The sequence below is a fragment of the Leucobacter sp. NPDC015123 genome, assembly GCF_043080205.1.
Lineage (GTDB): Bacteria > Actinomycetota > Actinomycetes > Actinomycetales > Microbacteriaceae > Leucobacter > Leucobacter aridicollis_A.
Genome location: NZ_JBIBVH010000003.1, coordinates 283,698 through 341,368 on the forward strand (window position 1 = coordinate 283,698; position 57,671 = coordinate 341,368).

At 64.5% G+C, this 57,671-nt stretch carries 52 protein-coding genes and 1 pseudogene (2 of these 53 cut by a window edge); 15 read left to right on the forward strand and 38 right to left on the reverse strand.

The features are described from left to right. The 14 genes from ACF07D_RS08090 to ACF07D_RS08155 form a co-directional block, all read right to left on the reverse strand. Positions 1-755, reverse strand: the 5' portion of a protein-coding gene (locus ACF07D_RS08090; RefSeq protein WP_391504543.1) for a DUF222 domain-containing protein. Its footprint begins 856 nt before the window's first position; only the first 755 of its 1,611 coding nucleotides appear in the window; the start codon lies at positions 753-755; its stop codon lies off the left edge, out of view. A gap of 66 nt (positions 756-821) precedes the next feature. Continuing rightward, positions 822-1,439, reverse strand: a complete 618-nt coding sequence (locus tag ACF07D_RS08095) for an RES family NAD+ phosphorylase (protein WP_391504544.1) — start codon at positions 1,437-1,439, stop codon at positions 822-824. Then, positions 1,411-1,764 carry a helix-turn-helix transcriptional regulator gene (locus ACF07D_RS08100; protein WP_119283892.1) on the reverse strand — a complete coding sequence of 118 codons (354 nt, stop codon included), beginning with the start codon at positions 1,762-1,764 and terminating at the stop codon, positions 1,411-1,413. The genes ACF07D_RS08095 and ACF07D_RS08100 overlap by 29 nt, the downstream gene beginning before the upstream one ends. A gap of 41 nt (positions 1,765-1,805) precedes the next feature. Beyond that, positions 1,806-2,894, reverse strand: coding sequence for a 3-dehydroquinate synthase (gene aroB, locus ACF07D_RS08105; protein WP_391504545.1), 1,089 nt, complete (start codon positions 2,892-2,894; stop codon positions 1,806-1,808). Continuing rightward, the gene (locus ACF07D_RS08110; RefSeq protein WP_391504546.1) at positions 2,891-3,517 is read right to left on the reverse strand and encodes a shikimate kinase; all 627 of its coding nucleotides are present in this window, start codon (positions 3,515-3,517) and stop codon (positions 2,891-2,893) included. The genes aroB and ACF07D_RS08110 overlap by 4 nt, the downstream gene beginning before the upstream one ends. A 14-nt stretch (positions 3,518-3,531) precedes the next feature. Continuing rightward, positions 3,532-3,717 (reverse strand): hypothetical protein, encoded by a 186-nt coding sequence (locus ACF07D_RS08115; protein ID WP_391504547.1) that lies wholly within the window; start codon positions 3,715-3,717, stop codon positions 3,532-3,534. A gap of 315 nt (positions 3,718-4,032) precedes the next feature. Continuing rightward, positions 4,033-5,229, reverse strand: coding sequence for a chorismate synthase (gene aroC, locus ACF07D_RS08120; protein ID WP_391504548.1), 1,197 nt, complete (start codon positions 5,227-5,229; stop codon positions 4,033-4,035). A gap of 5 nt (positions 5,230-5,234) precedes the next feature. Further along, positions 5,235-6,104 carry a shikimate dehydrogenase family protein gene (locus ACF07D_RS08125; RefSeq protein WP_391504549.1) on the reverse strand — a complete coding sequence of 290 codons (870 nt, stop codon included), beginning with the start codon at positions 6,102-6,104 and terminating at the stop codon, positions 5,235-5,237. A 3-nt stretch (positions 6,105-6,107) separates the two neighbouring features. Beyond that, positions 6,108-7,253 (reverse strand): endolytic transglycosylase MltG, encoded by a 1,146-nt coding sequence (gene mltG, locus ACF07D_RS08130; protein ID WP_255807759.1) that lies wholly within the window; start codon positions 7,251-7,253, stop codon positions 6,108-6,110. After that, a complete protein-coding gene (ruvX, locus tag ACF07D_RS08135; RefSeq protein WP_391504550.1) occupies positions 7,250-7,747 on the reverse strand; it encodes a Holliday junction resolvase RuvX in 498 nt (165 codons plus the stop codon). Before ruvX ends, mltG begins: the two co-directional genes overlap by 4 nt. A 3-nt stretch (positions 7,748-7,750) precedes the next feature. Next, complete coding sequence (alaS, locus tag ACF07D_RS08140; RefSeq protein WP_391504551.1) at positions 7,751-10,435, reverse strand: alanine--tRNA ligase; 2,685 nt, start codon at positions 10,433-10,435, stop codon at positions 7,751-7,753. Positions 10,436-10,564: 129 nt separating this feature from the next. After that, positions 10,565-10,792 carry a hypothetical protein gene (locus ACF07D_RS08145; RefSeq protein WP_391504552.1) on the reverse strand — a complete coding sequence of 76 codons (228 nt, stop codon included), beginning with the start codon at positions 10,790-10,792 and terminating at the stop codon, positions 10,565-10,567. Between the two features lie 141 nt (positions 10,793-10,933). Further along, positions 10,934-11,563: a 30S ribosomal protein S4 gene (gene rpsD, locus ACF07D_RS08150; protein WP_119283899.1), complete on the reverse strand. Its 630-nt coding sequence runs from the start codon at positions 11,561-11,563 to the stop codon at positions 10,934-10,936. A gap of 266 nt (positions 11,564-11,829) precedes the next feature. Continuing rightward, a complete protein-coding gene (locus ACF07D_RS08155; protein WP_391504687.1) occupies positions 11,830-13,191 on the reverse strand; it encodes a replication-associated recombination protein A in 1,362 nt (453 codons plus the stop codon). Between the two features lie 173 nt (positions 13,192-13,364). On the opposite strand from ACF07D_RS08155, the gene ACF07D_RS08160 reads away from it, so the two are divergent. Together ACF07D_RS08160 and ACF07D_RS08165 are read left to right on the forward strand one after the other, a co-directional pair. Beyond that, positions 13,365-14,591 (forward strand): DUF349 domain-containing protein, encoded by a 1,227-nt coding sequence (locus ACF07D_RS08160; RefSeq protein WP_255807762.1) that lies wholly within the window; start codon positions 13,365-13,367, stop codon positions 14,589-14,591. A gap of 78 nt (positions 14,592-14,669) precedes the next feature. Next, entirely contained in the window at positions 14,670-15,317 is a 648-nt protein-coding gene (locus ACF07D_RS08165; protein ID WP_391504553.1) for a hypothetical protein, read from the forward strand. A 55-nt stretch (positions 15,318-15,372) separates the two neighbouring features. Here the strand turns inward: ACF07D_RS08165 and ACF07D_RS08170 are convergent, their stop codons facing one another. The 7 genes from ACF07D_RS08170 to leuA all read right to left on the reverse strand — a co-directional run bounded on the left by ACF07D_RS08170 (position 15,373) and on the right by leuA (position 24,747). Next, positions 15,373-17,577: a bifunctional (p)ppGpp synthetase/guanosine-3',5'-bis(diphosphate) 3'-pyrophosphohydrolase gene (locus ACF07D_RS08170; protein ID WP_255809753.1), complete on the reverse strand. Its 2,205-nt coding sequence runs from the start codon at positions 17,575-17,577 to the stop codon at positions 15,373-15,375. A 201-nt stretch (positions 17,578-17,778) separates the two neighbouring features. Then, positions 17,779-18,804: a protein translocase subunit SecF gene (gene secF, locus ACF07D_RS08175; RefSeq protein ID WP_391504554.1), complete on the reverse strand. Its 1,026-nt coding sequence runs from the start codon at positions 18,802-18,804 to the stop codon at positions 17,779-17,781. Between the two features lies 1 nt (position 18,805). Continuing rightward, positions 18,806-20,641: a protein translocase subunit SecD gene (gene secD / locus ACF07D_RS08180; RefSeq protein ID WP_391504555.1), complete on the reverse strand. Its 1,836-nt coding sequence runs from the start codon at positions 20,639-20,641 to the stop codon at positions 18,806-18,808. 52 nt (positions 20,642-20,693) lie between these two features. Beyond that, positions 20,694-21,173 (reverse strand): preprotein translocase subunit YajC, encoded by a 480-nt coding sequence (gene yajC, locus ACF07D_RS08185; protein WP_391504556.1) that lies wholly within the window; start codon positions 21,171-21,173, stop codon positions 20,694-20,696. Between the two features lie 91 nt (positions 21,174-21,264). Further along, positions 21,265-22,260 (reverse strand): Holliday junction branch migration DNA helicase RuvB, encoded by a 996-nt coding sequence (ruvB, locus tag ACF07D_RS08190; RefSeq protein ID WP_119283906.1) that lies wholly within the window; start codon positions 22,258-22,260, stop codon positions 21,265-21,267. Positions 22,261-22,268: 8 nt separating this feature from the next. Beyond that, positions 22,269-22,877, reverse strand: a complete 609-nt coding sequence (ruvA, locus tag ACF07D_RS08195; protein WP_119283907.1) for a Holliday junction branch migration protein RuvA — start codon at positions 22,875-22,877, stop codon at positions 22,269-22,271. Positions 22,878-22,980: 103 nt separating this feature from the next. Continuing rightward, positions 22,981-24,747, reverse strand: a complete 1,767-nt coding sequence (gene leuA / locus ACF07D_RS08200) for a 2-isopropylmalate synthase (protein WP_255807767.1) — start codon at positions 24,745-24,747, stop codon at positions 22,981-22,983. A 155-nt stretch (positions 24,748-24,902) separates the two neighbouring features. Between leuA and ACF07D_RS08205 the strand changes: the two genes are divergently transcribed. Further along, on the forward strand, positions 24,903-26,708 hold the full coding sequence (locus ACF07D_RS08205) for a DUF2207 family protein (RefSeq protein ID WP_391504557.1): 1,806 nt from the start codon (positions 24,903-24,905) through the stop codon (positions 26,706-26,708). Here the strand turns inward: ACF07D_RS08205 and ACF07D_RS08210 are convergent. From ACF07D_RS08210 to lepA, 12 genes are all read right to left on the reverse strand, one after another. After that, positions 26,705-27,091: a DUF5684 domain-containing protein gene (locus ACF07D_RS08210; RefSeq protein ID WP_255807769.1), complete on the reverse strand. Its 387-nt coding sequence runs from the start codon at positions 27,089-27,091 to the stop codon at positions 26,705-26,707. The genes ACF07D_RS08205 and ACF07D_RS08210 overlap by 4 nt on opposite strands. Before the next feature lie 275 nt (positions 27,092-27,366). Then, the gene (gene era, locus ACF07D_RS08215; RefSeq protein WP_391504558.1) at positions 27,367-28,338 is read right to left on the reverse strand and encodes a GTPase Era; all 972 of its coding nucleotides are present in this window, start codon (positions 28,336-28,338) and stop codon (positions 27,367-27,369) included. After that, the gene (locus ACF07D_RS08220; protein WP_391504559.1) at positions 28,335-29,240 is read right to left on the reverse strand and encodes a hemolysin family protein; all 906 of its coding nucleotides are present in this window, start codon (positions 29,238-29,240) and stop codon (positions 28,335-28,337) included. Before ACF07D_RS08220 ends, era begins: the two co-directional genes overlap by 4 nt. A 5-nt stretch (positions 29,241-29,245) precedes the next feature. After that, positions 29,246-29,701, reverse strand: coding sequence for an rRNA maturation RNase YbeY (gene ybeY, locus ACF07D_RS08225; RefSeq protein ID WP_119283912.1), 456 nt, complete (start codon positions 29,699-29,701; stop codon positions 29,246-29,248). Beyond that, positions 29,698-30,825, reverse strand: a complete 1,128-nt coding sequence (locus ACF07D_RS08230) for a PhoH family protein (RefSeq protein WP_391504560.1) — start codon at positions 30,823-30,825, stop codon at positions 29,698-29,700. The genes ybeY and ACF07D_RS08230 overlap by 4 nt, the downstream gene beginning before the upstream one ends. A gap of 28 nt (positions 30,826-30,853) precedes the next feature. Beyond that, the gene (locus tag ACF07D_RS08235) at positions 30,854-31,201 is read right to left on the reverse strand and encodes an HIT domain-containing protein (protein ID WP_391504561.1); all 348 of its coding nucleotides are present in this window, start codon (positions 31,199-31,201) and stop codon (positions 30,854-30,856) included. A 99-nt stretch (positions 31,202-31,300) separates the two neighbouring features. Next, positions 31,301-32,035, reverse strand: coding sequence for a 16S rRNA (uracil(1498)-N(3))-methyltransferase (locus tag ACF07D_RS08240; RefSeq protein ID WP_119283915.1), 735 nt, complete (start codon positions 32,033-32,035; stop codon positions 31,301-31,303). Between the two features lie 2 nt (positions 32,036-32,037). Beyond that, on the reverse strand, positions 32,038-33,129 hold the full coding sequence (dnaJ, locus tag ACF07D_RS08245; RefSeq protein ID WP_391504562.1) for a molecular chaperone DnaJ: 1,092 nt from the start codon (positions 33,127-33,129) through the stop codon (positions 32,038-32,040). Between the two features lie 76 nt (positions 33,130-33,205). Next, on the reverse strand, positions 33,206-34,237 hold the full coding sequence (gene hrcA, locus ACF07D_RS08250) for a heat-inducible transcriptional repressor HrcA (protein WP_391504688.1): 1,032 nt from the start codon (positions 34,235-34,237) through the stop codon (positions 33,206-33,208). A 45-nt stretch (positions 34,238-34,282) separates the two neighbouring features. Beyond that, on the reverse strand, positions 34,283-35,524 hold the full coding sequence (gene hemW / locus ACF07D_RS08255) for a radical SAM family heme chaperone HemW (protein ID WP_391504563.1): 1,242 nt from the start codon (positions 35,522-35,524) through the stop codon (positions 34,283-34,285). A 2-nt stretch (positions 35,525-35,526) separates the two neighbouring features. Then, complete coding sequence (locus ACF07D_RS08260; RefSeq protein ID WP_391504564.1) at positions 35,527-36,327, reverse strand: DUF1990 family protein; 801 nt, start codon at positions 36,325-36,327, stop codon at positions 35,527-35,529. Positions 36,328-36,356: 29 nt separating this feature from the next. Next, positions 36,357-38,210, reverse strand: coding sequence for a translation elongation factor 4 (gene lepA / locus ACF07D_RS08265; RefSeq protein ID WP_391504565.1), 1,854 nt, complete (start codon positions 38,208-38,210; stop codon positions 36,357-36,359). Positions 38,211-38,311: 101 nt separating this feature from the next. On the opposite strand from lepA, the gene ACF07D_RS08270 reads away from it, so the two are divergent. The 7 genes from ACF07D_RS08270 to rpsT all read left to right on the forward strand — a co-directional run bounded on the left by ACF07D_RS08270 (position 38,312) and on the right by rpsT (position 43,959). Next, entirely contained in the window at positions 38,312-39,238 is a 927-nt protein-coding gene (locus ACF07D_RS08270; RefSeq protein ID WP_391504566.1) for a hypothetical protein, read from the forward strand. Positions 39,239-39,343: 105 nt separating this feature from the next. Beyond that, positions 39,344-40,294, forward strand: coding sequence for an ABC transporter ATP-binding protein (locus ACF07D_RS08275; protein WP_255807784.1), 951 nt, complete (start codon positions 39,344-39,346; stop codon positions 40,292-40,294). A gap of 4 nt (positions 40,295-40,298) precedes the next feature. Further along, positions 40,299-41,054, forward strand: a complete 756-nt coding sequence (locus ACF07D_RS08280) for an ABC transporter permease (protein WP_119283923.1) — start codon at positions 40,299-40,301, stop codon at positions 41,052-41,054. 11 nt (positions 41,055-41,065) lie between these two features. Beyond that, a complete protein-coding gene (locus ACF07D_RS08285) occupies positions 41,066-42,196 on the forward strand; it encodes a sensor histidine kinase (protein ID WP_391504567.1) in 1,131 nt (376 codons plus the stop codon). Continuing rightward, complete coding sequence (locus tag ACF07D_RS08290; protein WP_391504568.1) at positions 42,190-42,849, forward strand: response regulator; 660 nt, start codon at positions 42,190-42,192, stop codon at positions 42,847-42,849. The genes ACF07D_RS08285 and ACF07D_RS08290 overlap by 7 nt, the downstream gene beginning before the upstream one ends. Continuing rightward, positions 42,849-43,490: a Pr6Pr family membrane protein gene (locus tag ACF07D_RS08295; protein ID WP_391504569.1), complete on the forward strand. Its 642-nt coding sequence runs from the start codon at positions 42,849-42,851 to the stop codon at positions 43,488-43,490. The genes ACF07D_RS08290 and ACF07D_RS08295 overlap by 1 nt, the downstream gene beginning before the upstream one ends. Before the next feature lie 208 nt (positions 43,491-43,698). Next, positions 43,699-43,959 carry a 30S ribosomal protein S20 gene (gene rpsT, locus ACF07D_RS08300; protein ID WP_119283927.1) on the forward strand — a complete coding sequence of 87 codons (261 nt, stop codon included), beginning with the start codon at positions 43,699-43,701 and terminating at the stop codon, positions 43,957-43,959. Between the two features lie 246 nt (positions 43,960-44,205). Here rpsT and holA read toward each other — a convergent pair whose 3' ends face one another. Further along, on the reverse strand, positions 44,206-45,204 hold the full coding sequence (holA, locus tag ACF07D_RS08305; RefSeq protein ID WP_255807787.1) for a DNA polymerase III subunit delta: 999 nt from the start codon (positions 45,202-45,204) through the stop codon (positions 44,206-44,208). 143 nt (positions 45,205-45,347) lie between these two features. Between holA and ACF07D_RS08310 the strand changes: the two genes are divergently transcribed. From ACF07D_RS08310 to ACF07D_RS08330, 5 genes and pseudogenes are all read left to right on the forward strand, one after another. After that, positions 45,348-46,187: an AraC family transcriptional regulator gene (locus ACF07D_RS08310; RefSeq protein WP_119283929.1), complete on the forward strand. Its 840-nt coding sequence runs from the start codon at positions 45,348-45,350 to the stop codon at positions 46,185-46,187. 159 nt (positions 46,188-46,346) lie between these two features. Continuing rightward, positions 46,347-47,399, forward strand: coding sequence for an iron chelate uptake ABC transporter family permease subunit (locus ACF07D_RS08315; RefSeq protein WP_255807788.1), 1,053 nt, complete (start codon positions 46,347-46,349; stop codon positions 47,397-47,399). Further along, a complete protein-coding gene (locus ACF07D_RS08320) occupies positions 47,396-48,475 on the forward strand; it encodes a FecCD family ABC transporter permease (RefSeq protein WP_391504570.1) in 1,080 nt (359 codons plus the stop codon). Before ACF07D_RS08315 ends, ACF07D_RS08320 begins: the two co-directional genes overlap by 4 nt. Positions 48,476-48,541: 66 nt before the next feature. Further along, positions 48,542-49,411, forward strand: a pseudogene (locus tag ACF07D_RS08325) (ABC transporter ATP-binding protein). 93 nt (positions 49,412-49,504) lie between these two features. Then, positions 49,505-50,554: an ABC transporter substrate-binding protein gene (locus ACF07D_RS08330; RefSeq protein ID WP_391504571.1), complete on the forward strand. Its 1,050-nt coding sequence runs from the start codon at positions 49,505-49,507 to the stop codon at positions 50,552-50,554. On the opposite strand, the gene ACF07D_RS08335 is transcribed toward ACF07D_RS08330, so the two are convergent. The 4 genes from ACF07D_RS08335 to leuS form a co-directional block, all read right to left on the reverse strand. Beyond that, positions 50,551-53,370: a ComEC/Rec2 family competence protein gene (locus ACF07D_RS08335; RefSeq protein ID WP_391504572.1), complete on the reverse strand. Its 2,820-nt coding sequence runs from the start codon at positions 53,368-53,370 to the stop codon at positions 50,551-50,553. The genes ACF07D_RS08330 and ACF07D_RS08335 overlap by 4 nt on opposite strands. After that, positions 53,367-54,140, reverse strand: coding sequence for a helix-hairpin-helix domain-containing protein (locus ACF07D_RS08340; protein WP_391504573.1), 774 nt, complete (start codon positions 54,138-54,140; stop codon positions 53,367-53,369). Before ACF07D_RS08340 ends, ACF07D_RS08335 begins: the two co-directional genes overlap by 4 nt. A 347-nt stretch (positions 54,141-54,487) precedes the next feature. Continuing rightward, positions 54,488-55,168 carry a hypothetical protein gene (locus ACF07D_RS08345; protein WP_391504574.1) on the reverse strand — a complete coding sequence of 227 codons (681 nt, stop codon included), beginning with the start codon at positions 55,166-55,168 and terminating at the stop codon, positions 54,488-54,490. Positions 55,169-55,290: 122 nt separating this feature from the next. After that, positions 55,291-57,671: the 3' portion of a leucine--tRNA ligase gene (gene leuS, locus ACF07D_RS08350; RefSeq protein WP_391504575.1), read on the reverse strand. The gene runs 157 nt beyond the window's last position; only the last 2,381 of its 2,538 coding nucleotides appear in the window; its start codon lies beyond the right edge, outside the window — the gene reads right to left on this strand; it ends in the stop codon at positions 55,291-55,293.

Consider the following 57,671-nt stretch of genomic DNA (forward strand, 5'->3'; position numbering starts at 1 on the left):
AATGCAGGCTGCGCCCTCTGGCCGTCTGCCACATTCGTCGCTGCGGCGCCGTCAAGGCTTCCCCCGGCACCGCCGACCAAAGGTCCCCGTGTCCCGCCGGCCTGCGCCGTCTTCTTCGCGATTCGGGCGACCCGATCGTAGATCGCGTGCGCGTCTACTGCGGGCAAGTGGGCGATGAGGTCGGCCATTCCGTCCTCAGCCTCAACAAGCCGGAGACACCGTCGCACCGCAGCGCGTTCATGTTGCTCTTCGAGTGACTCTCGCTGCTCACGTGAGGCAAGCCGCCGGGCGACCGGGCGCAGACGATTCGGGGTCTCCTGCCGGGCGATCTCGAGTACGCGCCGCTCATATCGCTCACGCTTTTCCGCCTCGAGCACTCCGTCGCCGACGGTGAGCGGGGCGCCCTCCGACGTCACAACTCGGAGGTGACGAATGGAGATCTCGCCAGCGTCAAGCGCTCGGAGTGCGGTTGGGAAGGAGCGCCGCGCGTCGTAGGCTGTCTGCAAGAGTCGCTCTGCCGTGTGCTCGCTCTCGTGCATTGCCGTAGCGAGTTCCATGCGGAGTGATCGAAAGCCAAGCTCTGCCCCAGCCGAGGTGTGTCCGGGTGCCACGGTGGCCGCTTCGAGGGCCTCGCCGAGCACTTGCAGCTGCTCTGCCTCGATGCTCCGCCGTTGCGACTCGAGCGTCTCAAAGCGCATGATCGCGGCGTCAATCGCCTCGAGCTGGGTCTGCGAGAAGTGAGCGTCTGTTGTCATGTGTACACCTAAACACCAACCACTGACATTTAGTCTCGGAGGCGAGCGCCCACGCTGCTCGGGCCGCTAACCAACTTCTCGGTACAGCCTGCCGGCGGCTTCAACAACCGCAGGGTGCTCAGCGCTCAACGCCTGAATCCCGACAACCTTGAGACCGGCCGGGGGCACGCCACCTTCACCCCAGAGCAACACCGAGGTCTCCGCAGGCATCTGCGACGACCACCAGCTGATACCACCACGGTCGCCCGACCGCTCCTCGAACACCCGCTTAGCGAGCGCCTGCGTCACCCCAAGGTCCTGCACGACGACCGCGCTCGGGCGCACCCCGAGATCGAGCAGCACGCGCGCGTCATCAAGGTCGACGAGCTCCGGGCCAGAGTACTCGAGCTCCAGGATCGCTCGCGGCTCGCCAGCCGGAGTGAGAAACACCTCAGGGATCCATCGGCGCTTGTTGTAGAAGCTTTCGGCGACGGCGCCGACGGCAGTCCTCGAGAAGTACCACGAGTCATATAAGTCGGCATTGTCCCACCTGCCGTGAAACTGTGGGCGCGGCACGAACGACCAGTGGCCAGGCTTGCCCTGGCGGGCGCCGGTCACCCGCGGATAGCAGCGAAAGAGTCGCAGTGGCTCCTGCGAGTAAGACTCCTGCATGCGGTTACGCGTACGCGCCCTCGTCTTCGGCATCAATAGCGCCAATCACCTCGGCGACGCGGCCCAGCTTGATGCACTCGCGCGGCGTCGATCCACGCAGAAACTGATTCGGAGAGTCGAGCCAGATCGGCACGACCTTCGTGTGCATCGTCGACTCTGCTCGGGCGATGATGTACGCGAAATCCATGATCGACCGCGCAGACTCAGGCGAGGGCACCTGCGAGCCTTGCCGCCACCGAGTCACCTGCGAGGGCTTCACGCCAAGTAGCTCGGCGAGCAGCGCACCGTTACCCGCTGCCCCCAGCAGCATGCGAAAACCGTCGGCGAAGCCGGGTTGGTGTGTCACTGCGATGCTCATGCACCCAGTCTACGCGCAATTCTAGGATTGCGCGAGTGGCCCTAGCTGGCGATCTCCTGGTAAGCGAATTGCAACATCGACTCGTCAACGCCCGCGAGTACGCGCGGCTTGCCGATATCGTCGAGCACGATAAAGCGAAGCATTCCAGCGCGCGCTTTCTTGTCACGCTGCATCGCCGCTAGCAGCCCCGGCCAACGCCCAGCGGGGTACGACAGCGGGAGCCCGAGAAGTGTCAAGACGTTTCTGTGCCTGTCAACAGCGGCGTCAGAGAGCGCGCCCGACATCCGGCCGAGCTCAGCGGCGTAGGACATTCCAATCGAAATCGCGACTCCGTGCCGCCACTGGTACCGCTCAGCGTGCTCAATCGCGTGGCCAAGTGTGTGGCCGTAGTTCAGAATCTCGCGGAGCCCGCCCTCCTTGAAGTCTTCCGAGACGACACGCGCCTTGACTCCGATCGCAAGCTCGACGACTCGCTGAAACTCGGGCGTCTGTGGATCCGTGGCCTTCTCGACGTCAGCTTCAATAATGTCGAGGATCTCAGGCTCGGCAATGAACCCGCACTTCGCGACCTCCGCAAACCCAGCAAGGATTTCGTTCTTCGGCAGCGTATCGAGCACCGCAAGGTCACAGATCACCGCAGCAGGTGGGTAGAAGGCGCCGACAAGGTTCTTTCCCTCTGCAGTATTAATTCCAGTCTTGCCGCCAACAGCAGCATCGACCATCCCCAGAACAGTGGTTGGCAGCTGAACTAGGCGCACGCCACGAAGCCACGTCGCCGCGACGAAGCCCGCGAGGTCGGTCACTGCTCCGCCACCAAGGCCGATGATCGCATCGCTGCGTGTGAAGTCCGCCTGCCCGAGAATCTGCCAACAAAACGCAGCGACCTCCACACGTTTCGCAGACTCTGCGTCTGGAACCTCGGCAAGGATCACCTCGCCGTAGTGTTGCTGCAGCGACGTCCTCAAGTCATCGGCGAGCCGGCCAACCGTCGAGGTGTGCACGATGAGCACTTTCGCTACGCGGGAACCGAGCGCCTCTGGTACCCGATCAAACAGGTTGCGCCCCACAGTGATCGTGTAGTTTGTCTCCCCAGTGACAGCGATCTCAGTTACCTGCGTCGACTTACTCAATCTTGATCCTCTCCAACAATAGTGTCATCGGCCGAAGCCGGAAGGTTCTCGTCACGGCCCGGCTTGACGCCGTCGCGACCCACTTTGACGCCATCGCCCGTGTTCGCGGCGGCGTGTACCGCAGCTGCCTGAGATGCAGCACGCTCACGCCGCGCATACGCCCGGGCCCACTCAACAACGCGGCGAGTGAGCTGTTCTTTCCCGGCTCTGTCGGTCCGGAACGTCACGTCTGCGACTTCAAGATACAGCGGCTTGCGTTCGGCAAGGATCCTCCCCCATGCAGATGGGTCATCGCGCAGCAGCGGCCGCCGCGAAATGTTCGCGGTGCGAAGCACAGCCTCCTGGGTCGTCATGAGCAGGATCGTCGGGTGGCGACGCAAGAGCTCGCGAGTCGACTCCGAGAGCACCGCTCCCCCGCCGAGCGCGAGAATTCTCGTCCCTGGTTCAGCAAGTTCAGCTGCAATGATCTCGGCCTCGATACGACGAAACTCGGGCTCGCCGTGAGCGGCGAAGAACTCAGTGATCGCGCCGTGCTTACGCACGAAAACTACATCGCTATCAACGAAGGGGATGCCGAGTTCCTTTGCGACGCGACGTCCAAGACTTGTCTTGCCCGCGGCCATCGGCCCAACAAAGACTATCGTCCGCTCGGGTAGCCGGTTTCCGCCCCCGCGGCGGCGACGCCGACGCTTCGCCTGCCGTCTCGGCTGGGACGCGTCGGCGGGGCCGCGGTTCTCGGCGCCTTCGCGACCTTCTCGACCTTCGCTTGCGCCTGAGCCTGCGTACGCTGAACCTGCGGCTGCACCGGAGCCAATAGCGTCACCGGATCCGATAGCCTCACTGGATCCGGCTCCCGCAACTGACGCTGTGGCTAACTCTGTGGCTGCGTCTGATTCGACAGCTCCACCGCGCGGGCCGGCTGGCCGCTGGGGGCGACGACGTCGCTGCGGCCTCCCAGGCCGCGTCGGCCCTCCTGGCTGCGTCGGCCCTCCTGGCTGCGTCGGCTGCGGGGACGCCGACGGCTGCGGGACCGCCGGTGGCTGGTTGGGCGCCGCAACTGGCGTAGGCGCCGTCGGTGGCGCGGGCTTCGGTACGGCCGCGGGAGCCCCCGCTGGCCGACCTGCCCTGCGCGCGCCGCTCACGATTCTCGTGCGGTCGCGAGCTGCTCGGGGATCGCTGCCAGGTAGCTCTCAAGATTTCGGCGTGTCTCCGCGAGGCTGTCGCCACCGAACTTCTCGACGACTGCCTCAGCGAGCACGAGGGCAACCATCGCCTCGGCCACGACGCCGGCAGCCGGAACAGCTGACACGTCGGAGCGCTGGTGGTGCGCTTTCGCCTCCTCGCCCGTGGCAACGTCAATTGTTGGCAGCGCATGCGGGACTGTGGCGATCGGCTTCATGCCTGCCCGGACGCGTAGCACCTGGCCGGTCGTCATGCCGCCTTCGATGCCGCCGGCTCGGCCGGTATCGCGCACGATCTCCCCCTCACGAAGGTGGAGTTCATCGTGCGCCACGGAACCGCGTCTGCGGGTCGTCTCGAAGCCGTCACCGACCTCGACACCCTTGATCGCCTGGATTCCCATGAGCGCGCCGGCAAGGCGCGAGTCGAGGCGCCGGTCCCAGTGCACGTAAGACCCGAGCCCGGGCGGGAGCCCGTACGCGAGGACCTCGACGATTCCGCCGATCGTGTCGCCCGACTTCTTGGTGTCGTCAACCTCTTCGACCATACGCGCGCTTGTCGCTGCGTCAAAGCAGCGCAGCGGGTCGGCGTCGAGCCCTGCGACGTCCTCGGGGCGGGGCAACGCCGCACCAGCTGGGACAACGACATCTCCGATCGACACGGTGTGGCTCACGAGGTGGATTCCGAGCTCAGCGAGGAAGGAGCGTGCGACAGCGCCGAGCGCGACTCGGGCCGCGGTCTCACGTGCGCTCGCGCGCTCGAGAACGGGGCGCGCCTCGTCGAAGCCGTACTTCTGCATACCGACGAGGTCGGCATGGCCCGGGCGCGGACGCGTCAGCGCGGCGCCGCGGCCGCGAGACTTTTCTGACAGTTCCGTCTTCTCCGGGCTCATCACCTCGGCCCACTTCGGCCATTCCGTATTGCCGATGCGAATGGCGACTGGCCCACCGATCGTAACGCCCTGGACGACACCGCCCGAGACGTTCAACTCGTCTTGCTCAAACTTCATCCGAGAGCCGCGACCATAGCCAAGCTTGCGGCGCGCGAGGTCCTCTCGGATCGCGTCGAGTGAGATCGGCACGCCAGCCGGCATGCCCTCGATGACAGCAATGAGTTCAGGGCCGTGGGATTCCCCGGCGGTAAGCCAACGAAGCATAAGTTCTATCTTTCCACACTCGCGGCGCGCATGGCCGCGAGCACTCTCTCCTCATCGGCGACCCTGGCGTCAGGGTCGCCGTTCACGAAAATTCGTACCTGCACAAGCGCCTGTTCGACAAGCATGTCGAGCCCCGCGTGCGCCTCAGTGCCTGCGGCGTTCCAGCGCTCGGCAAGGGGCGATGGCCACGGGTCGTATGCGACGTCAAACAGCGGCACCCGCATGAGTTCGTCTGCGATCTTCACAGCACCGGTGGCGTGCCCGGGCAGCGTTGAGACGACAAGCGAAGGCGCAAAGCCGGGCGCGTCACCGAGCGCAAGCACCTCGATCACGCCGCCAAGGCGCGTCGCGAGATCCTGCGCCGCTCCGGGACGCCTTGCGGCAATCGCTATCCGCTCTGCGCCGAGTGACCGCGCCGCGAGGATCGCTGATACCGCAGTCGCCCCAGCACCAAGTACCACTGTCGCGCGCGCGTCGAGGCCGGCATTCCGGATCGCGCGGGCGAGTCCCGCGACATCAGTGTTGAAGCCCGCCCACGCAGCTTGGCCCTCCCCCGCTGGGACGCGCACAAGCGTATTCACGACGCCGCTTGCCTGGGCGACAGGATCGACGCGTGCAGCGAGCCTCGCTGCTTCCTCCTTCAGAGGCATCGTGAGCGACAGTCCGCGCCACTCTGGCCCGAGGTTCGCGAGGAAGGTTTCAAGGCCGGCGGCGTCGAGCTCCGTTCTCCCGTACTGCCACGGCAGACCGAGCACGCCGTAGGCAGCGCTGTGTATGGCCGGTGACTTCGAGTGCGCGATCGGCGACCCGAGTACGCCGAGTTGCGCCTCGCCGCTCTGGCGCGGCTCTGCGTCAGAAGGCTGTGAGTTGGTCATCGCCTAGTCACAGTACTTTCCGCCCTCGGCCCGGTGGGTCGTGCACCACTCGCCGAGCTTCTCGACGTTTTGTTGGTGCTCCTCGGCGGTCTCCGCGAACTCGGTTTCCCCGCTCGATAGATCAACAGGCATGAAGTACAGCCAGGGACCGTCTGCCGGGTTCGTGGCGGCTTCAATCGCGGTGTCTCCCGGGAGCGAAATCGGCCCAGCGGGCAAGCCGGGGTTCGCATACGTGTTGTACTTGTTCGACTTGTCTGCGCGCTCCTCATCAGTGGTCCACACCGTGTGCGTGTTGCCAGTGCCGTAGGAGACTGTCGCGTCGGACTGCAACAGCATGTCAATGTCGATCCGATTGAGGAACACCCGTGCGACCTTCGGGAAGTCCTCAAGACGCGAGCCAGCTTCACGCTGCACCATCGCCGCAAGCGTGAGCACGCTCCAGGCGTCTTCAGCAGCTACCCCGTGCTGATCGAGCGCTTGCCACATGCGGTCGACCATCTTCTGGATGATCGTCTGAGCGGTGTCGCCGGGTTCAAACGTGTAGGTGGCCGGGAACAGGAAGCCCTCGATCGACGGGAATTCTGCGGGCACGCCGAACGCTGTGGGATCGGCCGCGGCGGCCTTGAATTCCTCGAACGGAATGTCGACAACGCCAGCAGTGAGCTCGAGTGCGTCGAGGGCTGCCATCCCCTCAGGGATTGTGACAGTGAGTTCCATTCGATTCGCCTCGTCCGTCAGCGCAGCGAGAGCAGAGGCCGCGCTCATCTGCTGCTTCAGGCGGTACGTTCCGACCTGGAAGCTCACCTCTTCGTCTTGGCTGAGCAGGAGGTCGTAAAACGCCTCCGAGGTCTTCACCACGTCGGCCTGGGCGAGTGCCTCGGCGACGTCGGCGCCGTACTGGCCCTCAGTGATGGTGAGGAGGACCTCACCGTGCCCCTCACCCTCGTAGTCGTTCGTCGACCACCCAAGCGCGAGAGAGATCTTGTCGCCGTATGAGCTCCACACCCAGGCTGCTCCGCCGCCGAGCAGAAGCAGCATCACGATCAGGATCGAGGAGATGACGATTCGGCCCCGCTTCCGGGCGCTCCTGTCCTCGTCGCTCAGCTCGCTCCTTCGCCGACGGTCCCGGCGCGTTTCATGCTCGCTCACGGCGTTTCCTCGTTTCTCGGTAGTTCTTCGGACGTGACAACGACCTCTCCTGGTGCCACGTCTCGGCCGCGCTCGACATCGAGCGCGTGTTGCAAAATGACGACGGCAGCCGCCTGATCAATGATCGCGCGACTCCCCTTAGATTTTCGTCCGGCCTGGCGAAGCTGCCCTTGGGCGGACACTGTCGAGAGCCGCTCATCGACGAGTCGAACGTCTGCGATGCCTGCGAGTCGCGCGGCGAGTGTCGTGGCAAAGCCTACGGCATCGTCCGTCGAGAGCGTCCGTTCCCCCCGAAGGTTCAGCGGCAGACCGACGATGACCTCGAACGCTTCCAACTCAGAGACGAGTTCGACGATTCGCACGACGTCAGCGCCGGGCGCCTCCTCGCGCTGAACGGTCTCGACAGGCGTGGCAAGCATGCCGTGCATGTCAGACCGGGCGATCCCGATGCGCGCTTTGCCGACGTCGATCCCGATCCGCACTCCAGTTCGCACCGGCTACACCTCGAGCGTGCGCCGCATCTCGGCGAGGGCCGCAGCGATCTGCGAAGGATCGGTGCCACCGCCCTGCGCGAGATCGGGCTTGCCGCCCCCGCCACCTCCAAGTACCTGCGCACCCCGCTTCGCGAGGTCGCCAGCTTTCACGCCGGTGTCCCGCGCCGCTGCCGTCGTCGCCGCGATCACCACGGGCTTCCCAGCGCCGTCGCCCGCCACGGTGCCCGCAAGCACCACGACGCCAGGCGCCGAGCCGAACTTATCGCGAAGCTGGATCACCAGTCCACGGAGATCATCCGGTGAGCCGACGGTCCCGAGGTCTGCAGAAACGAGGGTGACTGCGCCAACGCGCTCGGCACCTGCGAACAGCTCCGGCACGCGCTCTGCGAGCTTTGCGGCTTCGAGCGCCGCGATCTTCTTCTCGGCAGCACGGAGCTGCGCGCTGAGATCCTCAACGCGCGCGACGACCTCGCCGCGCGGCACGCGAAGCCCACCCGCGAGTTGCTGCACGATGAGTCGTTCGGCGGCGAAGCTCTGGAACGCCTCGAGTCCGACAAGTGACTCAACGCGGCGGTTCGTGGACCCTACGGAGCTTTCGGAGACGAGGTTGATCATGCCAACCTCTGCCGCGGTCGCGACGTGAGTGCCAGCGCAGAGTTCCCGCGACCACTCGCCGCCGATGTCGACGACGCGCACACGCTCGCCGTACTTCTCGCCGAACAATGCCATCGCCCCCATCGCCTTCGCATCATCGAGGGCCATCTCGCGGGTCACGACGGCGTAATTCGACCGGATGGCGAGGTTCGAGATCTCCTCAATCTCACTCTTCGTTGCTGCGCTGAGCGCTTCCGAGTGAGTGAAGTCGAGCCGCATGTAGCCGGCCTTGTTGTACGAACCGGCCTGGTGCGCATTCGGGCCAAGCACGTCGCGGAGCGCTGCGTGGACAATGTGCGTCGCCGAGTGAGCCTGGGTTGCACCCCGGCGGTAGTCTGCGTCGACACGGGTCTCTGCGCGGGCGTCAATTCCGATCGCGCCGATCGTCACCTTAACTGTGTGAACGATCAGACCGGGAACTGGCTTCTGCACGTCGAGTACTTCGGCTTCGAAGCCGTCTCCAACGATCACGCCGTTGTCGGAGTCTTGGCCGCCTGACTCTGCGAACAAGGCAGTCTCTGCGAGTACAAGCTCGGCAATCTGCCCCTCTCGCGCCTCGGTTGCCGGCGCACCGTCGACGACGATACCGAGAACCTTGCTCTCGTGTACGAGCGAGTCGTACCCGACGAACGCTGTCTCGCCGAGGCCGCGAAGCTCCTTGTAGACGGCAAGGTCGGCGCGCTGCCCCTTCTTCGCCTTCGCGTCAGCCTTTGCGCGGTCACGCTGCTCCTGCATGAGTGTCGCAAACACGTCGCGATCGACGGAGACGCCGGCCTCCTCTGCGATCTCGAGCGTGAGCTCGACAGGGAAACCGTGGGTGTCGTGCAGCAGGAATGCAGTGTCGCCGTCGACGCTCGCAACCGCCGCGCCCGTCTTCGACTCGGCAACGGCCGCCTCGATTGCGCCGTCGAGGATCTGGATGCCGCTCGCGAGGGTACGCAGGAACGTCTTCTCCTCTGCGTACGCGACACGCGAAATGAAATCGAAGCTCTCTGCAACCTCCGGGTATGCGTCTTTCATCGCGTCACGCGAAACTGGGAAGAGCTCGGCAAAGCTCGGGCCGTTCACCCCGAGCAGGCGCATAGACAGGGTGACGCGTCGAAGCAGGCGGCGCAGAATATAGCCGCGGCCCTCATTCGACGGGGTCACGCCGTCGGCGATGAGCATGAGACCGCTACGGACGTGATCGGCGATGACGCGGAGGCGCACATCGTCGTCAATGGCTGCGCCGTACGTCTTGCCTGCGAGTGCCGCAGCGCGATCAAGCACCGGGCGCACCTGATCGATTTCGTACATGTTCTGCACGCCCTGCTTGATGAACGCAACGCGCTCGAGGCCCATGCCCGTATCAATGTTCTGCTTGGGCAAGTCGCCAACGATCGTGAAATCGAGCTTCGACTTCACGTCTGCGATCTGGTACTGCATGAACACGAGGTTCCAGATCTCGACGTAGCGGTCGTCGTCTGTCGCTGGACCCCCGTCGATGCCGTACTCGGGACCGAGATCGAAGAAGATCTCGGAGCACGGGCCGGCCGGGCCCGGCTGCCCTGTCGACCAGTAGTTCGTGTCTTTGCCGAGCCGCTGAATGCGATCGTCGGGTAGCGACGAGTGCTGCTGCCAGAGCGCGAACGCCTCGTCGTCTTCCTCATAGACAGTGACCCAGAGGTCGTCGGGCGAGAACCCGAGGCCACCGTCGGCCTCCGACGTCGTGAGCAGTTCCCACGCGAACTTGATCGCGCCTTCTTTGAAGTAGTCACCGAAAGAAAAGTTGCCGCACATCTGGAAGAACGTGCCGTGCCGAGGGGTCTTTCCGACCTCTTCGATATCGTTCGTGCGAATGCACTTCTGCACACTCGTCGCACGATCGTAGGGAGCTGGCACGAGACCAGAAAGGTACGGCACGAACGGCACCATGCCGGCCACAGTGAACATCAGGCTCGGGTCATCACTCACGAGCGACGCTGAGGGCACAACCGTGTGACCTCGCTGCTCGAAGAAGTTCAGCCAGCGGCGTTGAATCTCTGCGGTCTGCATGTTCGGTGCTTCGTTCCTTTGTGGTGCATCAGTGCCGACGCGGGCGGCGCCGGCCGCAGCCAAATGACTGCCAGTAATCAAATCTAGTGAACCGCAAGCGGCACTCCTCGCGCTGGCGGCGAATCGCCGTCAGCGCGAGGAGTCCTTGCGGTCGAGACCCTTCAGCGTCCGCTCAAGGTCCTCATCGAACTGCTCGCGTTCGGCAGCCTCGTAGCCACTCGAGAACGCGTTCGACAGTTCGGCAATCCCACGATTCACACGCTCGAAAAAGCGTCGCCCGCTGGGGCTCTGGTTGACGAAGTGTGCCGCGACAAAGCCCGTAGCGACTCCGAATACGAACAAGACTAGTTTCCGCACGTGTTCCACCCTCCTGCGGTCTCGCGGCGACACTCTGCGCGCCGCGGAACTATACGGGTCAAGCTTAACCGGTAACGCATGCCAGATACGGCTGAGGGCGCTGGATTCCGTGCGGATCCCAGCGCCCTCAAGCCTTCAGACTTAGCGTCCCGAGTAGAACTCGACCACGAGCTGCACTTCACAGGTCACGGGGACCTCAGCGCGCTTCGGGCGACGGATGAGGCGAGCCTCGAGCTTGTCGAGCGAAACCTCGAGGTAGCCCGGAACGGCGGGAAGAACCTCGGCGTGGCCGCCTGCGGCTGCAACCTGGAACGGCTCGAGAGCCTCCGAGCGCTCCTTGACGTGGATGAGCTGACCCGGCTTCACGCGGAACGACGGGCGGTCGACGAGCTTGCCGTCAACGAGGATGTGGCGGTGCACAACGAGCTGGCGAGCCTGCGCGGTGGTGCGGGCGAACCCTGCACGCAGCACGAGCGCGTCAAGACGCATCTCGAGGAGCTCGACGAGGTTCTCACCGGTCAGGCCATCCTGGCGACGAGCCTCGTTGAAGGTGATGACGAGCTGCTTCTCGCGGATGCCGTACTGAGCGCGGAGACGCTGCTTCTCGCGGAGGCGAACTGCGTAGTCGCTATCGCTCTTACGCTTGGTGCGGCCGTGCTGGCCGGGACCGTAGGGGCGCTTCTCGAGGTAGCGAGCCGCCTTCGGCGTGAGGGCAATGCCCAGCGAACGCGACAGACGCGTCTGTGAACGGGTACGTGACGTAGTCGACACGGGTATCCTTTCGGGTTTCTGTGGGGCATGCGCAACCGCGCAGCCCTATGTTCTCTCGGCCACGCTGCGCCCGCATTCACAAGCTTTCGCTCGCAATGCACGCGACACAGCAAACCGTTTTCGGTGAGGGAACGACCGTTGCAGAAACCCGGCTACAGGGCAACTGCCATATGCTTCCCGCTGCAGCCTGCCGCGGGAGCAATGTTGGCCAGGGATCAGCTTAGCAGATCAGGGCTCACAATCGCGATTCGGCGGAAGCACTGGGGCTACTCGCCGCGCGTGATTCGGCGAATCTTCTCAAGCCTGTCTGAGACTTCACGCTCATTCCCGTGCGTCGTCGGCGTGTAATACGTCGCGCCTGAGATCTCGTCAGGCAGGTACTGCTGTGTGACAACGCCGCGCGGGTCTGCATGTGGATAGCGGTATCCCTTGCCGTGACCGAGCTTCTTCGCCCCCGGATAGTGCGCGTCGCGGAGCGGCTTCGGCACTTGCCCAAACCGCCCAGCCTTCACATCTGAGATCGCGGCGTCGATCGCCGAGATCACGGCGTTCGATTTCGGCGCGGTGGCGATATATATGGTCGCTTCGGCGAGCGGGATGCGTGCCTCAGGGAGGCCGATGAGCTGCGTCGCTTGAGCTGCGGCCACAGCCACCGAAAGCGCCTGCGGGTCTGCGAGCCCCACATCTTCGGCAGCGTGCACCATGAGGCGTCGGGCGATGAAGCGCGGATCCTCCCCCGCTTCGATCATGCGTGCGAGGTAATGAATCGCCGCGTCAGGATCGGAGCCACGCATCGACTTGATAAACGCGCTGACGACGTCATAGTGCTGATCGCCATCTTTGTCGTAGCGCAGCAACGCGCGATCAACCGAGATTGAGACAACCTCGGCCGTAACCTTGGGAAGGGCATTCGGCTGGGTCGCTGCAGCATCGGCATCGGCATCGGCATCGGCATCGGCACCGGCCCCAGCACCGGCATCGACACTCCCCGTCCGCTCTCGCTCCGCGAGCGCGAGAGCGGAGCCAGCCGCGGCTTCGAGGCCGGTGAGAGCGCGACGCGCGTCGCCCGACGAGAGCTGCACAAGCGCGTCTCGCCCCTCTGCGGTGAGCTCGACGGTACCGGCAAGCCCGCGCCTATCTACAGTTGCCCTGTCAAGCAGCTCAGCGATGTCTGCGTCGCTCAGCGCTTCGAGGGTGAGCAGAAGAGAGCGTGAGAGCAGTGGGCTAATCACCGAGAACGACGGGTTCTCCGTGGTCGCGGCGATGAGCGTCACCCACCCGTTCTCGACGCCAGGCAACAGAGCATCCTGCTGCGCCTTCGTAAACCTGTGAATCTCGTCGAGAAAGAGCACTGTCGCGATGTCATACAGGTCGCGGTCGTTCAGGGCACGTTCCATCACCGTCCGAACGTCTTTGATACCAGCCGTCACGGCCGAGAGCTCGACGAACCTGCGCCCGCTCGTGTGGGCGATAGCCTGCGCCATCGTGGTCTTGCCGGTGCCCGGAGGACCCCAGAGAATCACCGACACGGCGGAGCCCTCACTGTCGCTCGCTATGACGCGCAGCGGCGATCCCTGACCCAACAGATGCCGCTGACCAACGACCTCGTCGAGCGACTGCGGGCGCATTCGCACCGCCAACGGAGCCGTCGAAGCGGCCGGGCCTTGAATCTGGGTCACGACACAATGCTACCGACCACCCCCGACAATCATGCTCAGCAAGGCGCTCTGTGGCATAGTGGAGGGGTCTATCTAGTAACGCGGTCGGTACAGCCGATCCCACACGACAGGTGAGCAACACGGTGAGTGAAGCGACGAACGAGAAGCCCTGGGGCAGGGTTGGCGACGATCGTACGGTCTACGTACGCGAGGGAGAGGGCGAGCGTGCAGTCGGCGCGTTCCCAGACGGCACCCCCGAGGAAGCCCTGGCGTACTTCGAGCGGAAGTTCGCGGACCTCGCCGGCGCCGTAACGCTGCTTGAGGCGCGCATTGCACGCGGCACCGCCGACGCATCGGTTGCGGGTACCGTGAAGAAGCTCGAGGAGCAGCTCGTGGAGCCCGCAGCAGTCGGCGACATCGCCTCACTGCGCACCCGCGTTGCGAAGCTCGCTGAGAAGGCTGCAGCGTTCGGCGAACAGCAGCAGCAGGAGCGCGAGGCAGCGCGCGAAGAGGCCGTCGCAAAGCGTGAGGCAATCGTGGCGGAGGCCGAACAGCTCGCAGCACAGCCCGAAGCATCGATCCGGTGGAAGGACACGAGCGCAGCTTTCGAGCGGCTGTTCACCGAGTGGCAGAACGCGCAGCGTTCGGGCCCCCACGTACCGAAGCCGCAGGCCGATGCGATGTGGAAGCGCTTCCGGGCCGCCCGCCAGAGCTTTGATACTGCTCGCCGCGCGCATTTCTCCCAGATGGATGCGAACAACAAGGATGTGAAGACGCGCAAGGAGAAGCTCATCGCTGCTGCCGAAGCGCTCGCAGACCGCGGCCTCGACGGAATCCCCGCGTACCGCAATCTGCTCGAAGACTGGAAGCAGGCCGGCCGCGCGAGCCGCAAGCTCGACGACCAGCTCTGGGCGCGCTTCAAGGCTGCAGGCGACGTGCTCTACCAGGCGAAGGCCGAGGAGGTCGCGCAGACCAACGAGGAGTACCAGGCAAACCTCGTCGCGAAGCAGGCAGTTCTCGACGACGCGAAGCCGATTCTTGAGCTCAGTGAGCACACTGCCGCGCGCAAGCAGCTCACGGCGATCCAGCTCCGCTGGGACGAGATCGGCCGCGTGCCTCGCGAAGCACTTCGTGACATCGAGGGCCAGCTGCGCCGCATTGAGGAGCACGTGAAGGGCCTCGAAGAGGAGCACTGGCGGAAGACCAACCCGGAAACAAAGGCCCGCAGCGAGGGGCTGCGCGGTCAGCTCGAGTCGTCGATCGCCGAGCTCGAGGCCGAGATCGCGGGCGCCAAGGATGCGAAGGCGAAGGCTTCGGCCGAAGAGAAGCTCGCGACCCAGAAGTCGTGGCTCGCCGCGCTCGGCGATTAGTGTTCGCGGAAGACACAGTTATCCACAGATAGACGCCCTGCCCTGGTTTCCCCTGGGCAGGGCGTTCATTCTTGGGGCATGACCTCACACAGCTCTTCCAGGCAAGTTCCGACCGCGCGGGCTGACCCGCAATCGAGCGGAACACCGCCATCGACGACTCGGCCCATCCCGTCGCCGCCGCGAGTTGATCACTGGGCGCCAGCTCTCCGCTCGGCTGCGCTGCTCACAGGGACGCTCGTACGGAGCGGGCCAGGGCTACGCCCTGTGTCGTGGCCTGACACCGAGAAAAGTCGCTGCGCAGCGCTCGGCGGGTTGCTCCTCGAACGCTACGCTGCCGCCGAACAGACGGCTGCGTGGATCTGGGGAGCATGCAGGTCCCCCGGCCCCAGAATGAGACTCATTACCCTGCGCGGCCGCGCGCCCGCCGGGTTCGAACTCGTTGGTCTCCGGCGCCTCGCAAGCATCAGCCACTTCCGTCTCGTGGAGGGAGATATCGCGCGGATCGGAGAATACGGCGTGACAAGCCGCTCTCGCACCGTCTACGACCTGTTGCGCTCCCCGGAGCCTTTCACCGCCGCACGGCTCGTTGCAGCCCGGCTCCTCATGCTCACAGAACCGGGAATTGCCGACAGGCTGGCGACCCGAGCGGATGCGGCGAGCCCTATCGACCGGACTCGCGTCAGGGAACGCCTACGAGCGCTCGGACCCACACCTCAGGGCGCATAGCCGCGCGGCGCGTCGGGTTGTCGCCACCATGGCGGTCACGCGACACAGGCGTGCGTCAGTTCGTCAGCCGATAGACGTCGTACACGCCGTCAATGCGCCGCACAGCGTTCAGCACGTGATCGAGGTGGGTTGCGTTCGCCATTTCGAAGAGGAACCTGCTGATCGCAAGGCGAGAGCTCGACGTGTTCACGGATGCTGACAGGATGTTCACGTGGTGCTCAGAGAGCGTCCGTGTCACGTCTGAGAGCAAGCCAGAGCGGTCGAGGGCCTCAACCTGAATCTGCACCAGAAACACGCTCTTCGATGTCGGCGCCCACTCCACGTCGACAACGCGTTCAGACTGCGACTGCAGGCTCTTAAAGTTGTGGCAGTCAGTGCGGTGCACTGACACGCCCTGTCCCTTTGTCACGAACCCGCGAATCTCATCGCCAGGCACTGGCGTGCAGCACTTTGCGAGCTTCGCAAGCACGTCTGATGCGCCCTTGACGACAACGCCGCTCGACGTGGCACGGGTCGGCTGCGCTCGCGGAGTGTCAACGAGCGGAACGCTCAGCGCGGCCGGCTCAGTCGATGCTTGATCGTCGAACAGCAGAGCAGCGACTTTCTCTACGACCGACTGCGCCGAGACGTTGCCCTCGCCGATCGCAGCGTACAGAGTTGTCACGTCAGCGTAGTTGAGCTGCAGCGCAACCTGTTGGAGCGCCTCGGAGTTCATCACCTGATGCAGCGGAAGACTCTGCCTACGGAGCGCCTTCGTCAGCTCCTGCTTGCCGGTCTCTGCGGCTTCCTCACGGCGTTCCTTGGTGAACCACTGCCGAATCTTGTTCTGTGCCCGCTTGCTCTTCACGAAGCCAAGCCACGACTTGTTCGGGCCCGCATTCGGGTCCTTCGATGTGAAGACCTCGACCACGTCGCCGTTTTGCAGGGCGGTTTCGAGCGGCACGAGCCGCCCGTTCACCCGAGCTCCCATCGTGCGGTGACCAACCTCGGTGTGCACCGCGTAGGCGAAGTCGACAGTCGTGCCGCCCGCCGGAAGTCCGATGACTCGCCCCTTCGGGGTGAAGACATAGACTTCCTTCGCACCAATCTCGAAACGCAGGGCGTCGAGGAACTCGCTTGGATCCTCCGTTTCGGCCTGCCAGTCAGAGATGTGTGCGAGCCAGGCCATATCGTTCGAGGCTGTCTGCTTGTCTGCCCCGGGCTGACGCTGCTTGTACTTCCAGTGAGCCGCGACGCCGTACTCTGCACGCTGATGCATCTCGACGGTGCGGATTTGAATCTCGACCGCACGACCGTCGGGGCCAATGACTGTGGTGTGTAGCGACTGGTACAGATTGAACTTCGGTGTCGCGATGTAGTCCTTGAACCTGCCCGGAATCGGCGTCCACCGAGCGTGCACCGCTCCGAGCACTGCGTAACAGTCGCGAATTGAGTTCACAAGCACGCGAATGCCCACAAGGTCGTAGATGTCGTCGAAGTCACGGCCGCGCACGATCATCTTCTGATAGATCGAGTACAGCTCCTTCGGGCGCCCCGTGACCTCGCCCTTGATCCGCGCCTCGCGCAGGTCAGTCTCGATTGAACCGATCACCTTGCCAACAAGTTCGTCGCGCTGCGGGTTGCGCTGCTTCACGAGATTGTCGATCTCAGCGTAAAGCTTGGGCTTCAGCACGGCGAACGAGAGGTCTTCGAGCTCGGTCTTCATTGACTGGATGCCGAGCCTGTGCGCGAGCGGTGCGTAAATCTCGAGGGTCTCTTGCGCCTTCCGCTTCGCCGAATCGCCAGAGACGAAACCCCATGTGCGTGCGTTGTGGAGCCTGTCGGCGAGCTTGATGACAAGCACGCGGATGTCCTTCGACATTGCAACAACCATCTTGCGCACGGTTTCCGCCTGCGCGGAGTCTCCGTACTTCACCTTGTCGAGCTTCGTGACACCGTCAACGAGCATTGCGATCTCTTCGCCGAAGTCGCGCGTCAACTCTTCGAGCGAGTACTCGGTGTCCTCGACCGTGTCGTGCAGCAGCGCTGCAGCGATCGCGACGGGCGCGACGCCAAGATCAGCGAGGATCTTCGAGACAGCGATCGGGTGAGTGATGTATGGCTCACCGCTCTTACGCTTCTGACCACGGTGAGCGCGCTCTGCGACGTCGTAGGCGCGTGAGATGACTGAGAGGTCTGCGCGCGGGTAATTCGCACGCACGGTGCGCATCACCTCTTCAATCGCGCCGTGGGTGGCGCCGCGTGAGAAAATTCGCGGCACCAACCGGCGCAGCGAAGTCGTATTCGCCTGTGTCGCGTCTGAACTCACCACCGCAGCCTCCTCAACTGATTGAACGTTACACCAGGGTGTGCGCATTCCTTGAATCGTGTGTGCGACACCCCGTGGTTTCTACGCAGAAAGGGGCCCTCCCTGGTAAGAAGGACCCCTCTTCTGGATCGTGCTCGAAGCTCCGAGCAGCACCTAGCTTGCGGGCGCCGCCTCAACGAGATCGGACTCCACCTGCTTCGCGCGCTGACGCAGGATGCGCTCGTCGCGCTCCTTGATCTCTTTCTCGCCTACTCGAAGGTGGGCGTAGGCGGGCGATGCGACGAAGATCGTCGAGTACGCGCCTGCGAGGATGCCGATGAAGAGCGCGAGCGAGATGTCACGCAGCGTACCCGCCCCGAGTAGGCCAGCGCCAACGAACAGGATCGAGGCGACCGGCAGCAGCGCGACGACTGAGGTGTTGATCGACCGAACAAGGGTCTGGTTCACTGCGAGGTTCACTGCCTCGCTATATGTGCGGGAATCGCTCAGCTCACCAGGGCTCGTGTTCTCGCGGATCTTGTCGAACACCACGACGGTGTCGTACAGGGAGTAGCCAAGGATCGTCAGGAAGCCAATCATCGCCGCTGGGGTGACCTCAAACCCGGCGAGACCGTAGACGCCCGCTGTAATGATGAGGTCATGGAACAGCGCAAGCATCGCTGCAAGCGACATCTTCCAGGTGCGGAAGTAGATCGCCATGACAAGAGCAGCAAGCAGGATGAACACGACGAGGGCGATAATCGCCTGCTTCGTGATGTCTTGCCCCCAGACGGGGCCGATGAACGAGTACGTGACCTCATCAGCGTCGACTCCGTAGCCCTTGGCGAGCGCTTCGGTGACTGCCTTGTTCTGGGCATCATCGAGCGCTTCGGTCTGCACGCGGACCTCATTCTGGCCGAGCACCGAGATACGAGGCGCAGAGCCCGGCAGCGTCTCGGCGACAGCCTTGGCGGCCACGTCAGGATCGCGATCCTGACTGTTCGCCACGTGCACCTGGAACTGGCTTCCACCAGTGAACTCGATTCCCAGCTGGAACCCGCCGCGCAGGAAGGGACCAACGACGGCGATGATCAACAGGACTGCCGAGATCGTGTACCACAGCTTGCGCCTGCCAACGAAGTCGATCGACTTCTCGCCGGTGTAGAGGGCATTGCCAAATTCAGCGAATGAGCGAGCCATTTCAGCTCTCCTTTCCTGCGCCGGCAGACTCGGCTGCCTTGCGCTCGGCGATCGTCTGGCGACGCTCGGCCTCACCACGGCTCTTTGCGACCTTCTTGCCGCTGCCCTTCGAAGCCACGACGGGCTCTCGGAACTTCGCGCGGCCCTGGTAGACGGCGCCAAGCTGGCGGGGATCGAGCCCCGAGAACTTGTAGCCGCCACTGTAGACACGGGTCCGGGCGAGCAACGTCATCATCGGGTGGGTGAAGAGTGCGACAACGAGCACGTCAACGATCGTTGTCAGGCCCAGGGTGAAGGCGAAGCCCTTCACATTGCCGACGGCGAGGACGAACAGCACGACTGCAGCGAGCAAGTTCACGCCATCGGAGGCGAGGATTGTACGAAGCGCGCGCTTCCATCCACCCTCGACCGCGGCATTGATGCCGAAGCCGTCGCGCAGCTGGTCTCGGATGCGCTCGAAGTAGACGATAAATGAGTCGGCCGTGAAGCCGATGGCAACGATGATGCCCGCGACACCGGCGAGCGACAATCGGTAGCCCTGGCGCCACGAGAAGAACGTGAGCAGCAGGTACGTCAGGATCGCTGCGACCGCCAGCGAGGCGATAGTGAGCGTGCCGAGCAGTCGGTATTGGAAGAGCGAATACACGACGACGAGGCCGAGGCCGATCAGGCCCGCCAGGAGCCCGCCGAGCAGCTGGTTTGCACCAAGGGTCGAAGAAATATCTTCCTGGCTCTGCACGGTGAAGCTCATGGGCAAGGCGCCGAACTTCAGCTGATCGGCAAGCACCTGGGCACTTTCCTTGGTGAAGTTACCCGAGATCGCCGGGCGACCATCAAGAATCTGCGCGTTCATCGTCGGGGCCGAGATGACCTTGCCGTCAAGCACGAACGCGAACTGGTTGAGCGGGGGCTGCTTCCCGTAGAGGCGGGTCGAGACCTTGCCGAACTTCTGCGAGCCCTCCTTGTTCATCGTGATTGCGACTTCCCAGCGGCCAGTAGTGCCGGTGCCGCCCTGAATCGACTGCTGTTGCGAGACAGCATCAGTGATGACGTCACCCGAGAGCTCTACAGGACCGAGGACGTACTTCAGCATGCCTGTCTCATCGCACGTGATGAGCGGCTTGTCGTCAGCGGCGTTCGCAACCTCAAGCGCGTTGTCTGATGTGCAAGTGAACGACGCGAACTCCTCGAGAAGCGCAGGAGTAAGCCAGGCCTGATCCGCCGGATCCGACGGGAGCGGATCCGGGTACAGGTCGCCGGTGTCTGCGTCCGAGGCAGTGCCGTCAGCTGCGGGCTCGTCTGCCGAGTCGCCAGTGGCGGCATCTGCCGCAGTGTCACCGGCAGCCGCCTCATCGGTGGCATTGTCGCCAGCGGCGGCATCCCCATCCGCGCCCTCAACGCTTTCGCCGGTGTCCTCGGGCTGCGCCGCACCAGCGGCCGCTTCCAGGAAGACCCCACGGAAGTCGAGCGCAGCCGAAGCCTGGATGCGCTGGAGCGTTGCGTCATCGACCTTGCCGGGAATCGCAACCGAGATATGGTTGTTTCCCTGCGTGGTGATCTCGGCCTCAGAAACGCCAGAAGCGTTCACTCGCTGCCGGAGGATCTCCACAGCCTGGTCAAGCTGCTCACCGGTGACGGCTTTGCCGTCGTTCTGGTTTGCGGCAAGCAGAATCTGCGTGCCGCCCTGCAGGTCGAGCGCTAGCTTCGGAGTCCAGGTCGCATCACTGCGGAACACACCGAGCGTGATGAGCCCAGTGAGTCCGACAATGATGGCGAGCAGGAAAATGAGCGAGCGACGTGCGCTCCGCACCGCGGGCGCGACGGATGATTTCGCCAAGACAGCTGTCTCGCTTTCAGATAACGGTGTGAAGCATCACACCGGAGGGTCCTTACTCCTTGTCGGAGTTCTTGTCGTCGCGCTTCTCAGCGGAGGTTGCACCGCCGAGATCTGTCGCTGCATCGATTGTTGAATCGACTGCCGAATCAGTTGCCGAATCAACTGTCGACTCTGCCTCAGTCGCTGCGTCATCAGCCGCAGCGAAGCGCTCGCCAAACTCTGGGTCGTCGTCGGGAGCGAGCGTCGCTGCTTCGTTCTCCTCAACGGGCGCATCTGCGGGGGTCACAATCTGGCCGACAGCGTTGCGGTGGACAACGAGCGTGCTCGTGCCGCTCTGCACGGTGACGCGGTTCTCTTCCTCATCGACAGAAACGATGGTGCCGTAGATCCCTGACTGAAGCATGACCTCTGCACCCGGCTGCATGTTGTTCTGCATCTCTGCCATCTGCGCCTGGCGCTTCTTGCTGTTGCGGAACATGAAGAAAATGAGCACGGCGACGAGGCCAAGCATGATGAGTGTCATCGGATCCATGAGGCGGAGACCCTTCCAAAGTTAGTGAGCGCGCCCTTGAACACGCACGGACTGCACAAGTCTAGCGGGGTTTCCTGCGAGCGCCAGCACCCTATGGGGATGGTGGGGCGATCCCCAGATGCGCCCACCCGAGCGAGGTCGCGATACGGCCACGCGGGGACCTTGCGATAAGGCCAGCCCGCATGAGGAACGGCTCGACAACGGATTCGATCGTCTCAGCCTCCTCCCCGACCGAGGCCGCCAGAGTCGAGAGCCCAACCGGTCCGCCAGCAAAGCGCTCGACGATGATTCGCAGCACCTCCCGGTCGAGCCTGTCGAGCCCGTGCTCGTCGACGTCATACAGCGAGAGCGCGGCCCGAACAGAACGCTCGTCGGGCTGGGTGCCGTGCACCAGCGTGTAGTCCCGCACTCGACGCAGAAGCCTGTTCGCGATGCGCGGCGTCCCGCGCGAGCGCCCGGCGATCTCGACGACTCCGGCATCGTGGAGCGGAAAGTCGAGTAGTCCCGCGGCGCGGCTCAGTACCCCCTCCAGCTCAGAGGTGGCGTAGTACTCGAGGTGCGCGGTAAACCCGAACCTGTCGCGCAGCGGATTCGGCAGCAGGCCAGCTCGCGTCGTCGCACCGACAAGGGTAAAGGGGGCAAGCTCGAGCGGAACCGACGTTGCCCCTGCGCCCTTACCAACCATGATGTCGACTTTGAAGTCTTCCATCGCAAGGTAGAGCATCTCCTCGGCGCTGCGTGCCATTCGGTGAATCTCATCGATGAACAACACCTCACCGGGCGTGAGTGCCGATAGCACCGCAGCGAGATCACCTGCGTGCTGGATCGCGGGGCCAGACGTCTGCTGGAGCGGCACCCCGAGCTCGGTCGCCACGATCATCGACAGAGTTGTCTTACCAAGGCCCGGCGGCCCGGCAAGCAAAATATGGTCGGGCGTGCGGCCGTCAATCTGGGCTGCCCCGAGGAGCAGGCCGAGCTGCTCACGAACCTTTTCTTGTCCGACGAACTCGGCGAGCGATCCTGGCCGGAGCGCGCCCTCGTAGCTCACCTCGGTGGGCAGCGCCTGGGGTGAGAGCTCCCCGGACATTGGCGCGCTCATCGGCGCCCCCGCTGCAGCAGAGTGAGCGCAGCTCGTAGCAGTTGCGCGTTCGTCATCTCGGCGCCGGCGTCACGGGCATCACTCACCGCCTGACGGGCCTCACCCTCGCTCCAGCCGAGTCCCTGCAGGCCCTCGGTGACGGCTTCGATCAGCGCTTCGTCCGGGGCGGCAACCACCGCCTCCTCGCCGGCGTCCTCGAACGCGAGCGCGCTCAGCTTGCCAGCGAGCGAAACAGTGATGAGCTTTGCGGTCTTCGGGCCGATCCCAGACACCTTGCGAAACGGCTTATCGTCTTCGGCGGTGACTGCGCGAACAATCTCGCCCGGCGACAGCTCAGAGAGCACGCCGAGGCCGGATCGGGGCCCGACTCCCGAGACGCCGATCAAGAACCCGAATGTCGCGAGCTCCGCCTCGGTCTCGAAGCCGTAGAGCGTGAGCGAATCCTCGCGCACAACAAGCGAGGTGTGCAAGAAGAGTTGCTCCCCCGGTGTGCGCTGCGCCATGCGACCGCTCGGCACCTCAACACGCATGCCGACACCGCCAACACCAAGCACTACCCAGCCGGCACCAGAGGCCAGCACTTCACCGCGTAACGAAGCAATCACACGCCAAGCCTATGGGGATGACGCACAAACCCCGCTGCGCCACACCGCAAATTCGAACATATGTGCGAATAGGGTGGGGCAGCGGGGTTCTGCACCGAGGGAGCTAAGCGGAAACCGCTTCGCGCTGCGCAGCTGAGTTGCGGACCGAACGGTTCACTGCGGACACGATTGCCTTCAACGTCGCACGGCTCGTGTCAGGGTCGATACCGACGCCCCACAGGCGCTGGCCGTCAACCTCGAGATCAACGTAGGCGGCTGCGACAGCGTCACCACCCTCGCTCATCGCATGCTCGACATAATCAAACAGCGTGACGGCATGACCAGAATCGTTCAGGGAATTAATGAACGCATCGACGGGCCCGTTGCCCTGGGAGGTTTCTTCGCGCTGCTCGTCACCGTCACGGTATTCGACGGTGAGGTTCGTGACACCGTCGCCAGCGCTGACGCTTGACGTGCGGAACAGCTCGTAACGCCCCCAGCGCTCGACGCCGTCGACCCCTGTCGAGGGCAGATACTCGTCTTGGAAAATTGTCCAGATGGCATCGCTTGAGACCTCGCCACCCTCGGAGTCGGTGACACCCTGCACCACGGCACTGAACTCGATCTGCAGCCTGCGCGGCAGGTCGAGCGAGTGGTCCGTCTTCAGCAGGTAGGCAACGCCTCCCTTGCCTGACTGGGAGTTCACGCGAATGACGGCTTCGTACGAGCGACCGAGATCCTTCGGGTCAACTGGCAGGTACGGGACTGCCCACTCGACCTCATCGATCGAGACGCCTGCGGCGTCGGCGTCAGCCTGCATACGCTCGAAGCCCTTTTTGATCGCGTCCTGATGTGAGCCGGAGAACGCGGTGTAGACGAGGTCACCCGCCCACGGGCTCCGCTCGGGGACGCGCAGCTGGTTGCAGTACTCGGCAGTGCGGCGAACCTCGTCAAGGCGGGAGAAGTCGATCTGCGGGTCAATACCCTGGGTGAACATGTTGATGCCGAGCGCGACGAGGTCGACGTTACCGGTTCGCTCACCGTTGCCAAACAGGCACCCCTCGATGCGATCGGCTCCAGCCATGTAGCCGAGCTCTGCCGCGGCAACCGCCGTGCCCCTGTCATTGTGGGGATGCAGCGACAGGATGACGTTCTCACGGTGGTTCAGGTTGCGCCCCATCCACTCGATCGAATCGGCGTAGACGTTCGGCGTCGCCATCTCCACTGTCGAGGGCAGATTGATGATGACCTTGCGCTCTGGGGTCGGCTCAAACACCTCGAGCACGGCGTTGCAGACCTCCGCAGCGTATTCGAGCTCTGTGCCCGTGTACGACTCAGGAGAGTACTCATAGTAAATATCTGTGTCTTCGCAGATGTGCTCAGCCGCACGGCAGAGCTTGGCTCCCTCGACGGCGATCTGCTTGATCCCCTCGCGGTCTGAGCGGAACACCACATCGCGCTGCAAGATGGAGGTCGAGTTGTACAGGTGCACGATCGCCTGCTTCGCGCCGACAAGCGACTCGTAGGTGCGGGTGATGAGGTGCTCGCGCGCCTGAGTGAGCACCTGAATCGTAACGTCGTCAGGGATCGCGTTCTCTTCGATGAGCTGGCGAACAAAGTCAAAGTCGGTCTGGCTCGCCGATGGGAACCCGACCTCGATCTCCTTGTAGCCCATCTGCACGAGCAGGTCGAACATGACCCGCTTGCGCTCGGGGCTCATGGGATCGATAAGCGCCTGGTTGCCGTCGCGAAGGTCCACGGCGCACCAGCGTGGCGCCTCAGTGATCTGCTTCGTCGGCCAGGTGCGATCGGGCAGCTCAACGGGAATGATCTCGCTGTACGGACGGTAGCGGTGGATTGGCATACCGGAGGGCTGCTGCATGTTCTTCATGACGTTTCCTTCTTCGTTTCGTTCGCTCAGCCAAACACAAACACCGCGACGAGGAAGGCCTGAGACTGAATTAGTTCGAAGTCGAGGACTCGTCGCGGCAGCTAAGAAGAAGCGAGCCGAACAGCATGGGAACAGTTTAGCGTAACCTCGACGATATGCGAAAATTTCTGCGGACAAGCTCGCTCGTACTCGCCGCCACGGGTCTACTCGTCGTTCCGACGCTTGCGGCAAGCCCCGCCTTCGCGGACGTCGACGACTTCTCGTACGACTCGTGGCACGTCGACGCCGAAGTCGGAGTGGACGATGCGGGCCGCGCAGTTGCAACGGTGACCGAAACCATCAGTCCACGCTTCCCCGAGACCGACCAGAACCGGGGCATCGTCCGCGGGATCCCGATCAACTATGAACGCGCCTCGACGGATCCGCGCGATTTCACGGTCACCGACGCCGGGGGCACGTCCGTGCCGTTCGAGGTCGACGATGAGGATGGCTTCCGCATCGTGCTTGTCGGCGACGACAATTACGTGCACGGCCCCCAAACGTACGTACTGAGCTACACGCTCTCCGACGTCGTGCTCCCCCGCGATGACGACGCCGCGGACGAGTTCTACTGGGACCTCCTCGACTTCGAACACGCGCAGCCCGTCGCCAACTTCAGCGCCGAGGTGTCGTTTTCCGACGCCATAGCGCCGAGCCTCGACGGCAACGGCAGGTGCTACTTCGGGCCCCCCAAAAGCACGGCCGAGTGCGCCATGACCGGCTCCGGTACCGAGGCGGATCCGATCCGCGTTTCCGATCTCCCGCTCGGCCCACGGGAAGGCGTCACCGTCGCAATCGGACTCACACCAGGCGCCGTCGCGCAGCCGCCACAGCGCCTGCCAAACTTCGCGCTCGACGGCATGCCGATCATTATCGGAGGGGCCGGTCTGGCGACAGCGGTCGCGGGCGGGATCAGCGTCGCGCGCTTCCGAGGCAAGCGCAGCACTGCTCGGGGAACCATCGTGCCCCAGTACGACGTTCCCACGAGTCTCCCGCCGCTGCTCGCTGCTCCGGTCTTTGGCGGAGGTGCCGCTGCGCCGGCGGCCGCGGAGATCATCCACCTGGCGGTGCTCGGGGCGACTCGGCTTGAAGAGGACGAGCGCGCCGGCAAGAGAAAGAGCAAGCGCGCCCAGATCGTCCGGGTGCTCGATCCACAACGGGCAGTTGACGAGCTCGACGCGCGCACGCTCGCTGCCCTCGTGCCCGGGGCCGAGCCGGGCGCCGCGAAGGCAATTCCTCAGAAGAGCACAAAGTTCGCCGAGAAGATGACGAAGCTGACTGCCTCAGGCGCTGCTGCGGCCGTTGCGCGAGGCTACCTCGAGAAGGCCCACGCGCCGGGCGGACGGGCGTTCGGGTACACGACGATCGCAATTGGAGCGGTGCTGTTGGCGCTGGGGATCGTCGGGCTCGCAACGCGCGGCTCCGCGCTGCCTGCACTCTTCCTCTTCGGCGGCCTGCTCCTCGCCGGAGTTGGCGTGTTCGCCGCCGTCAAGCACACCGTGCACACTCGCCTCGGGGCCGAAACTCGGGAGTACCTTGAGGGAGTTCGCCTCTTCATCAAGGTCGCTGAGGAAGACAGGATCACTACGCTGCAGTCGGCGAGCGGTGCCGAGCGCCGGGAGGTCGACGGCATGGCGGTGATCCACCTATACGAGCGGCTGCTCCCCTACGCGATGCTTTTCAATCTCGAGAAGGAGTGGACGAAGACCCTGCAGGTGCATTACGAGCAGCAGCAGAACTACGTGCCCTACTGGTACCCGGCGCTCGCCGTGCACGGTCTCGGCAGCTTCCAGAGCACGCTCGCGAGCTACACCGAATCGCTGTCAAGCTCGGTGAGCTACACCTCGTCGAGTTCAGGCGGCTCGACAGGCGGAGGCTTCGCTGGCGGAGGCGGCGGAGGCGGTTTCAGCGGAGGCCGCTAGTGGGCCCGCGGCTGGTACCGTGCGTCTCCCAAGCCGATGATGAAGTATCCGATGACGGGGAACATCCACAACAGGAAGACTGAGAATGCGCCCCCCTTCCCGAAGTTGGCACCGAGGCGCAGGGCGACGAAAATCGCGAAGATAAAGCCGACGATCGGAATCAGATAGAGCAGCGACATCCACGCCGAGTAGCCCGCGATCTTCACGACGAGGATCACGTTCACGATGGGAATGAACGCGAGGATTCCGGGGTAGCCGGCCTTCGAGAACATCTTCCACGCAGCAATCGCGAATACCACGTAGAAGATGATGGCGATGACAGAGGTCGTGCCTGAGAAGATCGCGGCAATTGCCTCGTCCATTGGCGTATTCGATGGGAGCATGCGGACAAGTCTATGAGTCTGAGCGGCCCGCGTCGACGTTCATCGAGCTGAACGGATCAACGGCGCCTGAAACCTCACACTACGGCCGCCCAGCAGGCTAGCTGAATAGGAGCAACGACGGGTTCGCGACGTCGCCAGTGATGCCGGCAGCTCCACTTACCACACGCGGCAACGGGACGAGCGCTTGGATGTTAGCGCCGGAGCCACCAGCGCGCAGCCGGTGGGCGCTGGTGGCTCCCACCGGCTACAGTGTCGCGTGCGTGCGAACTGGCTCGCTAGAACCCAAGCCTGCCGAGCGCCTTCGGGTCGCGCTGCCACTCCTTCATCACCTTCACGCGGAGCGACAGGTAGACCCTGCGTCCGAGCAACGCCTCGATCTCGCGCCGTGCGTCTTCGCCAATCTGACGCAGGCGAGAGCCACCTTTGCCGATAACGATGCCCTTCTGACTGTCGCGCTCGACGTAGAGCGATGCATAGAGCTCGAGCAGCCCAAGTTCGCCCTCGCTCTCTGGCTCACGCTCTTCGCGGTCGTCGACCGTCACAGCGAGCGAGTGTGGAAGCTCCTCACGGGCTTCACGGAGCGCTGCCTCGCGAATAAGTTCGGCGATCCTGTCGTCTTCAGACTCGTCTGTTGACGACTCATCGTCGTAGAGCGGCGGCGACACAGGCATCAGCTGCAGCAGCTCATCGCTCAAGATGTCGAGCTGCTCTCTGGTGACAGCAGAAATCGGCACCACTGCGTCCCACTCGCGCAGCTCCCCTAGGCGCAGGAGTTGGTCAAAGATCTCCGACTTTGATGCCTCGTCAACCTTCGTGAGAATCGCAACCTTCTTCGCCCGCGGAAAATCGTTCAGCCTGTCATTGATGAACCTGTCGCCAGGACCGAGCTTCTCATTCGCTGGGACGCAAAACCCGATGACGTCGACGTCGCCGAGCATCGACTCGACGAGCGCATTCAGGCGCTCGCCCAGCAGCGTACGGGGACGGTGGATGCCGGGAGTGTCGACGATGATGAGCTGGCCGTCTGGCCTGTGCGCGATGCCGCGGATCGCCCGGCGCGTGGTTTGCGGTTTCGGGCTCGTGATCGCGATCTTCTCACCAACGAGCGCGTTCGTCAGCGTCGACTTACCGACGTTCGGACGGCCGACGAATGAGACAAATCCTGCCCGGAAATTCTCGGTCGCGGGCACCTCACCACCATTCGCAGTGTCTGCTGCCTCTGGACTGTTCGTGTCGGGTACGTTCATGCGGTGTCCTCAGGGGTCTGTGCCGCGGGCTCCGCGGGTTCGTGAATCGCGCGGGCGCGCGCGGTAATGAGTCGTTTGCGTCGGCGCTCGGTGTCGATGGCCTCGAGCTCGATGCCCTCGCCGCTCACGCGATCGCCAACCTCCGGCAGCCTGCCAAGCCACTTGGCGAAGAGTCCGCCGACCGTGTCGACCTCCTCATCGTCGAGTTCGATCTCGAAGAGCTCTCCAAGGTCGTCGATGGGCAACATGGCGCTCACAAGGAACAGGCCAGGGGCCTCCTCGACAACCTCTGGGGTTTCGCGGTCGTGCTCGTCGCTAATGTCGCCGAGCACCTCCTCGATGAGGTCCTCGAGGGTGACAAGCCCGGAAATGCCTCCGTACTCGTCGACGACGAGTGCGAGATGGTTCGACTCTTGCTGCATCCGACGCAGCAGCTTATCGGCGCGTTGCACCTCGGGCACAAACATCGCGGGCTTCATGATTCGGGTAACGAGGGCCTCTTCTGCTTCTTCAGGTCGCCGCAGTACGAAGCCGCTCGCATCCCGTAGGTACATCACCCCGAGTACCTCATCAACATCATCACCGACGACCGGAACACGCGAGTGTCGCGAGTTCAACAGCAGCTCGAGTCCGTCTCGGATGGACACCTCAGAGTCGACCGTGACCATGTCGGTGCGGGGCACCATGACCTCTCGCACGAGCGTGTCGCCGAACTCCACAATCGAGTGGATGTAGTCCCTGTCGCCTTCCTCGAGGAGGGCGAGTTCGGTCGCCTGGTCAACCATCGACAACAACTGCTGCTCGTCGCGCACGCGGCCACGACCGAGAGCTACGCGCTCAGCAATCCGCCGGACAGCGGTGCTCGCGCGCTCGAACAGCGGCGGGAGGTCGTCGTCGCTCACCGAGCTCACCGTTCTCGAGTGCTAAACGCGAGAACAAGATCGCGCTGCAGGCCGAACATCTCGGCCTCCTCATCGGGGGTGCCATGATCGAAGCCGAGCAGGTGAAGCATGCCGTGCGTGACGAGCACGGTGAGCTCCTGCTCGAGTGAATGACCGGCGTTCTCGGCTTGCACGAGGGCGACCTGCGGGCACACAACGATGTCGCCGAGCAGACCTGCGGGCGCCTGTGCGTCGGGTCGCCCGGGGCGCAGCTCGTCCATCGGGAAACTGAGCACGTCTGTCGGTCCAGGCTCGTCCATCCACTGGACGTGCAGCTGTTCGATCGCTGCCTCGTCGACGAACATGAGGCTGAGCTCGGTATCGGGGTGCACGTACATCGATTCGAGCACAAAGCTCACGAGCCGCTGCAGCCGGTCTTCGCCGACGGCGACCCCTGATTCATTGTTGATCTCGACGCTCATCGGTCGCGCTTCCCTTCTGTGATGTCTGTGGTGTCCGTGTCAGGGGCGGCTTCGCCAGTGCTCTCGTGGCCAGTGCTCGAGTTGCCGCTCGAGCGCGAGCCCAACTTCCCCGGCCCGCCAGTTTGGCGCTCATCGTACGAGGCATACGCGTCGACGATCCTGCCGACGAGGCTGTGTCGAACTATGTCGTCCGCGGTGAGTTCGGCGAAATGAATATCTTCGACGCCGCGCAAGATGCGAGTCACGACGCGCAACCCGCTCTGCTTGATCGGCAGGTCGACCTGCGTCATATCCCCTGTGACGACAATCTTCGAGCCGTAGCCGAGCCGGGTCAGAAACATCTTCATCTGTTCCGGCGTCGTGTTCTGCGCCTCGTCGAGCACGACGAACGCCTCATTGAGCGTGCGACCGCGCATGTATGCGAGTGGCGCGACCTCGATTGTGCCGTTCGCGAGTAGCTTCGGTACGAGATCCTGATCCATCATCGAGCCGACCGCGTCAAACAACGGCCGCAGGTACGGGTCGATCTTGTCCTCAAGGCTCCCAGGAAGGTACCCGAGGCGCTCGCCAGCCTCAACGGCTGGCCGAGTGAGCACAATCTTCGAGACCTCGCGCCGCTGCAGCGCCTGCACAGCCTTCGCCATCGCCAGATACGTCTTGCCTGTGCCCGCTGGGCCGAGCCCGAACACAATCGTGTTCGCGTCGATCGCGTTCACGTATTCGCGCTGCCCCTGCGTCTGCGGACGAACCGAGTTACCGCGCACGGTCAGGATCGGCTCGCTCAGGGTGATAGCGGCGCGCGGTCCGTCTCCGTCGCGCACCATTTTTGCGATCGCGCGCACGTCGGTGCGCGACACAGTACCGCTTCGGCGCGCAAGTTCGAGAATCTCGCGCACGAGCTGCTCGGCAGCTCGGACGGCGCTCGTCTCGCCGCGGATTGACAGCACGTCGTTGCGTGCGTTGAACTGCACGTTTGGGTGCTGCGATTCGAGGTCGGCAAGGAGTTGGTCTCGGTGGCCGAGGAATGACGCGAGTTCGACACCGGTGAGTGTCACGGTGCGCTCAAGCTGCGGTTCCGTCCGCCGCTCGCCAGGCGCGTCGGCCTCGGCGTCGTTCCCCGTCATGTCGCTCTCGGCTCGCGGCGCATTCGGTTCAGAACCCAAGGAGGGATCGCTCCTCAAGGTTCGCGATGATGTGCGCGTGCACGTGGAACACAGTCTGCCCTGCGCTCGCGCCGTTGTTGAAGATCAAGCGGTACTCGCCGTTTGCGTGTTCGTCGGCGAGCTGCTTTGCGACGGCGACGATCTCGGCGAGGAGCTCTGGATCGCCTGCGGCGAGCTCTGTCACATCTCGGTACTCGGTCGTCTTCGGGATGACAAGGATGTGCACCGGCGCCTGCGGGTTGATATCGGGGAACGCGATGACGCGATCGGTCTCAGCGAGCAGCGTCGCCGGAATCTCTCCCGAAATGATTTTGCCAAATACGGTCTCTTCAGCCATGCACTCAGTCTACCTTCGCCGTGCGGATCAGCGGGAGGGAGTGGGTGTGAGCAGCACTTTGCAGTTCACTGGCGGTCGCTGCTGCGAGAAAACTGACACTCACCAGCGTCCTAGCGACGCGTTGAGCACGGCGATAGCTGCGGGGCCGGCCGACGAAGTTCGGAGAACGTCGTCGCCGAGCAGCACAATCCGCCGCTCTCCTGGGCCCGGCGCGGTGAGCGCCTCAAGCTCGGCGTCACTCAGTCCGCCTTCAGGGCCGACCACAAGGTACACGTCGTGGTCGCCAGCTGGCCTCCATGCGCTCAACCGATCCTCGCCACGTGGGTGGAGCGCGAGAAGGGCACCGTTAACGCCGGCGAGTTCGGCCGTCGTCACAGGCGAGAGCACCTCCGGGATCCAGGCGCGCATCGACTGCTTCGACGCCTCTCGTGCGATGCGCGACCACTTCGCGACGCCCTTCTCTGCCTTGTCACCGCTCCAGCGCGAGATCGAGCGCTCCGCCTGCCACGGCAGGATCGCGTCGACACCGAACTCGGTCGCCTGTTCGACGGCGCGTTCATCACGGTCTCCCTTTGCGAGCGCCTGGACGAGCACAATCCGACGGGTCGGTGCAGGCGTCACCTCGACGCGCTCGACCGTCAGAGTAAAGCTATCGCGGCCCAGCTCCTCAACGGTGCCGAACGCTCTGAGGCCAGAGCCGTTGCCGACAATCGTGTGTTCGCCAACGCGCAGCCGGCTCACCCGAACGGCGTGGCGGCCCTCGTCTCCCGAGATCGTGAGCTGACGCCCCGGCGCGGTCGCGACGAGAGACTCGTCAAAGTAGAGATTCGCCACGGCTACCCGAAGAATCGGTCGCGCAGCTTGCCAAAGAAGCTCTGCTTGAACTCCCCGAAGTGCGGTGGTTCTTCCTTGCGGAGCTTCGCGAACTGTTCAACGAGCGACTTCTCTTTGTGCGAGAGCTTCGTCGGTGTGGCGACCTGCATCGCGATCTTCAGATCGCCGCGAGACGTCGAGCGCAGTCCCTGGATGCCGCGGCCGCGAACTGACAGGAGATCGCCCGACTGGGTGCCAGCCGGAATCTCGACCTTCACGCTCCCGTCAAGTGAATCGACCTCAACCTCGGTGCCGAGGATCGCATCAGTCATCGAGACCTGCATCGTGCTCAACAGATCGTTGCCGTCGCGGCTGAAGACGTCGTCGTGTTCGACGCGGAACTCGATGAACAGGTCCCCGTTCGGCCCGCCAAACGGCCCGACCTCGCCGCCACCACGCATCTGCATGCGCGTGCCCGTGTCGATGCCCGAGGGAATGTCGACCTGCATCGAGCGACGCTCGCGCAACCTGCCCTTTCCTGCACACTCAACACACGGGTTCTCGATGATCGTGCCATACCCCTGGCAGCTCCCGCAGGGATGCATCGTCACAACGTTGCCAAACAGCGACCGTACCTCGCGCTGCACCTGACCCTGCCCACGGCAGACGTCACACGTTACCGGGTGCGTGCCAGGCTGGCAGCCGTTGCCACCGCACGTATTGCAGAGCACGGCCGTGTTCACCGTGATGTCACGCTGCACGCCGAAGATCACCTCTGAGAGCTTCACGTCGACGCGAATCAGCGCATCCTCGCCCCGCTCCTCGCGGGCACGGGGCCCGCGAGAGCCGCCACCAAAACCGCCACCGAAGAAGGTCTCGAAGATGTCGCCGAACCCGCCGGCTCCACCTTGCTGACCACCCATGTCATAGCGCTGGCGCTGCTCGGGATCGCTCAGCACGTCATAGGCGTGCGTGACGCTCTTGAACTGCTCGGCGGCCTCGTCGCTCGGGTTCACATCGGGGTGCAGCTGGCGAGCCAGCTTGCGATACGCCTTCTTGATCTCTTCGAGGCTCGCTTCGCGAGAAACGCCGAGCGTCTCGTAGTGATCCGCCACTGTTGTACTCCTAGGTGTCGTGGATTGGGTAATGGTGCTGGGACCGGCTAGCGCGCACGCGCAAGACCCGAAGCCCTCAGCGGTCTTCGCTCAACAGCTTGTTGAGGTATCTGGCAACGGCACGGACCGCCTGGATATTCCCGGCGTAGTCCATGCGAATCGGACCGAGCACGCCGAGTCTGGACGCGCCTAGTTGTTCATAGTTTGTCGCGATGATCGACGCATCGGAGAGCCCATACGCCTCATTCTCGCGCCCGATCGAAGCGGCGATATCGCGCTCGTCCTGCACAAGTTCGCCGAACAACCGAAGCAACGTCACCTGCTCCTCAATTGCTTCGAGCACCGTCGGTAGCGCCCCGGCAAACTCTCCCGGCCTTGTCAGGTTTGCTGCGCCCGCCACGGCGATCCTGTCGCTGCGGTTTGCTTGCAGCTGCTGCGAAACCGCCCCAAGCACAAGCTCGGCGAGTGGCGCGTCGGCAGGACCAACCAACGTGTGCACCGTCGCGGCAAGCTCGGCCACAGCGCGATCTGCTGCGTCGATGTCCTGGCCAACAATGTTCGCTGCGATACGCTCGCGAACGGCTGTGAGCCACGGTTCGTTCGCACGCTCCGCTGGAAGCATGGCCGTCTGCTGCTCGACAACTCCGTTTCCGAGGATGAGCACGCAGAGCACTCGATTCTCGCCGAGAGCGACAAGGTCAATGTGCCTGACGGCGACTGTGCGCAGCGACGGATACTGCACGACCGCAACCTGATTCGTGAGCTGCGACAGTAGGCGCACCGTGCGCGCCATGACGTCGTCAAGATCACTCGACTCGCCAAGAAACCGCTCGATCGCCGAACGCTGCGCGGCTGTCATTGGCCGGAGCTTCGCGAGTGTGTCGACGTACAGGCGGTAGCCCTTGTCGGTTGGCACCCGCCCCGAAGACGTGTGGGTCTGAGCGATAAGCTCGTCGTCTTCAAGCAGCGCCATGTCGTTGCGAATCGTCGCGGCAGATACGCCAAACGAATGGCGCTCCACGATCGATTTCGAGCCGACGGGCTCGTTGAGCGCGACGTAGTCACTCACGATGGCGTGCAGCACGGCGAGACTGCGCTCTGGAACCATCACGCACCGCCTTTCTGGCACTCGAACAACCTGAGTGCCAGTCTACTACCGAAGGAGATGTCCGACGACTGTGTCAGCCAGCAGCCGGCCGCGGAGCGTCGGCACGATCCTGCGCTCGGTCCCGCCGACCCCAAGCGCCGCGCGGCCATCCACGAGGCCATCCGCGATCAGAGCGGGCACGGCGGCCCGACCCTGTTCGCTGAGAGCGTCGATCGCGAAGCCGTCAGCGATGCGGGTCTCGAGCAATACGCGCTCGCTATAGCGTGCTTCGTCAGTCAGGAGCTCACGGGCGTGAGCCGGAGACAGGCCCTGCCCCATCCGTTCGGCGTAGGCCCGCGGATGCTTCACGTTCCACCATCGCAGGCCCCCAATGTGGCTGTGAGCGCCGGGGCCCGCGCCCCACCAGTCTTCGCCGGTCCAATACGACAGGTTGTGTCGCGACCGCGTCTCGCGAGAACGCGACCAATTGCTGATCTCGTACCAGTCATAGCCCGCTCCGGAGAGCTTGGAGTCGAGGAGCTCGTACATCTCGGCGTGCAGATCGTCGTCTGGAGCCGCGACTTCGCCGCGCCGGATCTGCCCTGCAAGCTTCGTACCCGCCTCAACGATCAGCGCGTACGCCGAGAGGTGGTCAGGTTCGTTCGCGAGCGCGGCATCAAGCGAACGCTCCCAGTCGGCGAGCGACTCGCCAGGCGTGCCGTAAATGAGATCAAGGCTCACCTGCAGGCCGGCTGCGCGCGCGGCGTCAACGACAACAGGGACCCGCTCGGGGCTGTGCGTCCGATCGAGCGTGCGAAGCACATGGGGCATCGCCGACTGCATCCCGAAGCTCACCCGGGTGAACCCGGCCTCGGCGAGTGTGTCGAGGTACTGAGCGTCGACCGAATCAGGGTTCGCCTCCGTTGTCACCTCAGCGCCTGGGGCAATCCCCCACTCGTCTCGGATGCGACCGAGCACCATTGCCAAATCAGACGCAGGCAAAAGCGTCGGGGTGCCTCCCCCGAAGAAAACAGTCGATACCTCGCGATCGGGGAGCCCGGCCGCGCGCATCACCTTGGCGCCAAAGCTCAGCTCCGTCGCAGCTTCAGCAGCGTATCCGGCCTGGCTCGCGCCACCGCCAAGCTCACTCGCAGTGTAGGTGTTGAAGTCGCAGTAGCCGCAGCGCACCCTGCAGTATGGCACGTGGACGTAGACGCCAAACGCGCGATCGGGCGCGCCCGCGAGCACGCTCGCCGGGAGTGCCCCGTCGGCCGGAGCCGGATCGCCTTCGGGGAGCACACTCGGCATTATCAGTCGTCCCGCGAAGTGTCGCCGTCAGTCTCCACGCTGTCAGCCCCGGCCCCAGTGCTCGTTCCGGCGTCGACACTCGCGTCGCCATCGGCACTGGCATCCGCACTGGCACTGGCGTCGGCGTCGGGGTCGCTCGACTCGTCCGCGGATACGCTTCCTCCGTCGCCCGTCGAAGCGACTCCGCCGCGAATAGCGGCGCCAGGAGCGAGAGCCCCAACGAGCGCCTGCGCAAGCTCGATCACGTCACGCAGTTCGCCGCGCTGCTTGATCCCTGCCATGAGCCCCGAGCTCGTCAGGAAAGTGAAGCCCCGAGCCACTGCCCAGACGGTGCCGTCAGCTCGCTGCTCGACAGTCAGCAACTGCTCGCCGAAACCTGAGACAGTCTCGCGGTCGCCCCAGGCGAATCCGAGCCGCTGGGGCTCGTCAACAGTCGAAATCACGAGGATTGGTCGCGGCTTTTTTGCGGCGTCGGAGGTGAGCGTCGCGGTGGTACCTGGCAGCACGTAGGCTTCACCTTCAGGGCTGAATAGCTCCTCGGGCTCCTCGCCAAGTTCAGGCGTTCCACCATCGTCAAACTGCACGCCAACGTAGTCGGCCTGCTCGCCGAGCACGATGTCGCTGACAGTGAGGCCAGCGGCGCGGTGCGCGCCCCAGGTCATGAGCTGATTCGCTGCAGCGAGGAAACGCTCTTGGCCGCTCCCGAGCTGCAACGCCTCCTCGTATGGGGTGCTGCCAGCCGGCGGGAACCGCATGAGATCAGGTGCGCCAGACGCCCCGATCGCCGCATACGCAACTGGCATGCTCGTATAACTAGACCTGCGTGGACCTGTCACTTCTTCGACGATTCCTTACCCTCGACGTCGCCAGACAGCGCGGCGATGAATGCCTCCTGTGGCACCTCGACGCGACCGACCATCTTCATCCGCTTCTTGCCCTCTTTCTGCTTCTCGAGCAGCTTGCGCTTACGGCTGATGTCGCCGCCGTAACACTTCGCGAGGACGTCCTTGCGGATCGCGCGAATGTTCTCGCGGGCGATCACACGGGCGCCAATGGCAGCCTGGATGGGCACTTCGAACTGCTGACGCGGGATGAGTTTGCGCAGGCGCTCGGTCATCATCGTGCCGTAGGAGTACGCGTTGTCGCGATGAACAATCGCGGAGAATGCGTCGACAGCCTCGCCCTGCAGCAGGATGTCGACCTTCACGAGGTCCGCCTCTTGCTCGCCACTCGGCTCGTAGTCGAGGCTCGCGTACCCCTGGGTGCGACTCTTCAGGTGGTCAAAGAAGTCAAAGACGATCTCACCCATCGGGATGTTGTAGCGGAGCTCGACGCGCTCACCAAGGTACTCCATGCCAAGCAGGCTCCCGCGCCGCGACTGGCAGAGCTCCATGATCGCGCCAACGTAGTCCTTCGGCGCAAGCACTGCCGCGCGCACCATGGGCTCGCGAACGCTCGCGATCTTGCCGTCGGGGTACTCGGACGGGTTCGTCACGGTGACCTCAGTACCGTCCTCCTTCGTGACCTCGTAGATCACGCTCGGAGCCGTCGTAATGAGATCGAGATCGAACTCGCGGCGCAGCCGCTCGGTGATGATCTCGAGGTGGAGCAGTCCGAGGAAGCCGCAGCGGAAGCCGAAGCCGAGTGCAACCGAGGTTTCCGGCTCGTACTGGAGTGCCGCGTCTGAGAGTTTGAGCTTGTCGAGCGCCTCGCGGAGCACGGGGTAATCGGAGCCGTCGAGCGGATACAGGCCCGAGAAGACCATCGGCTTCGGGTCCGTGTAGCCTGGCAGCGCCTCTGTGGCGCCCTTAGGCTTGCTCGTGACGGTGTCGCCAACCTTCGACTGGCGCACGTCCTTCACGCCGGTGATGAGGTAGCCGACTTCGCCGACGGCGAGCCCCTTGGTGGGAGTCGGGCCCGGCGAGGAAACGCCGATCTCGAGCGCCTCGTACTCGGCGCCGGTCGACATCATCTGGACCTTTTCACGGGGCGTGAGCTTGCCATCGACCATTCGAACGTAGGTCACAACACCCCGGTACGGGTCATAGACCGAGTCGAAGATCATCGCCCGAGCCGGCGCATCGGTCTCTCCGATCGGCGCTGGGATGCGCGCAACGACAACGTCAAGGAGCTCCTCGACGCCAGCGCCAGTCTTGCCGGACACCTTGAGTACCTCGTCGGGATCGCCGCCGATGAGGTCGGTGATCTCGCGGGCGACCCGCTCAGGGTCGGCCGCGGGTAGATCAATCTTGTTCAACACGGGAATGATCTCGAGGTCGTTCTCCATCGCGAGGTATAGGTTCGCGAGAGTCTGAGCCTCAATTCCCTGCGCGGCGTCAACGAGCAAGATCGCGCCTTCGCAGGCAGCAAGCGAACGAGAGACCTCATACGAGAAGTCGACGTGACCCGGAGTGTCGATCATGTTGAGGGCATACTCACCACCTTCCGACTGCCAGTGCATACGCACTGCCTGCGACTTGATGGTGATTCCGCGCTCTCGCTCGATATCCATATTGTCGAGGTACTGGGCGCGCATGTCGCGATCGGCCACCGTACCGGTGACCTGGAGCATGCGGTCGGCAAGCGTCGACTTGCCGTGGTCGATGTGCGCGATGATGCAGAAGTTACGGATCATCGTGGGGTCGGTCGACGCCGGCACCGGTGGTTTCAGACTGCGTGGAGACATTGCCAGCCATTATCTCACGTACCAGCCGCTCTCAGCACCAGCTCACCGCGGGTCTTCTTTGCGGGCAGAGCTCTCCAAGCCATGCCCCGTAGGATGACAGCGTGTCTGCTTCACAGTTCTTCCGACGCGTTCTCGCGCCAGGACGCCCCGAGCGGGCCGCCTTGCTCGCAATCGCGCTCGGCGCGGCGACCCTTATCGACCCGGCAAAGCTTACGAAGGGTAAGCGTGCCGCTTACCGGCTCGGCATCGCCGGGCTGACCGCTGCCGACATCGCGACCGATGTTCCGCCAGGCACAAGCGCAACCTCCCGTTCCGCCGCCGCTGTCGCAGCAGGTGGCGCCGTGCTCGGTCTCTCTGAGGTCGGGGAAGCGTTCGACGCGCGCCTCCAGCGAGCGCTCGTGCGACGGGGCGTCTCGCGCCCACGCCTCGTTCTCGCGGTCTCGGGGGTCGCAATATCGCTCGCAGCACAACTGCCCGGGGTTATCCGGGCGAGCAGGATCACACGCGGTCTCCACCCGCGCGGCCTATCTGGCCTCGACGTGGGCGCCGGCGGCCACCCCGAATTCGCCGAGCTCCCCGACGGCGCACGGGCAGTCATAGCGGGAATGCTTGATTACAGTGCCGAGCCCAGCGCCGGGGCGCTGCTCGCGCAGCTCGACTCAGCACGCGAACAGCTCTGGGAGGGGGTTTCAGGCTCCTACGACGTCATCTCGATCGACGTCGCAGAGGCAGAGTCCAAGCCCCGCGCAGTGCCGCACGTTCAACGATTCCCCGTGTCGGCGTCTTTCGCTGACCCCGCCACAGGCAAGACGCGTGTGCTCCGTCTCTATATCGAGTCGGGCATGCTCGCCCAGCTCACGATCGAACATGAAGAGGCCAACGCAGAGTGGCAGCCAAACGATTCGAGAGAGGTCGGCCTCTGGCCTGCCCGGTGGCCAAGCCTCGCTGAAACAACGTTCGCGCTCGACAGCGACGCGCCGAAAGACCGTCGAGCGGCTCGGATCGCGAACATCCGTCCCCGCGCATAGCCGTCGCCTACCGTTACGCGGCAAAGACACGCGTGACACCTGTCACGAGCTTTTCGTGACAGTGGCCTCTCGCTGCGGCCGGTGTCTCCGCGAAACACTGGGGGCATGAGACAGGAACACTCCCCCGGCCAGGCCCCGCTGCTGCCCGCGCTATCGACGAAGTCGCCCGCGCTCGAACTCGTCGCCATCGAGCGTCGCTTCGGGGCAGGAGACAAGCTCGTCCGTGCAGTCAACGGCGTCGACCTCAGGATCGAACGCGGGGAGGTCGTCGCGCTGCTCGGTCCGAACGGCGCCGGAAAGACGACGCTCGTCGACATGGTGCTCGGGCTCAGCGATCCCGACAGTGGTTCGGTGCGCGTGCTCGGTGAGTCCCCCCGGTCAGCGGTCGCACGTGGCACACTGTCGGCGGTCCTCCAAACAGGTGGTCTGCTCGCGGACCTCACTGTCCGTGAGACCGTCGAAGTGATCGCAAGCTTTCACGGCGCCGGCAGTCGCGTCACCGAGGCGCTCGAGCGCGCCGACCTGACGCCACTCGCGGGGCGCAGGGTGAGCAAGTGCTCGGGTGGTGAGCAGCAGCGGGTCAAATTCGCCCTCGCGTTGCTCCCCGATCCTGATGTGCTGATTCTTGACGAGCCGACCGCGGGCATGGACGTGACCGCCCGCCGCAGGTTCTGGGATGCGATGCGCGCAGACGCGGGTGCCGGGCGCACGATCGTGTTCGCAACCCACTACCTCGAGGAAGCCGAGCATTTTGCCGGGCGCACTGTCGTCATGAATCACGGGCGCATCGTCGCCGATGGTGGCACCGCAACGCTGCGCGCCTCACTCGGCGGCCGCACCCTCATGGCGACGCTGCCGGCGGGCGCAGACGCGCTGCTCGCCGAACTGCGCAGCGACGACTCAGTCTCGGATGTCACCGTGAACGACGGCCGCGTCACGATCCGCGCCGCGAACTCCGACGCGGTCGCCGCCCAGCTCCTCGCCGCTGGCGCGAGCGATCTCGAGATCGCAGCCCCAACGCTCGAAACCGCGTTTACCGCGCTCACGGAGGACTAATCCCATGCTCTTTACCACCACGTTTTTCCGCGTCGAGGTCATGCGCCAGTTTCGCAACCCGTACACGCTCGTCTTCACACTCGGGATGCCGATCGCCATGTACCTGTTGTTCGGCGCTGCCGCAGAGTACGCGACCGCAAGCGCTGGCAACGGCAACGTCGCCTTCTACGTGATGGCCTCGATGGCCGCGTTCGGCGCGGCGACAGCGATGACCTCGCTGTGCTCACTCGCCGCCTCGGAAGTCGGGCAGGGTTGGGGCCGTCAGATCGCGCTCACGCCGCTCTCGATCCCCGGGTATGCGGCGGTGAAGCTCGCAGTCGCACTGGCGTTCTCCGCGGTCTCAGTGGCCGGGGTGTTCCTTGTCGGAGCGCTCACCGGGGCACGCGCGGACTCACCCCTAGCGTGGCCGCTCGTCGCCGCGATTATCCTTGTGGGCGGGCTCATCTTTGGCTTGTTCGGGCTTGGCACGGGCCTCGCGTTTAACTCCGACACCGCGGCGTCGCTCGCATCAATCGCGATCACGCTGTTCGGATTTGTCGGCAACGTGTTCATGCCGCTCTCGGGCGCGATGCTGACGGTCGCCCATTTCACTCCGATGTACGGCTATGCCGCTCTCGTGCGCTGGCCGATCACCGAAGGCGCACTCATCTCAGGCGGGACCGACTCGATCTGGATCGTGCTGGCAAACGTCGCGGCCTGGACGCTACTCTTTGCCGCCCTCGTACGCTATGGGGTGCTTCGGTCTCGGCGCCGGCGCTAGGCTTGCAGGCGATGCGCACACGGAGTCAGACAGACACGTCAAACGCCTGGGCCCGCTACGGGTGGCTCATGGGCGCAATCTGGCTCGTCTTCCTCTACTTCCCGATCACCGCTCTCGTACAGTCGGCCGCACCGACGTGGGCACTGGTGCTCGGCTGGTTGAGCACGTTCACCTTTGCGGCCTCGTACCTCACTGGCTTCATCGTCGGACTTCGTTCCCCGCACGGGCGAGAACGCCCCGTGACGCTCTGGCTCTACGCAGCCGCGATCGGCAGCGCGGCGCTCACAATACCCTCGATCGGCTGGGCAGTCACGAGCTTCACGCCGTTTCTCATGTCGTACGCGTCGTACCTGCTGACCGCGAAAGCTCACTGGATAGCAAACACGGCAGGGCCCGCGCTCATCGTCTTCGTGGTCGCCACAGCGCAGACTCGAGGGGCCAACGAGCCGTGGCCGCTGCTCTGGATCACCATGATGATCGCAGCTGTCAACACGATCAATTCGTGGTTGATCGCGCGCTCGAGCGCTGCCGATGCGCTCCGGGTCGAGCTTGCGACGAGCGAGGGGCGCGAGGCCGTCGCACGGGACGTCCACGACCTCCTCGGCCACTCACTCACCGTCGTGAAGCTGAAGGCAGAGCTCGCGTCTCGGCTGCTGGAGCGTGATCCGGCGGCCGCGCGCGCGGAGCTTGACGAGATCGTCAGGCTCGCCGCCGAGGCGATCGAGGGCGTGCGCGGCACTGTCACTGGAGTTCGACGGGAGGGGCTCGCGGAGCAGCTCACTGCGACAACGGACGCGTTCGCGACTGCGGGAATCACGCTCGACGTGCGCGGGAGCGCCAGCTCGCTCTCCCCAGCGCAAGCGATTCCTGCCGCGTGGATCCTGCGCGAGGCGACAACGAACATCCTCAGGCACGCGAATGCAAGCCACGCGGTTGTCGCGTTCAACCCCGGCACGATCAGCGTTTTCGATAACGGTCGAGGGTACGGCGCAGCCGCGGCACCCGACACTGGCACCGCGCATGGCAGCCACAGCGCCGGGAATGGCATCCGCGGAATGCGCGAGCGCGCCGCTGCTGCCGGTGCCGAGCTGGAGATTGTCGGCACGCCAGGCACAGGGACGAAGGTAAGTCTGACATGGTGAACGCGAGCGGCCCTGACACTCACGACACTGTCGCTAGCGGCGAGGGCCGGATTCGGCTACTCCTCGCCGACGACCAGGCTCTCGTACGAGGCGCGCTTGGCGCCCTGCTCGGGCTCGAGCCCGATCTCGAAGTCGTTGGGTACGCAGCCGACGGGGCTGCGGCCATCACGCGCGCGGGTGAGCTCGCGCCTGACGTGTGCCTCATGGACATCCAGATGCCGGGGATGGACGGCATTGCTGCGACGGCAGCCGTGCGCGCTGCGAGCCCCAAGACCCGCGTGCTCATCGTCACGACGTTTGCGCGGCCGGGTTATCTTCGCGCGGCGCTCGAGGCGGGTGCCAGCGGCTTTGTCGTTAAGGACGCGCCACCCGAGGAGCTCGCCGACGCCATCCGTCGTGTCCACCGCGGCCACCGCGTCGTGGACCCCGCACTCGCCGAGGCGTCGCTGTTTGATGGCGCGAACCCGCTCACCGAGCGGGAGCGCCAGGTGCTCCGGCGCGCCAGCGAGGGCCTCACGGCCCCGGCGATCGCCGCCGAGATCTTCCTGTCGGCTGGCACCGTGCGAAACCTCCTCTCCTCGGCGATCGGCAAAGTCGGCGCGGAGAATCGCACCTCGGCCGCCCGGCTGGCGTTCGAGAGGGGGTGGCTTTAGTGCCATCGGTCACACGGGCCGGAGCGGCACGGCCCGCCGTTTCCTGGGCGCGGCTCCTGTTCGGCGCCGTCCTGCTCGCCGTGCTCGGCTACACCTACGTGCTCGGGGTCCCGTCAGACGGGCCGAACCCGTTTAACTTCTTCGGCTACTTCACGAACCTCACGAACCTCATCACCGGGCTCACCTTCATCGTCACTGGCGCCCTCGGCAGGCGTGGCGCAGTCCTCCCGCCGACGCTCCACCTGCTCCGCGGGGCCGCCGTCGCGTACATGCTCGTCGTCGGGGTCATCTACAACACGCTCATCCCAGGAACCGGTACGGCTCCCCCGTGGGTGTCGCTCCTCCTGCACGCCATCGCCCCGGCGGTGGTGCTCCTCGATTGGCTGTTCGTCGGGGATCGCCACCGGCTTCCGTGGCGGTCGCTGTGGGTGATCTTCCCATATCCGGTAATCTGGCTCGCCGTCGTCCTCGTGCGTGGAGTCACGGACGGCTGGGTGCCCTACGGGTTCCTGCTGCCGAGCCACGGTGCGGCCTACGTGCTCGCGCACATCGCTGGCCTGCTTTTGGCGCTCACCCTCGCCGGCGCACTCGTCTGGCTCTGCGCCCGCACCCCCGGCGCGGCAGCGCTGATTCGACGCTGACTCGGCGCTGACTCGACGCTGACGAGATCGCCTCACCCCCGCTTGCCCGCACGCCGCCCCGACACGGCATTCCCCGCGTGCTCTCAGTCGCAGAATCTGCTAAAGTAGGTTCTTGGCTTGCGTGTGGCTCACACCACACCCCCGTTAGGTGCCCTCTCTCACCGCGCGGATCAACCCGATTGACCTCTACTGAAGGAACCAACCCAACGTGGCAAATATTAAGTCGCAGATCAAGCGCATCAAGACCAACGCCAAGGCTACCGAGCGTAACCGCGCGTACAAGAGCGAGCTCCGCACCCTCATCCGCAAGACCCGCGAGGCAGTCGTTGCAGGCGATAAGGCAGCAGCAGAGTCGTCACTGAAGGTCGCAACCCGCAAGCTCGACAAGGCAGTATCGAAGGGCGTGATTCACAAGAATCAGGCCGCGAACCGCAAGTCGAAGCTTGCCGCTCAGGTCGCAAAGATCTAAGCACCGAGACTTCGAAGCTCGGGTTCCACCTCGGTGGGGCCCGAGCTTTTTTGTGCCAACTTCACCCGGGACTGGTCGCTACCCCGTGGTGCTCGACGCTCGCAATGGGATCGACAGTATCAATGCGAACTCGAGCCTGAATCGGGATACCTTCTGCAGATCCCATGGATACTGTGCGGGTCATCGGGCAGCAGAAGGCTGGGCCGGGCCGGGCCGGGCTGGGCTGGGCTGGGCCGGGCTGGGCCCCTACGAGTCGCGACCGCGGAGCGACACGAACGTCACGAACCGCTCAATCGCGTACTCGGGGTCGCGGCTGCCGCCCTTCAACTGCCATTCGGTCTCAGCCGCGAGGTCGATAGCGCGCGCAAGGTCTTCCTCACGCCAGCCCCGAATGTCTTTCAACGCACGATCGACCATCCACGGCGCCATGCCGAACTGTTTGGCAAGCTGCCCCGAGGATCCGCGCGCGCCAAACACCCGCGCCATACCGCGGAGCTTCATGTTGATCACGGCGAGGATCGGGATCGGAGAGGTGCCACCCAACATCGCCTGGCGAAGCAGCAGCAGAGCGTCTGCCCGTTTCCCGGCAACCGCGGCGTCAGCGACTTTAAAGCCACTCGCCTCGACGCGTCCCTCTGTCGCGCGGTTCACATGATCTTCGGTGATCTCCCGCCCAACGTCAGACACGAGCTGCGCGCAGGCGCCCGCGAGTTCGGTGACGCTGCCTGACGAGTAGGCGGCTGCGAGCATGCGAACAGCCCCTGGCGTCGCGCGGGCCTGTAGCCTGCGAAACTCGGCCTGAGCGAACGCCAGGCGATCCTGGTCTTTCTTCAACTCGGGGCACAGCACCTCAACCGCCCCCTGCGTCTTACGCACTGCATCGAGCAGCGCTTTTCCGCGCTGGCCAGTGGTGTGCCGCAGCAGAAGAGTCGTGTCGTCTGCCGGGTCTGCGATGTACCGCTTCGCGTCCTCGATGAACGCGTCGGAGCACTTCTCAACACCTGTCACACGAATGAGTCGCGGCTCCGCGAAAAGCGACGGGCTCGCGATCGTGAAGAGCTCGCCAGCACCATAGCTTGCGGCGTCGACGTCGTGCACCTCGAGCTCAGCGTTCGCCTCGCGGAGCATCTCGCGAATGCGCTGCGAAGCGCGGTCGGCGAAGAACTCCTCGGGGCCGCTTACGAGCACCACTGGTGCCGGAGTCACGTCGGTCCATTCAACCTTGGAGATCTTTGCTGTTGCCACGCGTCCAGACTACCGCCAGCCTCCGACACTGGGTCGCCAACGAGCAGCACCTCGCGTCAAGTCACGCACGGATCTCACGAGTAGCACCGATACATCAGATTAATGTAAGGTAAACCTAACTAGATTGCATTCGCGAGGGACACATGACGCTGCTTGACACTCGGCCGGCCACGGCCCCGGCGATAGGCCTGGACGACTCCCCCCACGAAGCAAGACGCACCGACGACGCACACGGCGGCGAGCGGTTCGTCGCCGCGCCGTACCTCCTCACGACAAGTGTGCTGCGCCCCGCCGAGGCCGTGACATGGACCCCGCACAGCCACCCGGAGCACGAACTCCTCTGGACGGACCGCGGCGTTGTGACGATGTTCGCCGACGGCAAGCAGTGGACCGTCACTCCGGGGGTTGGTCTCTGGCTCCCAGCCGGGACGATGCACGAAGGCTCCTCACGGGAGGACACCGATGTGCGCACGACATACTTCGATCCAGGTCTCTGGGAGAAGTCCTGGGAACGCCCCGTCGCGGTACGACTCCAACCGGCAGCGCGCGAGCTCCTGCTCTACCTCAAACACGCAACCATGTCGGTTGAGCAGCGTGTCCGCGCTCAGGCGGTGTGCGTCGACATGCTCGAGCTCACCGACGGCGTCAGACTCGACATCCCGCTCCCCGAGGACCCGCGGCTTGCGCTACTCGTCGAGATGATCCTCAGCGATCCTGCCGACGACAGGTCACTCGAGCAATGGGCGTCGATGCTGAACATGACCTCCCGCACCCTCACCAGAGCTTTCAGCGCCGAGGTCGCCATGAGCTTCGCGCAGTGGCGAAGGCTCGTTCGGATGCGCGCCGCGCTCGGCCAGCTCTCCGACGGGCTCACCGTGAAGTCGGTCGCCCGCAGGGTCGGCTACAGCACGACGAGCGCATTCGTGACAGCGTTCCGTAAGACCGTTGGCTGCACGCCTGGGGAACTGTCCGGGCGGCTGTAACCGGGACGACCGCGCCCCCTGGGCGCACGCAAGACGTGCTGTCCGGAACGAAACACGACCTGTCCCCACACCGCAGCATCACCGCAATAGCCTCGATGAGGGAGGCCACCACCACGGCTTCTCGCTGCCCCGCCGCGAACCTGGAGGCCCGTCGACAGCATGACAGTCACCGCCCCTGACGTGCGGGCCGCGCGATCCGCGAACGGCCTCGCACACACAAACCTCTCCCGCACGCTGATCCTGCTCGGTATCCTTGTCTCGCTCGTCGTGATCGCGCTCGCGAGCGTCGTCATCGGATCTCGCGAGATCCCTGTCACCGTTGTCTGGGATGCAATCTTCGCCCCCGCAGACGTCGAAGACCACTTCGTGGTGCGCGACCTCAGGATCCCGCGCACTGTCGTTGCAGTTGTCGTAGCCTCGGCGCTTGGCGTAGCAGGGGCACTCATTCAGGCGCTCACTCGCAACCCGCTCGCCGATCCGGGAATCCTCGGTGTGAACGCTGGAGCTTCCTTCGCTGTCGCAGTCGGCGTCGGCGCATTCGGCGTCGCGACGATCTCGCACTACATCTGGTTCGCATTCGCGGGAGCTCTGATAGTCACAATCGGGGTCTACGCTATTGGGTCGGCCGGCCGGGGCGGGGCCGACCCGCTGCGCCTCGTCCTCGCCGGCGTCGCCCTTGGGGCAGCCTTGAGTGGCCTCACGTCGGCGCTGACACTGCTCGACCCGCAGGCCTTCGACAAGATGCGAGGCTGGGGCGCAGGGACCGTCGTCGGACGGGGCCTGGATGTCGTTCTTCCCGTGCTCCCGTTTCTGGTCGTTGGACTCGTGATCGCGCTCGCGATGGCGCGGCCGCTCAACGCCATCTCGCTCGGCGAGGATCTCGCCGCGACACTCGGAGCACACGTGCTGCGCACGAGGATCCTCGTGATTATCGCGGTCACCCTACTCGCCGGCGGCGCGACGGCTATTGCCGGACCGATCGGGTTCATCGGCCTCATGGTGCCACACGTCGCCCGTTGGATAGTTGGGCCCGACCAGCGCTGGATCCTCGCATACACGGTGGCGCTCGCCCCGATCTTGCTCCTCGTCGCGGACATCGTTGGCAGGCTCATTATGCGCCCCGCAGAGGTGCCCGTTGGCATCGTCACCGCGTTCGTTGGCGCGCCAGTTCTTATCGTTCTGATCCGCAGAAGGAAAGTGAGCAGCCTGTGATCGACAGCTCAGACTCGGCGCTCACTCCTGCCCCGCGCATCGATTTTGGGCGAAAGGTCAGGCGACTCCGGTTGCTGAACGCGTGGGTTCGCGTCGACGTCCGCGTAGCCGGCGTCTGCGTGCTGCTTGCAGTACTCGCAGTCGTGATCGGAGTCGCCTCCCTCACGAACGGCGAGTATCCGCTCACGGTCAGGCAGGTGTGGGAGGCGCTCACCTCCGGCGTGACCGATTTCACCCATACAGTTGTCGTGGAGTGGCGGATGCCGCGCGCACTCGCTGCGATCACCTTCGGCGCCGCGCTTGGCGCGAGCGGCGCCGTGTTCCAGTCACTCACACGAAACCCGCTCGCGAGCCCTGACATCCTCGGGTTCTCGTCGGGCGCTTACACCGGGGCGATCGTCGTGATGATCGTATTCGGCGGTAACTACGTCGATGTCGCAATAGGCGCGTTCGTCGGCGGACTCGCATCCGCGGCAGTCGTGTACCTCCTCGCGTTCAAGGGTGGGGTGCAGGGATTCAGGCTCATCATCTCCGGTATCGCCGTGTCTGCAATGCTCAGCTCGTTGAACACCTGGCTGACCCTGACCGCTGATCTCGACACAGCCCTCGTCGCTGCAGTCTGGGGCGCAGGGTCGCTCAACGGCATGACCTGGTCACAGACAGGGCTCGGCAGCCTCCTCGTGGTGGTGCTGCTCATCGTGACTCTGGCGTTCGCTCGCCCGCTGCGTCAGCTTGAGCTCGGGGACGACGCGGCGCAGGCGCTTGGCGTGCGCGTTGAGCCAGCCCGCCTCGCGCTCATGCTCGCGTCGGTCGGGCTCATCGCCGTCGTTACCGCTGCGGCAGGACCGATATCCTTCATCGCACTCGCTGCCCCACAGATTGCCAGGCGCGTCACCGGCTCGGCGGGCGTCTCCGTCCTCTCCTCGGCAATGATGGGTGCCGTCCTGCTGTCAGCTTCAGACTTCGTCGCACTTCATGCGCTGCCAGCCATGCTTCCAGTCGGCACCGTCACCGTTGTGATCGGCGGCGGATACCTCATCTGGCTACTCATCTACGAAGCGCGGCGTCGAGGCTAGCCCGCGCCGCCTACCGCGACCCGCTCGACCCGCCCCAGGGTCCATATCGAATGTGAAAGCGTATCAATGCCTGAACTCACGCACTCCTCCCTTCGCGTCGACAACGCCACGATCGGCTACGACCACAAATCGATCTCGACTGACCTCTCAGTAGATATCCCGGACGGTTCCTTCACCGTCATCGTCGGCCCGAATGCATGCGGCAAGTCGACATTGCTGCGGGCGCTCTCTCGACTCCTGAAGCCCACAGCGGGCAGTGTGTTGCTCGATGGCAGGAGCATCTCGACGTATTGAGCAAAGGAGGTCGCTCGGCGGCTCGGCCTGCTCCCCCAGACCTCGCTCGCGCCAGACGGGATCACCGTCGCCGACCTTGTCGCGCGCGGCCGGTACCCACACCAGGGCCTCATCAGGCAGTGGACTGAGAAGGACGAGCGCGCCGTACTCAGCGCGATGGCGGCGACAGGGGTGACGGAGCTGTCCCCCCGGCTTGTCGATGAGCTCTCAGGCGGACAACGCCAGCGCGTCTGGGTCGCGATGGTGCTGGCGCAACAGACCGAGCTCCTGCTGCTCGACGAGCCCACCACGTTCCTCGACATCGCCCACCAGATCGAGCTGCTCGAGCTGTTCACTGACCTCAACCTCGCTGGGAACACCCTCGTCGCGGTGCTCCACGATCTGAACCAGGCGGCACGCTACGGGACGCACCTTATCGCGATGAAGGATGGCCGGATCGTCGCGCAGGGCGCTCCGGAAGAGATCGTGACAGAAGCGCTGGTCTCTGAGGTCTTCGGACTCGCGTGCCGAGTGGTGCCTGATCCGGTGGCCGGCACCCCCACAGTCGTGCCGCTGGGCCGCGACCGGTCTCGCGGAGCTGCGACGAGTCCCGAACGCGATGCAGCGAGTCCCCCTCGCGAATCACTCCCTGAATACCGTTAAGTATGGGCCCCAAGGGCTCACATCATGAGCCTTCAGGGCTCCACTCAATTCAGGCCCGTCTCCCCGGGCTATCGCTTGTCAGCAAGGACACACATGCCATTCGTATCCACATCTACGTCTCCCACCGCTCGGAGAACAGCGACTCGTCGTCGTGCGTGCGCGCTTCTCGGGGCAACCGTCGCCGTTGGTCTACTCGCCGGTTGCGCAAGCGGCCCACCTGCCTCTGACGGGGCGGCGCCGGCTGCAACGTCGGCATCGTCGGCATCGTCGGAGACCATCGACTTCGAGTACGAGGGCTACTCTGCGGAGATTCCTGACGAACCGAAGCGGGTCGTTGTGCTCGACAGCCGCAGCGGACTCGAAATGGCGCTGCTCGCTGACTACCCGCTCGTTGCGACGGCATACGGCACCGACAGTCCGCTCTCCCCACTCATCGATGATGACGTTGCCCATCTGAAGAACACCGCGTTTGACTTGAACCGCGAAGAGATTGCGTCGTACGACCCCGACCTCATCGTCGTAGGCGTCGGGTGGTGGGACTTCTACGAGGGCGAGGACTTCAAGCTCGACGAGATTGCGCCCGTACTCGCCGTCAACGACGGCCTTGACGTCGAGGGCGCCTCCGCTGAGAATCCGTTCGAGGCGATGACTGCTCAGCTCGAGCTCCTTGGCCGGGAAGACAAGGCTGAGGAAGCGATCGCGGGTTACGAGCAGGCACTCGCGACCGCCAAGGACCGAATCGGATCCTACGCAGACGGCAAGGTTGCATCGGTCATTCACTCGCCGGTCGACAATTTCACCGTCATCTCAGACGAGTCGATCTACATGACCGTACTCCCCGCGCTCGGATTCACGATCCTCGAGAGCGAAGAGATCAACGCCGCACCGCCGAACCCGAACGGTATCGGCCACATGCTCAGTTACGAGAACGCCGTCAGTGTGTTCTCGGATACCGACATGCTGCTCGTCTACAAGGACAACGTCGCGGCGGACCTCGACCCGCTATTGAAGCGCGTGCCTGCGGTGGAGAAGGGAAACTGGATCGACGGCAACCTCGCCGAACGCTTCGGTTTCGCGCTCACCTACACGAGCTTCGTCAACGGGATCGCTGACGCCGTCGAGGGGTTCGCCGACTTCTCCTAACAGGTCTTGCGCCATGCTCGCAAAGCTGCTCTCGTTCCGGGGGCGCGCCCCGGCCAGGTGAGGGGGTTCACCGGCCCGGGGCGCTCTGGCGGTTGGGGCCGCCAGGCACGGTCGCGCGAGCGACCTGGCCTGGCGGCCCCACCGGCCGCCCAATACGTCATCTCGCCCCGACGGTCGACGATTGCGAGGGAACCGTGTTCGTCTGTGCGAAGCACCTCAGCCCCAGTAGCCGCGAGCGTATCGACGAGTTCGGAGTTTGGGTGACCGTATCGGTTGCCGCTCCCGACTGAGATCAACGCGGCGCGAGCGCCGAGCAAGTCGTACATGCCGGGAGCCTGGTTCCGTGAGCCGTGATGGGCAACTTTCACGACGTCAGCCGTCAACCCTGGATGGCTGCGAAGAAGCGGCTCTTGCTCGTTTGCACCAGTATCTCCGAGCATGAGCACGGTGAGCGCACCGACATCGACGCGCAATACGAGGCTCGTCGCGTTCACATCGCGATACGACGCGCGAACGGGTGGGGCGAGTACCTCCCAGCGCATCCCCGCGGTTTCACTCCGGCTGATGCCTGTGTCGGCTCGGACGCCGGCTCCAGCCATTCCGGCTGTGGCTTCGACAGCGGGGATCCCGGCTTCCACTATCCTGTCGCCTATTCGGCTCCGTCCGAGATCGTCGCCGCTGTCGGGCGGGAGGAGCGCCGAGTCGACTCGCCCGCTGACTGCGTCGAGTGCCCCCACATGATCCCAGTGGTCGTGAGTCAACACGAGTAAGCTGATCCGCTCCACTCCGAACACATCGAGGCACGCTTCCAGCGCGTCTGGATCATCACCCGTATCGACAAGCATCACCTCAGACTTCACGCCTGGGTCGCGAAGCAGCACAGCATCCCCCTGGCCGACGTCGCAGGCGACAATCGCCCAATCAGCTGGCACACCGAGACGCAGCACGAGCGGGACAACTACAGTGACCCCTCCGGCGATGCCGACCGCCGCCCCGGCAGTGATCCAGGCAGCGAGAGCCGGGACAAGCGCGGTTCTCACAGGGCCGATCCACCCTCGTCTGTGACGAACGGCACGGGCTCGACTGCAGGGCCAAGGTTGCCGGTAGTGCACGGCGGCGACGCTTCCTGGCGCAGCGAGGCCGCGCTGGCTTCGCCGCACGAATATACGAGCAAGCCATGCCAGGCAGTACACAGCCGTAAGTGAGGCGGCACCGCCCCACCCTTCGGGCCAGAACAATCTCCCGCCAGGCAGCGCGGCTCCTACCTCTCCCGCCGCCTCGATCCAGCGCGCCGGCCACGTTGCGCCCCTGAGCGCTAGCACCCCAATGCCACCGGGCAACGCCAGCAGGATCAGCGCGGCGAGGCCAGCTGCGGTTCCCGCAGGAGCCGCGGGTGCGGCAAGCAGGTTCGCGAGCACCCCGCCGAGCGAGAAGCCTGGCTGCAAGAGCAGTAGCAGCGGGGCGCAACTCACCTGGGCGACGACGGCGACGGCCAGCGGGAGGGCGAGCACTTGGGGCATCCGCGCCCGCCTGCGCAGCCACGCATTCACGGGTGTTGCTGCGAGAAGTATTCCTGCAGTCGCCACAACGGAGAGCGCAAAGCCAGGCTGGATTGCCTGCCACGGATCAGCCAAAAGCAGCACAAGGATAGCGAGGCCAAGCGCAGGAAGTGAGCGCCCCTGCTTCCCTCCAAAGTTTCCGGCGAGGAGCACACCCGCCATAATCGCCGCGCGCTGCACACTCGCATCGGGCCCCACGATCACCACAAACGCAATGAGCGCGCCGCCGGCAATGAGCACACGCCCGCGTCGCCCAAGACCCATGGCCCGTGCCGCCGCAACGGCTGCGGCGATGACGAGCGCACAGTTAGACCCTGAGACCGCAGTCAGGTGTGTCAGGTTTGATTCGAGCATCAATCGATCTAGCGAGTCCGATACAAGGCTCGTATCTCCCACAGCGAGGCCCGGGACGAGCTCTGCCCCGCGTACCCCAGCCGCCGCCGCACGCAGGCCCAGCCTCAGCGCCGCGGCAGCCTCGCCGAGCGCTGCAGGTACGTTACCCGCGGCGTGGGGACCCACCGTACTCGAGACCGACAACTCGAACGCAGCGAGGCTCTCAGGTGGCCCACGTGTGAGGGTTCCGGCCGCACACACGGTGGCGCCCGGGTACCAGCCGGCAGGTGGGGCACCGTCGAGCCACAGTATCGCCGACGCAGACGCAGACGCAGGCACAGGCACAGGCACAGGCACAGACACCGATGGGGGCAGCGATGGGGGCACCGCTGCCGGCAGCGGCGCGTGAACACCGCCACCGCAGCCTGATTCGAGGTCGACATCATGCGATCCGGATCCGGGAGCAGGCACAAGGCGAACGAGTCCGCCACGAACCCAACTCCGCTCTGCATCGTCTCCTCGAGCGCTCGCGGCAGGGGCCGGATAGCCGCCGACAACAACAGTTGCAGCAACGCGCGCGCCGCCTCCGAACCGTGATAGCGCCTCCGATACCGAGTCTCGACCGTGTTCAACGACCGCGACGCGCCCAATCACAGCGAGCAGAGCCGCAACGCAGAGCAGCCCGGCTCCTCCAGTCCATCCCCACTTGCTTTGCCCGGTTGCTCCTCGAGCCCGGCGACGGGCAGCAAGAATCGCCGCGATACCAACCCCACCAATGCCCAGCACGACCTCAAAGCAAATTGCGGCGCCCGGGATGTGCACAACAACCGCAGCCGCCGCCCAGCACACGACAGCGGGGGCGAGAAGCCGCCACTGCCCGTGACTGGGCGATGCGCTTGCGACAACACTGCCTGCCGGAGTCACACGACGACCCTGTCCCGGAACTTGTCGAGGGTCTTGCTGCCGATGCCACTTACCTCGAGGAGCTGATCGACGTCGGCAAATCTCCCGTTCGCTTCACGCCAATCAATGATGCGCTGAGCGATTGCTGGCCCGATACCGGGCAGCTCGGTGAGCCCTTCGGCTCCGGCAGTGTTCACGTTCACACGTCCTTCGACCGCGCCCTCGCCTCCGGCAGCTCCCCCCGTTGGAGCGCCGGTCCCGGGCAACGCAAGACTGCCTCCGGCTCCCTCGGCAGCAGTCTCAGCGTCGAGAATCACGATCTGCTCGCCGTCGCTCACCTCCCGAGCGAGGTTGAGCGCAGCAAGTGCAGCGCTCTCCGTTGGACCGCCCGCGGCCGTAATCGCATCGAGCACCCGTGAGCCCGGATCAAGCTCAAGCACACCAGGGTTCACGACCTCGCCGACGACGTGTACGACAAGCTTTGCTTCCTGAGTCACAAGCTCGCCCGCGCCTCCGGCGTGAGCGTCTACTGCCCCCGTGCCCGCATGAGCGCCGGGCCCGACTCCATCACCGCCCGTCCCTGTAGCGCTACTCCCGTCACGCCCGTCGGCTTGTGCGAGCCCGACCTCCCCGGTTCCCCCGAGCCCCCGGATGAGCACCGTCGCAGTGATCGCGAGCGCAACCACGAAGACTGCCACGGACACGAGCGCTGGCACACTCAGAACGCGCCGGAATCGCGCCGTCGCTGATTCAGCCTGCTCCCAACTGAGTGGTTCAGGGTCCGCTCCCACGGTGGGTTCCCCGCGCCAACGCCCCGCGGGCTGTGTCTCACCTGCACGCCCCGCGACCGACGCTTTGCGAGGATCCTTGGCTCCGGCGGGCGTGGACGGCGTCTCCGGTCGGATAGCAGGGTGGGTGGGGTGATTATGACGGGTTCGAGGCCGAGACACGATCGGCGGTGAGGGGGGTCGGGTTGCGGGATTCATGTGCCCACTCTTCACGCCGCTCGCGAGCGAGAGGAACGACGAGCATCATCTGTGGATGAATCGCGCCAATCGTGGCGGCAGCACATGCTGCGTGCAACGCTCCAACGCTGTCAGTACGGTCAAATCGCCCGAACTGCCACTCGCGACATTGGTCAGACTGCGGCCGGCTGCCAGTCGGGGTTCGCCGCGCGAATACCAGCAAAGGCGAGCTCGATTGGCAGTTGCTCTCCGAAATGGGTTGAGGCGACCCACACGTCGCCCTGGAAGCCAAACCAATTCGTCTGCTTCATCGTCCCGTCGTCGACCGTGTGTGTGAACAGCACGACGCCCTGCGACTCAGACTCAACATAGTCTGAGCGGCGCAGGTCTTCGACAAGCCCGGCTCGGATCGCCGTCGGCAGGTTCGCAACGAATATGTTCGTCGTGTGGTCTGAGAGTGGCACGCCCCAGTAACACGGCACCACCTCGGTCGCGGCTTCAAAGGCTGACGCTGCGGATTGCCCAAGCGATGCCGTCAGGTGGGCTTCGTCGTCTGGGCCGTCCCAGGGTTCGAAGTTCTCGCCGAGCTTCGCTTGGACTTGTGCAAGCGGAATAAGCGTGTCGCAGGGAGGAATCGTCACAGGCGGGCCCGGATCGCTTGGCGCAACCGCCCCAGTGTCGCCGGCTGCTTCACCGTCAGCGTCGCCGGGGGCTGGCGCGATCTCAGAGTCGGTGGGCCGGGGCTCGGAGTTGGTCGAGGCAGGCCCGCAGGCTGTGAGCGCCAGCACCGCGCACGCGGCGACGACCGTCGCGAACATGACCTTCGGCCCAGGTGTGCTTCGCCGCTCAGTCATCGTCCCGCCTCAGTCACTCGTTCAGGTTCCTGCCCCTCTCAACATAGCAGTGCCCCGTCCCTGCTACGAGGGTCGGGGCACTGTACGCTCACCGCCCGGCTAGCGAACGGCGACGGTCGCAGCTACGCTGCGGGCTTCGTCGCGATTGAGACAATCTTCGGTGCTCGCGCGATCACCTTGACGATTTCGCGGTCTCCGATCGCGCGCTTGGCATTCGCCGAGGCGCGAGCGGCCGTCTCGGCGTCTTCGTTCGAGATCGAGGTCGACACCGTGATCTTGTCGCGCACCTTCCCGTCGACCTGCACGATCATGAGCGCCTCGTCGACGACGGTGAGTGAGGAGTCACCCTTCGGCCACTCGGCGAGCGCGACGGTGGCGTCATGCCCGAGCATCGCCCACATATCCTCGGCCGCGTAGGGCGCGTACATCGACAGAATGACCGCAATCGCCTCCGCAGACTCGCGCACGGCAGGATCGGCGACGCCGGCCCCCGAGTCGATCGCCTTGCGGGTCACGTTCACCTGCTCCATCAGGCGCGCGACAATAACGTTGAACTTGTACGACTCAGCGAGCTGAGGCGCGTCGATCAGCAGTTGGTGCGTGCTCCGGCGCAGCGCTTTGTCGCCCGCCGAGAAGTCGCTACCGACAGGAGCTCCGCCGATCTCAACATCGTGGGCGATGCGCCAGGCGCGGGCGAGGAACTTCGCCGAGCCCTGCACTGAAACGTCTGCCCAGTCGATGTCGTCCTCCGGCGGGCCGGCGAACGCAAGAGTCACGCGAAGCGCGTCAGCCCCGTGCTCCTCGAGTTCAGACGCGAACTCAACCAGGTTACCCTTCGATTTTGACATCTTGGCGCCGTCGAGCAGCACCATGCCCTGGTTGAGCATGTCGAGGAACGGCTCTTCAAAGTCGATGTATCCGAGATCGAACATCACCTTCGTGATGAAGCGCGAGTAGAGCAGGTGCAGAATTGCGTGCTCAACACCGCCGACGTACTGGTCAACCGGTGCCCACTTTTTCGCCTCGGCCGGATCAAATGCTTGCGTTGGATCGTTCGCGGAGAGGAAGCGGAAGTAGTACCACGAACTATCGACGAACGTGTCCATCGTGTCTGGGTCGCGGGTGAGCTTCTCGCCAGTATCGGGATCAACGACGGTCGACCAGTCAGTCGCAGCGCCGAGCGGTGATGACCCCTTTGGCTTGAGATCGAGCCCCGCCGCCGCGGGAAGCTCAACGGGGAGCGAAGTCTCGGAGACCGGCCTCATAGTGCCGTCCTCTGCGTAGAGAATCGGGATAGGCGTTCCCCAGTAGCGCTGGCGAGATATGAGCCAGTCGCGCAGGCGATACGTTGTCGTGGCACGGCCCGTGCCGCGCTCCTCGAGAACCTCAATCGCCTTCGCGATTGCCGAGAGCTTGTCGAGGCCATCGAGCTCGCCCGAATTGACAAGCTTGCCCTCGCCTGCTGTTGCCACGCCCGAGACTGCAGGATCAGCAAGCACCTCGCCGTCCTCGTCGCGAACTTCGACGACAACGCGAACCGGCAGGTCAAACTTCAGTGCGAAGTCGAGGTCACGCTGGTCGTGCGCAGGTACAGCCATGATCGCTCCGTGACCGTAGTCTGCGAGAACGTAGTCTGATGCCCAAACGGGAATGCGCTCACCGTTCACGGGGTTTACAGCGAAATGGTCGAGGAAGATGCCCGTCTTTTCACGGTCGGTGCTCTGCCGCTCGATCTCGGTCTGTTTCTGTGTCGCCTCGAGATATGCCTGGAACTGCATCCGCACCTCGGCGGACGCGCCCGCCGCGAGTTCGGCTGCAAGATCTGAGTCGGGAGCAACGACCATGAAAGTTGCGCCGTGCAGCGTGTCCGGGCGGGTCGTGAAGACGGGAACTTTCTCAGAGCGGCCCTCGATCTCGAACTCGACCTCAGCCCCCTTCGATCGACCGATCCAGTTGCGCTGCATATTCAGCACCTTTGCTGGCCAACGCCCCTCGAGCGCGTCGAGGTCGTCGAGCAGCCGATCCGCATAGTCGGTGATGCGGAAGTACCACTGCGTGAGCTTCTTCTTCACAACCATGGCGCCTGAGCGCTCCGAGGTTCCGTCGGCAAGCACTTGCTCGTTCGCGAGCACGGTCTGGTCTACCGGGTCCCAGTTCACCCAGCTCGCCTTACGGTACGCAAGGCCCTTCTCGTACATCTTCAAGAAGATCCACTGGTTCCACTTGTAGTACTCGGGGTCGCTCGTGTGAAGCACGCGGCTCCAGTCAAACGACGGCGCGTACACTCGGAACGAGGCCTTCTGCTGCGCGATGTTTGCGTAGGTCCACTCGCGTGGGTCAACCCCGCGCTTGATCGCGGCGTTCTCTGCGGGAAGACCGAACGAGTCCCACCCGATCGGGTGCAACACATCGTACCCCTGACCGCGCCAGTACCGCGCCATGATGTCGCCGAAGCAGAACGCCTCCGCATGACCCATGTGCAGGTCCCCAGAGGGGTACGGGA

Coding starts and splice junctions, on each gene's coding strand:
- ACF07D_RS08095 (WP_391504544.1), bottom strand. CDS start 1,439: ATGCCGAAGACGAGGGCGCGTACGCGTAACCGCATGCAGGAGTCTTAC.
- ACF07D_RS08100 (WP_119283892.1), bottom strand. CDS start 1,764: ATGAGCATCGCAGTGACACACCAACCCGGCTTCGCCGACGGTTTTCGC.
- ACF07D_RS08110 (WP_391504546.1), bottom strand. CDS start 3,517: ATGGCCGCGGGCAAGACAAGTCTTGGACGTCGCGTCGCAAAGGAACTC.
- aroC (WP_391504548.1), bottom strand. CDS start 5,229: ATGCTTCGTTGGCTTACCGCCGGGGAATCCCACGGCCCTGAACTCATT.
- ACF07D_RS08125 (WP_391504549.1), bottom strand. CDS start 6,104: ATGACCAACTCACAGCCTTCTGACGCAGAGCCGCGCCAGAGCGGCGAG.
- alaS (WP_391504551.1), bottom strand. CDS start 10,435: ATGCAGACCGCAGAGATTCAACGCCGCTGGCTGAACTTCTTCGAGCAG.
- ACF07D_RS08155 (WP_391504687.1), bottom strand. CDS start 13,191: ATGCGCCCGCAGTCGCTCGACGAGGTCGTTGGTCAGCGGCATCTGTTG.
- ACF07D_RS08165 (WP_391504553.1), top strand. CDS start 14,670: ATGACCTCACACAGCTCTTCCAGGCAAGTTCCGACCGCGCGGGCTGAC.
- secF (WP_391504554.1), bottom strand. CDS start 18,804: ATGGCTCGCTCATTCGCTGAATTTGGCAATGCCCTCTACACCGGCGAG.
- yajC (WP_391504556.1), bottom strand. CDS start 21,173: ATGGATCCGATGACACTCATCATGCTTGGCCTCGTCGCCGTGCTCATT.
- ruvB (WP_119283906.1), bottom strand. CDS start 22,260: ATGTCCGGGGAGCTCTCACCCCAGGCGCTGCCCACCGAGGTGAGCTAC.
- leuA (WP_255807767.1), bottom strand. CDS start 24,747: ATGAAGAACATGCAGCAGCCCTCCGGTATGCCAATCCACCGCTACCGT.
- ACF07D_RS08205 (WP_391504557.1), top strand. CDS start 24,903: ATGCGAAAATTTCTGCGGACAAGCTCGCTCGTACTCGCCGCCACGGGT.
- ACF07D_RS08210 (WP_255807769.1), bottom strand. CDS start 27,091: ATGCTCCCATCGAATACGCCAATGGACGAGGCAATTGCCGCGATCTTC.
- era (WP_391504558.1), bottom strand. CDS start 28,338: ATGAACGTACCCGACACGAACAGTCCAGAGGCAGCAGACACTGCGAAT.
- ybeY (WP_119283912.1), bottom strand. CDS start 29,701: ATGAGCGTCGAGATCAACAATGAATCAGGGGTCGCCGTCGGCGAAGAC.
- ACF07D_RS08230 (WP_391504560.1), bottom strand. CDS start 30,825: ATGACGGGGAACGACGCCGAGGCCGACGCGCCTGGCGAGCGGCGGACG.
- ACF07D_RS08235 (WP_391504561.1), bottom strand. CDS start 31,201: ATGGCTGAAGAGACCGTATTTGGCAAAATCATTTCGGGAGAGATTCCG.
- hrcA (WP_391504688.1), bottom strand. CDS start 34,237: ATGGTTCCAGAGCGCAGTCTCGCCGTGCTGCACGCCATCGTGAGTGAC.
- hemW (WP_391504563.1), bottom strand. CDS start 35,524: ATGCCGAGTGTGCTCCCCGAAGGCGATCCGGCTCCGGCCGACGGGGCA.
- ACF07D_RS08260 (WP_391504564.1), bottom strand. CDS start 36,327: ATGCCAGTTGCGTATGCGGCGATCGGGGCGTCTGGCGCACCTGATCTC.
- lepA (WP_391504565.1), bottom strand. CDS start 38,210: ATGTCTCCACGCAGTCTGAAACCACCGGTGCCGGCGTCGACCGACCCC.
- ACF07D_RS08275 (WP_255807784.1), top strand. CDS start 39,344: ATGAGACAGGAACACTCCCCCGGCCAGGCCCCGCTGCTGCCCGCGCTA.
- ACF07D_RS08280 (WP_119283923.1), top strand. CDS start 40,299: ATGCTCTTTACCACCACGTTTTTCCGCGTCGAGGTCATGCGCCAGTTT.
- ACF07D_RS08285 (WP_391504567.1), top strand. CDS start 41,066: ATGCGCACACGGAGTCAGACAGACACGTCAAACGCCTGGGCCCGCTAC.
- ACF07D_RS08290 (WP_391504568.1), top strand. CDS start 42,190: ATGGTGAACGCGAGCGGCCCTGACACTCACGACACTGTCGCTAGCGGC.
- ACF07D_RS08310 (WP_119283929.1), top strand. CDS start 45,348: ATGACGCTGCTTGACACTCGGCCGGCCACGGCCCCGGCGATAGGCCTG.
- ACF07D_RS08315 (WP_255807788.1), top strand. CDS start 46,347: ATGACAGTCACCGCCCCTGACGTGCGGGCCGCGCGATCCGCGAACGGC.
- ACF07D_RS08330 (WP_391504571.1), top strand. CDS start 49,505: ATGCCATTCGTATCCACATCTACGTCTCCCACCGCTCGGAGAACAGCG.
- ACF07D_RS08345 (WP_391504574.1), bottom strand. CDS start 55,168: ATGACTGAGCGGCGAAGCACACCTGGGCCGAAGGTCATGTTCGCGACG.